This window comes from Spiroplasma endosymbiont of Melanargia galathea (genome assembly GCF_964031075.1).
GTDB classification, from domain to species: domain Bacteria; phylum Bacillota_I; class Bacilli_A; order Mycoplasmatales; family Mycoplasmataceae; genus Spiroplasma_A; species Spiroplasma_A apis.
The window spans coordinates 288,357-346,027 of the sequence record NZ_OZ035000.1 but is presented as its reverse complement, the minus strand read 5'-3'; the positions used below and the strand labels follow the sequence as shown (position 1 = coordinate 346,027).

At 27.6% G+C, this 57,671-nt stretch carries 60 protein-coding genes, 1 other RNA gene and 1 riboswitch (2 of these 62 cut by a window edge); of the genes, 8 read left to right on the top strand and 53 right to left on the bottom strand.

The genetic code is table 4. From position 1 onward, the window contains the following. From rnhB to AAHM92_RS01620, 3 genes are all read right to left on the bottom strand, one after another. Positions 1–286: the beginning of a ribonuclease HII gene (gene rnhB, locus AAHM92_RS01630; protein ID WP_500222803.1), read on the bottom strand. Its footprint begins 356 nt before the window's first position; 286 of the gene's 642 nt are visible here — the first part of the coding sequence; it begins with the start codon at positions 284–286; the stop codon falls past the left edge of the window. Then, positions 280–1,236: a ribosome biogenesis GTPase YlqF gene (gene ylqF, locus AAHM92_RS01625; protein ID WP_500222802.1), complete on the bottom strand. Its 957-nt coding sequence runs from the start codon at positions 1,234–1,236 to the stop codon at positions 280–282. Before ylqF ends, rnhB begins: the two co-directional genes overlap by 7 nt. An 85-nt stretch (positions 1,237–1,321) precedes the next feature. After that, positions 1,322–1,789, bottom strand: coding sequence for a 23S rRNA (pseudouridine(1915)-N(3))-methyltransferase RlmH (locus AAHM92_RS01620; RefSeq protein ID WP_500222800.1), 468 nt, complete (start codon positions 1,787–1,789; stop codon positions 1,322–1,324). A 114-nt stretch (positions 1,790–1,903) separates the two neighbouring features. On the opposite strand from AAHM92_RS01620, the gene AAHM92_RS01615 reads away from it, so the two are divergent. Continuing rightward, a complete protein-coding gene (locus AAHM92_RS01615; RefSeq protein ID WP_500222799.1) occupies positions 1,904–2,812 on the top strand; it encodes a hypothetical protein in 909 nt (302 codons plus the stop codon). Between the two features lie 113 nt (positions 2,813–2,925). Here AAHM92_RS01615 and AAHM92_RS01610 read toward each other — a convergent pair whose 3' ends face one another. The 10 genes from AAHM92_RS01610 to AAHM92_RS01565 form a co-directional block, all read right to left on the bottom strand. Next, positions 2,926–4,908: a lipoprotein gene (locus tag AAHM92_RS01610; protein ID WP_500222798.1), complete on the bottom strand. Its 1,983-nt coding sequence runs from the start codon at positions 4,906–4,908 to the stop codon at positions 2,926–2,928. Positions 4,909–5,036: 128 nt separating this feature from the next. Then, the gene (locus AAHM92_RS01605) at positions 5,037–5,756 is read right to left on the bottom strand and encodes an SDR family oxidoreductase (protein ID WP_500222796.1); all 720 of its coding nucleotides are present in this window, start codon (positions 5,754–5,756) and stop codon (positions 5,037–5,039) included. Positions 5,757–5,788: 32 nt separating this feature from the next. After that, positions 5,789–7,138: a signal recognition particle protein gene (gene ffh, locus AAHM92_RS01600; protein ID WP_023789096.1), complete on the bottom strand. Its 1,350-nt coding sequence runs from the start codon at positions 7,136–7,138 to the stop codon at positions 5,789–5,791. 101 nt (positions 7,139–7,239) lie between these two features. Beyond that, the gene (rny, locus tag AAHM92_RS01595; protein ID WP_500222794.1) at positions 7,240–8,769 is read right to left on the bottom strand and encodes a ribonuclease Y; all 1,530 of its coding nucleotides are present in this window, start codon (positions 8,767–8,769) and stop codon (positions 7,240–7,242) included. 218 nt (positions 8,770–8,987) lie between these two features. Next, the gene (locus AAHM92_RS01590) at positions 8,988–9,764 is read right to left on the bottom strand and encodes a hypothetical protein (protein ID WP_500222792.1); all 777 of its coding nucleotides are present in this window, start codon (positions 9,762–9,764) and stop codon (positions 8,988–8,990) included. Positions 9,765–9,795: 31 nt separating this feature from the next. Continuing rightward, positions 9,796–10,641 (bottom strand): hypothetical protein, encoded by an 846-nt coding sequence (locus AAHM92_RS01585; RefSeq protein WP_500222791.1) that lies wholly within the window; start codon positions 10,639–10,641, stop codon positions 9,796–9,798. Positions 10,642–12,340: 1,699 nt separating this feature from the next. Beyond that, positions 12,341–13,330 (bottom strand): recombinase RecA, encoded by a 990-nt coding sequence (recA, locus tag AAHM92_RS01580; RefSeq protein ID WP_500223110.1) that lies wholly within the window; start codon positions 13,328–13,330, stop codon positions 12,341–12,343. A gap of 90 nt (positions 13,331–13,420) precedes the next feature. Beyond that, positions 13,421–13,888: a CinA family protein gene (locus AAHM92_RS01575; RefSeq protein WP_500222790.1), complete on the bottom strand. Its 468-nt coding sequence runs from the start codon at positions 13,886–13,888 to the stop codon at positions 13,421–13,423. 36 nt (positions 13,889–13,924) lie between these two features. After that, positions 13,925–14,270, bottom strand: an RNA gene (rnpB, locus tag AAHM92_RS01570) — RNase P RNA component class B. 22 nt (positions 14,271–14,292) lie between these two features. Continuing rightward, entirely contained in the window at positions 14,293–14,625 is a 333-nt protein-coding gene (locus tag AAHM92_RS01565) for a DivIVA domain-containing protein (RefSeq protein WP_500222788.1), read from the bottom strand. Between the two features lie 115 nt (positions 14,626–14,740). Here AAHM92_RS01565 and AAHM92_RS01560 point away from each other — a divergent pair, with 115 nt between their 5' ends. Both AAHM92_RS01560 and AAHM92_RS01555 read left to right on the top strand, forming a co-directional pair. After that, a complete protein-coding gene (locus tag AAHM92_RS01560) occupies positions 14,741–15,067 on the top strand; it encodes a hypothetical protein (RefSeq protein WP_023789088.1) in 327 nt (108 codons plus the stop codon). 84 nt (positions 15,068–15,151) lie between these two features. Next, positions 15,152–15,640, top strand: a complete 489-nt coding sequence (locus AAHM92_RS01555; protein ID WP_500222786.1) for a Holliday junction resolvase RecU — start codon at positions 15,152–15,154, stop codon at positions 15,638–15,640. On the opposite strand, the gene AAHM92_RS01550 is transcribed toward AAHM92_RS01555, so the two are convergent. The 6 genes from AAHM92_RS01550 to AAHM92_RS01525 all read right to left on the bottom strand — a co-directional run bounded on the left by AAHM92_RS01550 (position 15,615) and on the right by AAHM92_RS01525 (position 20,220). After that, positions 15,615–16,166 (bottom strand): DnaD family protein, encoded by a 552-nt coding sequence (locus tag AAHM92_RS01550; protein ID WP_023789086.1) that lies wholly within the window; start codon positions 16,164–16,166, stop codon positions 15,615–15,617. The genes AAHM92_RS01555 and AAHM92_RS01550 overlap by 26 nt on opposite strands. Before the next feature lie 66 nt (positions 16,167–16,232). Next, the gene (locus AAHM92_RS01545) at positions 16,233–16,508 is read right to left on the bottom strand and encodes an HU family DNA-binding protein (RefSeq protein ID WP_500222785.1); all 276 of its coding nucleotides are present in this window, start codon (positions 16,506–16,508) and stop codon (positions 16,233–16,235) included. A gap of 24 nt (positions 16,509–16,532) precedes the next feature. Then, positions 16,533–17,537 (bottom strand): NAD(P)H-dependent glycerol-3-phosphate dehydrogenase, encoded by a 1,005-nt coding sequence (locus AAHM92_RS01540; RefSeq protein WP_500222783.1) that lies wholly within the window; start codon positions 17,535–17,537, stop codon positions 16,533–16,535. Between the two features lie 2 nt (positions 17,538–17,539). Further along, on the bottom strand, positions 17,540–18,853 hold the full coding sequence (gene der, locus AAHM92_RS01535) for a ribosome biogenesis GTPase Der (RefSeq protein ID WP_500222781.1): 1,314 nt from the start codon (positions 18,851–18,853) through the stop codon (positions 17,540–17,542). A 2-nt stretch (positions 18,854–18,855) separates the two neighbouring features. After that, positions 18,856–19,533: a (d)CMP kinase gene (gene cmk / locus AAHM92_RS01530; protein WP_500222779.1), complete on the bottom strand. Its 678-nt coding sequence runs from the start codon at positions 19,531–19,533 to the stop codon at positions 18,856–18,858. A 12-nt stretch (positions 19,534–19,545) separates the two neighbouring features. Beyond that, positions 19,546–20,220, bottom strand: coding sequence for a hypothetical protein (locus AAHM92_RS01525; RefSeq protein ID WP_144083783.1), 675 nt, complete (start codon positions 20,218–20,220; stop codon positions 19,546–19,548). Positions 20,221–20,317: 97 nt separating this feature from the next. On the opposite strand from AAHM92_RS01525, the gene AAHM92_RS01520 reads away from it, so the two are divergent. Next, positions 20,318–20,494: a ferredoxin gene (locus tag AAHM92_RS01520; protein WP_500222777.1), complete on the top strand. Its 177-nt coding sequence runs from the start codon at positions 20,318–20,320 to the stop codon at positions 20,492–20,494. 28 nt (positions 20,495–20,522) lie between these two features. Here AAHM92_RS01520 and AAHM92_RS01515 read toward each other — a convergent pair whose 3' ends face one another. The 3 genes from AAHM92_RS01515 to AAHM92_RS01505 all read right to left on the bottom strand — a co-directional run bounded on the left by AAHM92_RS01515 (position 20,523) and on the right by AAHM92_RS01505 (position 23,704). Further along, complete coding sequence (locus AAHM92_RS01515; protein WP_500223109.1) at positions 20,523–21,545, bottom strand: rod shape-determining protein; 1,023 nt, start codon at positions 21,543–21,545, stop codon at positions 20,523–20,525. A 387-nt stretch (positions 21,546–21,932) separates the two neighbouring features. Further along, complete coding sequence (locus AAHM92_RS01510) at positions 21,933–22,958, bottom strand: rod shape-determining protein (protein ID WP_500222775.1); 1,026 nt, start codon at positions 22,956–22,958, stop codon at positions 21,933–21,935. A gap of 83 nt (positions 22,959–23,041) precedes the next feature. After that, on the bottom strand, positions 23,042–23,704 hold the full coding sequence (locus tag AAHM92_RS01505) for a hypothetical protein (protein ID WP_500222773.1): 663 nt from the start codon (positions 23,702–23,704) through the stop codon (positions 23,042–23,044). A gap of 78 nt (positions 23,705–23,782) precedes the next feature. On the opposite strand from AAHM92_RS01505, the gene AAHM92_RS01500 reads away from it, so the two are divergent. After that, positions 23,783–24,346, top strand: coding sequence for an inorganic diphosphatase (locus AAHM92_RS01500; RefSeq protein WP_500222771.1), 564 nt, complete (start codon positions 23,783–23,785; stop codon positions 24,344–24,346). An 82-nt stretch (positions 24,347–24,428) separates the two neighbouring features. Here AAHM92_RS01500 and AAHM92_RS01495 read toward each other — a convergent pair whose 3' ends face one another. From AAHM92_RS01495 to AAHM92_RS01440, 12 genes are all read right to left on the bottom strand, one after another. Continuing rightward, positions 24,429–25,805: a BMP family ABC transporter substrate-binding protein gene (locus tag AAHM92_RS01495; RefSeq protein ID WP_500222770.1), complete on the bottom strand. Its 1,377-nt coding sequence runs from the start codon at positions 25,803–25,805 to the stop codon at positions 24,429–24,431. Positions 25,806–26,131: 326 nt separating this feature from the next. Then, positions 26,132–26,572 carry a hypothetical protein gene (locus AAHM92_RS01490; RefSeq protein ID WP_500222768.1) on the bottom strand — a complete coding sequence of 147 codons (441 nt, stop codon included), beginning with the start codon at positions 26,570–26,572 and terminating at the stop codon, positions 26,132–26,134. Positions 26,573–26,767: 195 nt separating this feature from the next. Then, complete coding sequence (locus tag AAHM92_RS01485; RefSeq protein ID WP_500222766.1) at positions 26,768–27,196, bottom strand: hypothetical protein; 429 nt, start codon at positions 27,194–27,196, stop codon at positions 26,768–26,770. Positions 27,197–27,322: 126 nt separating this feature from the next. Further along, the gene (locus AAHM92_RS01480) at positions 27,323–28,114 is read right to left on the bottom strand and encodes a hypothetical protein (RefSeq protein ID WP_500222764.1); all 792 of its coding nucleotides are present in this window, start codon (positions 28,112–28,114) and stop codon (positions 27,323–27,325) included. Between the two features lie 22 nt (positions 28,115–28,136). Beyond that, positions 28,137–29,156: a fructose-bisphosphatase class II family protein gene (locus AAHM92_RS01475; protein ID WP_500222762.1), complete on the bottom strand. Its 1,020-nt coding sequence runs from the start codon at positions 29,154–29,156 to the stop codon at positions 28,137–28,139. A 197-nt stretch (positions 29,157–29,353) separates the two neighbouring features. After that, positions 29,354–30,985 carry a hypothetical protein gene (locus AAHM92_RS01470; RefSeq protein ID WP_500222760.1) on the bottom strand — a complete coding sequence of 544 codons (1,632 nt, stop codon included), beginning with the start codon at positions 30,983–30,985 and terminating at the stop codon, positions 29,354–29,356. Positions 30,986–31,123: 138 nt separating this feature from the next. Then, the gene (locus AAHM92_RS01465; RefSeq protein WP_500223107.1) at positions 31,124–31,840 is read right to left on the bottom strand and encodes a YebC/PmpR family DNA-binding transcriptional regulator; all 717 of its coding nucleotides are present in this window, start codon (positions 31,838–31,840) and stop codon (positions 31,124–31,126) included. A gap of 30 nt (positions 31,841–31,870) precedes the next feature. Continuing rightward, the gene (locus AAHM92_RS01460) at positions 31,871–32,488 is read right to left on the bottom strand and encodes a deoxynucleoside kinase (protein WP_500222758.1); all 618 of its coding nucleotides are present in this window, start codon (positions 32,486–32,488) and stop codon (positions 31,871–31,873) included. A gap of 3 nt (positions 32,489–32,491) precedes the next feature. Then, positions 32,492–33,241, bottom strand: coding sequence for a pseudouridine synthase (locus tag AAHM92_RS01455; protein ID WP_500222756.1), 750 nt, complete (start codon positions 33,239–33,241; stop codon positions 32,492–32,494). A 4-nt stretch (positions 33,242–33,245) separates the two neighbouring features. Continuing rightward, positions 33,246–33,803 carry an SMC-Scp complex subunit ScpB gene (scpB, locus tag AAHM92_RS01450; RefSeq protein ID WP_500222755.1) on the bottom strand — a complete coding sequence of 186 codons (558 nt, stop codon included), beginning with the start codon at positions 33,801–33,803 and terminating at the stop codon, positions 33,246–33,248. Positions 33,804–33,808: 5 nt separating this feature from the next. After that, entirely contained in the window at positions 33,809–34,561 is a 753-nt protein-coding gene (locus AAHM92_RS01445; protein WP_500222753.1) for a segregation/condensation protein A, read from the bottom strand. A 2-nt stretch (positions 34,562–34,563) separates the two neighbouring features. Then, positions 34,564–35,424 (bottom strand): hypothetical protein, encoded by an 861-nt coding sequence (locus AAHM92_RS01440; RefSeq protein WP_500222751.1) that lies wholly within the window; start codon positions 35,422–35,424, stop codon positions 34,564–34,566. Positions 35,425–35,612: 188 nt separating this feature from the next. Between AAHM92_RS01440 and ispG the strand changes: the two genes are divergently transcribed. Continuing rightward, positions 35,613–36,701 (top strand): flavodoxin-dependent (E)-4-hydroxy-3-methylbut-2-enyl-diphosphate synthase, encoded by a 1,089-nt coding sequence (gene ispG, locus AAHM92_RS01435; RefSeq protein WP_500222750.1) that lies wholly within the window; start codon positions 35,613–35,615, stop codon positions 36,699–36,701. Here the strand turns inward: ispG and AAHM92_RS01430 are convergent. Together AAHM92_RS01430 and AAHM92_RS01425 are read right to left on the bottom strand one after the other, a co-directional pair. Further along, positions 36,698–37,546 (bottom strand): aldose epimerase family protein, encoded by an 849-nt coding sequence (locus tag AAHM92_RS01430; protein WP_500222749.1) that lies wholly within the window; start codon positions 37,544–37,546, stop codon positions 36,698–36,700. The genes ispG and AAHM92_RS01430 overlap by 4 nt on opposite strands. Positions 37,547–37,554: 8 nt before the next feature. After that, positions 37,555–39,054 (bottom strand): MFS cation transporter, encoded by a 1,500-nt coding sequence (locus tag AAHM92_RS01425; protein ID WP_500222747.1) that lies wholly within the window; start codon positions 39,052–39,054, stop codon positions 37,555–37,557. Between the two features lie 220 nt (positions 39,055–39,274). On the opposite strand from AAHM92_RS01425, the gene AAHM92_RS01420 reads away from it, so the two are divergent. After that, complete coding sequence (locus AAHM92_RS01420) at positions 39,275–39,739, top strand: hypothetical protein (RefSeq protein ID WP_500222745.1); 465 nt, start codon at positions 39,275–39,277, stop codon at positions 39,737–39,739. An 11-nt stretch (positions 39,740–39,750) separates the two neighbouring features. Here AAHM92_RS01420 and AAHM92_RS01415 read toward each other — a convergent pair whose 3' ends face one another. Together AAHM92_RS01415 and AAHM92_RS01410 are read right to left on the bottom strand one after the other, a co-directional pair. Beyond that, a complete protein-coding gene (locus AAHM92_RS01415) occupies positions 39,751–40,026 on the bottom strand; it encodes a hypothetical protein (protein WP_500222743.1) in 276 nt (91 codons plus the stop codon). A 67-nt stretch (positions 40,027–40,093) separates the two neighbouring features. Continuing rightward, complete coding sequence (locus AAHM92_RS01410; protein WP_500222742.1) at positions 40,094–41,878, bottom strand: hypothetical protein; 1,785 nt, start codon at positions 41,876–41,878, stop codon at positions 40,094–40,096. 121 nt (positions 41,879–41,999) lie between these two features. Between AAHM92_RS01410 and AAHM92_RS01405 the strand changes: the two genes are divergently transcribed. After that, entirely contained in the window at positions 42,000–42,488 is a 489-nt protein-coding gene (locus AAHM92_RS01405) for a methylated-DNA--[protein]-cysteine S-methyltransferase (RefSeq protein ID WP_500222740.1), read from the top strand. Here the strand turns inward: AAHM92_RS01405 and AAHM92_RS01400 are convergent. The 15 genes from AAHM92_RS01400 to AAHM92_RS01330 form a co-directional block, all read right to left on the bottom strand. Then, positions 42,485–42,760 (bottom strand): hypothetical protein, encoded by a 276-nt coding sequence (locus AAHM92_RS01400; protein WP_500222738.1) that lies wholly within the window; start codon positions 42,758–42,760, stop codon positions 42,485–42,487. The two genes, AAHM92_RS01405 and AAHM92_RS01400, sit on opposite strands and share 4 nt — an antisense overlap. A 4-nt stretch (positions 42,761–42,764) precedes the next feature. Next, on the bottom strand, positions 42,765–43,031 hold the full coding sequence (locus AAHM92_RS01395; protein ID WP_500222737.1) for a hypothetical protein: 267 nt from the start codon (positions 43,029–43,031) through the stop codon (positions 42,765–42,767). Between the two features lie 61 nt (positions 43,032–43,092). Then, on the bottom strand, positions 43,093–43,641 hold the full coding sequence (gene frr / locus AAHM92_RS01390) for a ribosome recycling factor (RefSeq protein WP_023789054.1): 549 nt from the start codon (positions 43,639–43,641) through the stop codon (positions 43,093–43,095). 12 nt (positions 43,642–43,653) lie between these two features. After that, positions 43,654–44,367 carry a UMP kinase gene (gene pyrH, locus AAHM92_RS01385; protein WP_023789053.1) on the bottom strand — a complete coding sequence of 238 codons (714 nt, stop codon included), beginning with the start codon at positions 44,365–44,367 and terminating at the stop codon, positions 43,654–43,656. A 117-nt stretch (positions 44,368–44,484) separates the two neighbouring features. Beyond that, complete coding sequence (locus AAHM92_RS01380) at positions 44,485–45,453, bottom strand: energy-coupled thiamine transporter ThiT (RefSeq protein ID WP_500222734.1); 969 nt, start codon at positions 45,451–45,453, stop codon at positions 44,485–44,487. A 23-nt stretch (positions 45,454–45,476) separates the two neighbouring features. After that, a riboswitch (TPP riboswitch) is annotated at positions 45,477–45,573 on the bottom strand. A 51-nt stretch (positions 45,574–45,624) separates the two neighbouring features. Beyond that, the gene (locus AAHM92_RS01375) at positions 45,625–46,392 is read right to left on the bottom strand and encodes a hypothetical protein (RefSeq protein ID WP_500222732.1); all 768 of its coding nucleotides are present in this window, start codon (positions 46,390–46,392) and stop codon (positions 45,625–45,627) included. Between the two features lie 5 nt (positions 46,393–46,397). Further along, positions 46,398–47,270 (bottom strand): translation elongation factor Ts, encoded by an 873-nt coding sequence (tsf, locus tag AAHM92_RS01370; protein ID WP_500222730.1) that lies wholly within the window; start codon positions 47,268–47,270, stop codon positions 46,398–46,400. 10 nt (positions 47,271–47,280) lie between these two features. Then, positions 47,281–48,126 carry a 30S ribosomal protein S2 gene (gene rpsB / locus AAHM92_RS01365; protein WP_500223105.1) on the bottom strand — a complete coding sequence of 282 codons (846 nt, stop codon included), beginning with the start codon at positions 48,124–48,126 and terminating at the stop codon, positions 47,281–47,283. 199 nt (positions 48,127–48,325) lie between these two features. Continuing rightward, entirely contained in the window at positions 48,326–51,085 is a 2,760-nt protein-coding gene (locus AAHM92_RS01360) for a cation-translocating P-type ATPase (RefSeq protein ID WP_500222729.1), read from the bottom strand. Between the two features lie 364 nt (positions 51,086–51,449). Next, the gene (locus tag AAHM92_RS01355; RefSeq protein ID WP_500222727.1) at positions 51,450–51,911 is read right to left on the bottom strand and encodes a hypothetical protein; all 462 of its coding nucleotides are present in this window, start codon (positions 51,909–51,911) and stop codon (positions 51,450–51,452) included. A gap of 85 nt (positions 51,912–51,996) precedes the next feature. Then, entirely contained in the window at positions 51,997–52,434 is a 438-nt protein-coding gene (locus AAHM92_RS01350) for a hypothetical protein (RefSeq protein ID WP_500222726.1), read from the bottom strand. A gap of 289 nt (positions 52,435–52,723) precedes the next feature. Then, the gene (locus tag AAHM92_RS01345; RefSeq protein WP_500222724.1) at positions 52,724–53,941 is read right to left on the bottom strand and encodes a lipoprotein; all 1,218 of its coding nucleotides are present in this window, start codon (positions 53,939–53,941) and stop codon (positions 52,724–52,726) included. Positions 53,942–53,993: 52 nt separating this feature from the next. Continuing rightward, the gene (locus AAHM92_RS01340) at positions 53,994–54,698 is read right to left on the bottom strand and encodes a hypothetical protein (RefSeq protein ID WP_500222722.1); all 705 of its coding nucleotides are present in this window, start codon (positions 54,696–54,698) and stop codon (positions 53,994–53,996) included. Between the two features lie 45 nt (positions 54,699–54,743). After that, the gene (locus AAHM92_RS01335) at positions 54,744–55,730 is read right to left on the bottom strand and encodes a hypothetical protein (RefSeq protein WP_500222720.1); all 987 of its coding nucleotides are present in this window, start codon (positions 55,728–55,730) and stop codon (positions 54,744–54,746) included. 15 nt (positions 55,731–55,745) lie between these two features. Continuing rightward, on the bottom strand, positions 55,746–57,671 hold the 3' portion of the coding sequence (locus AAHM92_RS01330) for an ABC transporter permease (RefSeq protein WP_500222718.1). The gene runs 2,184 nt beyond the window's last position; the window shows 1,926 of its 4,110 coding nt (coding positions 2,185–4,110); its start codon lies beyond the right edge, outside the window; the stop codon is at positions 55,746–55,748.

The window sequence follows — 57,671 nt, the reverse complement described above, 5'->3', positions numbered from 1 at the left end:
TTGCTTTAGGATTCAATTTATCAACAATTTTAGCTTCATATTCTTTAATAGAGCAGTCTATAGAATTTTCTAGAATTTCGTTGTAAAGATTTTCTCTTTGTTTACTTGATAATAGTTTAGAGTCTCTTATTAGAACGTTATTATAAGAAGGTTTTAATATTAAACTCGCTACAACAATTGGACCTGCCATCGCACCTCTTCCAACTTCATCACTTCCTGATATAAATTCCACATTTTCATTGTTCCTTATTTGTTGGTCAAATAAATATCGTTCATTTTTTATCATTCAACAGTTAAATCACTTTCAATTGTTGAATCGACATCAACTTCATCAACCAAAGTTAAACTTTCATAGTTTACCTCAATTGGTTTTTCAAAAGAGATTTTTCCTAAATTAAGGTTCAATAAATCATGGACGAATAGTTCGATAGCTCTCTCTACATCAGCTATTGAATCTAAAATGATAAATTTATTTCTTTTAGCAATTTCTTCAAAAATTTTAAAAGTATCATCGTAATTAATTGGTCTAGATATAACTTTATTTATTTTATACACACCCTCAATCAATTTTGGATATGAATTATAAATATAACGCATAAGTTTAGTGGCAAACCTTTCTTTTGGAACTACTTCAATTCTTATTGAATTAGTTGCTGCACAGTTACAAGCAATTGTTTCATTTTCAAATTTTGAAGGTAGTATTCCTGGTGTATCGATAAGCGTTATTTTGTTAGTCATAATAATTCTTTGCATACCGCGAGTTACACCCGGTTTATTTCCTATTTTAAGTCGCTTACCTTTTGAGAGTTTAGAAATTACAGTAGATTTGCCAACGTTTGGAATACCTACCACTAAGACATTTATTTGTGGATTTTCTATTCCCCTTGCCTTGTCTTTTTTTTGCTTTTCAATTGTCATTTTTTCGATAAGTTTTAATATATCGTTATAAATAGGTTGTTGTTTATCTTTAATTACATAAACAACATTACCACAGTTAAAAAAATAGTCTTTTCATTGTTTAGTTACTTCATCATCAGCCAAGTCACCCTTAGACATTAAAATCAATCTAGGTCTATTGTTAAGTAACTTTCTAAATAAAGGATTTTGAGTTGAAAATGGTGCTCTAGCATCAACAATCTCGATCACTAAATCAACAATTGAGATTTTAGCTTCTATTTCTTTTATACTCTTATTCATATGTCCTGGAAATCAATTGAAACTTGATTTTTCATTCATAGAGAACACCTCCACATATCTTTAATTGTAACGATAAAAAATAATAATTAAAATTCTTTTTTAAATTGACAACTTATAATAAGTTTTACTTATGATACGGTTCTTTTCTAATTATTTTAATTGAGCGGTAGATTTGTTCTAATAGAACTACTCTAACCAAATTATATGGTAATGTTAGTTTACCGAAGCTAATTTTATTTTTGATCAGTATCTTGAAATTATCACTAAAACCATCGCTAGGCCCAATAATAAAAGTAACATTGCCACCCTTGAAGTCCTTAATATCACAAATTGTTTTAGCGAATGCCTCGGATGTTTGTTGAATAGCATCTATTTCCAATAAAAATATATTAGGGTCATTGATATTTTTAATCTTAGTTTTTATCGTTTCTTCATTTCTTGCCATGTTAGTTTTAATATCATTTGTACTACTCTCTGTGATCTCCACTATATTTATATCGACAAATTTTTTCAATTTATTTAAATATAAATTGTAGATTTCCAGATATTCCTTGCTCATTTTATTAAAACAAATAATTTTGATATTTATCATACATTTCTCCAAGATTTTAAATATACACTAATCATATAACATTTCGTAACTAACGACTAAAATAAAACAAGTTTATGGTAAAATATATTAAATTAGATTTTGGAGGAAATTTATATGTCTGAAAGAAAACACTTTCAATCTGTATTGGATCTAAGACCTCAATTTGAAAATATAATAGATGCATTAGTTCCTGATATTCAATTTTCATACTCAGCAATTTTGAACAATTCAACTATACAAACATATTTTAATATGATCTCATTAGAATATTATGGTTACGAATTTTATCAATTATTGAGATTAAATAAACTAGAGTTTAAGTTAAATGAAAGAACACTAAATTTAACAATATTAGAAATGGTATATAACATAGTTTTGCAAATCGTTTCTAGAAAATGAAGATACTCAGAGTATATTGCTTATGATATGTACATATTACCACTACGTATTCAAAAATATGTAAATGCAATGAATTACAAATTTATCGAAACAGAGATTGAAAATAATAAAGTGGTTTTTAAATTAGTAAGTCAAAAAGAAAGAATCATTTCAGAGAAAGTAATAGAAGAGTATCAAGATGATAGGATTAACAATATAATTCACCAATTTAGATCGGCTACAGAACACGAAATTGAACTAAAGTTAGCTTTATTTAAAAATATTGCATTATTTATTGAGGTTGGTAAACCTATAATGTATCAGAAATTTGGGAATAAATTTGCGGATGATTTTTATAGCCAAGTTACAATATTAGATAAATATAAATCCGATAGTTTAACCGAAAAGCAAAAAAAACACATTGCTAAGGTTGTTGATGATTTATTTAATATTTCAGTATTATTAATTTTATTAATGAGTGATTCTATGAGAGCTGGAGTCTGGTCTAAGATAAGTGCAGAAGAAAAACGAAAAAAAGAACTTGATAGAACTAGAAGAACTATTGAGGAAGCAAATCGAAGATTACAAGCTATTAAAGAACAAGAAGCTTCTGATGTAAAAAGAATAGGCTCATTCAAAAAGTAAATATTTTTAAAAAGTTATGCATTTAAAGTATAGCTTTTTTATTTTTAAAAAAAACTTTGCTTATATTTCAAAATTAAGCAAAGTATAAGAATATTAAAAACTTATTGATTTTGTTACCCTATTTGATAAATAACTTTAATACCAGATTTTAGAGATAATTCTTTATACACTTTCGAAGTTTTACCTACATACACCCAAGCTTCATCATCATATATTCAACCCACTTGTATTTCATTGACATCTACATTTTTATTCTTTTTTTTGATAGCAGCTAAAATAGTTTCTTTATTTTTATCTTTTATAATTCCTAAATCCGTAATAGTTAAGTCTGTTGATAAATCTTTAAGTGTTACTTTGATAGAAAACTCAAGAATTATTTCAGAACCAGTAGCGATTTGGTTATATACTTTTGAATCTTTTCGTACTGAAATTTTTGCACTTTTTTCTGTTATTGAAGATAAAACTAACTCTTCGATTAAGATGTTTTTATTTTTTTCTTTAATTGCATTCTTTATTGATTTTTCATCATTGTTGGGTAACTCACCTAATTTGGTAATAATTAAATCTGTTGATAAATCTTTAAGTGTTACTTTGATAGAAAACTCAAGAATTATTTCAGAACCAGTAGCGATTTGGTTATATACTTTTGAATCTTTTCGTACTGAAATTTTTGCACTTTTTTCTGTTATTGAAGATAAAACTAACTCTTCGATTAAGATGTTTTTATTTTTTTCTTTAATTGCATTCTTTATTGATTTTTCATCATTGTTGGGTAACTCACCTAATTTGGTAATAATTAAATCTGTTGATAAATCTTTAAGTGTTGCTTTGATAGAAAACTCAAGAATTATTTCAGAACCAGTAGCGATTTGGTTATATACTTTTGAGTCTTTTCGTACTGAAATTTTTGCACTTTTTTCTGTTATTGAAGATAAAACTAACTCTTCGATTAAAATGTTTTTATTTTTTTCTTTAATTGCATTCTTTATTGTTTTTTCATCATTATTGGGTAACTCACCTAATTTGGTAATAGTTAAGTCTGTTGATAAATCTTTAAGTGTTGCTTTGATAGAAAACTCAAAAATTATTTCAGAACCAGTAGCGATTTGGTTATATACTTTTGAATCTTTTCGTACTGAAATTTTTGCACTTTTTTCTGTTATTGAAGATAAAACTAACTCTTCGATTAAGATGTTTTTATTTTTTTCTTTAATTGCATTCTTTATTGTTTTTTCATCATTATTGGGTAACTCACCTAATTTGGTAATAGTTAAGTCTGTTGATAAATCTTTAAGTGTTGCTTTGATAGAAAACTCAAGAATTATTTCAGAACCAGTAGCGATTTGGTTATATACTTTTGAGTCTTTTCGTACTGAAATTTTTGCACTTTTTTCTGTTATTGAAGATAAAACTAACTCTTCGATTAAGATGTTTTTATTTTTTTCTTTAATTGCATTCTTTATTGTTTTTTCATCATTATTGGGTAACTCACCTAATTTGGTAATAGTTAAGTCTGTTGATAAATCTTTAAGTGTTGCTTTGATAGAAAACTCAAGAATTATTTCAGAACCAGTAGCGATTTGGTTATATACTTTTGAGTCTTTTCGTACTGAAATTTTTGCACTTTTTTCTGTTATTGAAGATAAAACTAACTCTTCGATTAAGATGTTTTTATTTTTTTCTTTAATTGCATTCTTTATTGTTTTTTCATCATTATTGGGTAACTCACCTAATTTGGTAATAGTTAAGTCTGTTGATAAATCTTTAAGTGTTGCTTTGATAGAAAACTCAAGAATTATTTCAGAACCAGTAGCGATTTGGTTATATACTTTTGAGTCTTTTCGTACTGAAATTTTTGCACTTTTTTCTGTTATTGAAGATAAAACTAACTCATCAATTACAATATTTTTATTTTTTTCTTTGATTACATTCTTTATTGTTTTTTCCTCTTTATTTGCTAAATCACCTAATTTGGTATTAGTTAGTACTGATGATAAATCTTTAAGGGTTGCTTTTTCTTTTGAACAAGCAACCAATGAAGCTGGACCTGCTCCTATAAGTGTTATTGACCCTAATATACTTAATAGTTTCTTCATATTTTCAACTACCTCCCAGTAAATTCGTTTAGGTTAAAACCCGTTTGTGATATTAACAAAAAAAAAAAAAAAAAACATATATTTATAAGAAAATATGTTTTTTTAGTTAGTAATAATTATTTTTAGTTTTAAACTGGTTGCTTTGTTGATGAAATAACTAATTCTCTAACAGCAACAGATTGAGGTAACTCGTATGTGTAAAGTATCATATCCGCAACTACTGACGGCTTTAATCCACCGTCCAACTTAGATTTTCATTCATTATATGTTTCGATAGAATCTTTATTTACTGTGTTTGAAATAAGATTAGTATCAACAAGAGCTGGTGCTATTGTTGTGATTCTTACATTATATGGTGCTAGCTCTTTTCTTGCTTGTTCACTAATAGCATGAACTGCAAACTTTGTACCATTATAAATTGCTCTGTTTTCAGAGGTTCATCTACCAGCTACACTACTAATATTTATGATAGTACCTGTTAATCTTTCTTTCATATCATTAATCACAATATGCATTCCATTTAAAACACCTTTTACATTAATATCTACCATTTGATATTGTTGTTCTATATTCATGTCAAATATTTTTCCTAAAGGCATAATTCCTGCATTGTTAATCAAAAGATCTGTTTTACCATAAGTATTTTCTGCAAATCGAACAGCGCTTTCAAACGCCTTTAAATCTTGAACATCAACACTTTTACAAATGGTATTAGGTAAATTCAACTCTATCAGTGGTTCTAATCTTCTAGCCAATAACAATAAAGGATAACCTTTTTTTGAAAAACACAACGCTAATTCTTTACCTATACCAGAGGATGCTCCAGTTATTACTACTAATTTTTTCATTTAAAACCTCTAAATATTTAATTATTCAAATATTATCTCATTCTACCTAAGCCACCCAAGTTTGGCATTTTTCCAGACTTCATTTGTTTCGCCATCTCAAGAACTTGTTTTTTTCCTTTGTCAAATTGATTAAGTAAGTCATTGTACTCTTTTTCTGTTCTTCCCGAACCTTTTAAAATTCTTTGTTTTCTTGTGATTGCTTTTAAAATTCTGGGGTCACGTCTCTCTTTTACTGTCATTGAGTCCATTAAAACATTAGCAACAAATAATCGTTTTTGCGCTTGTTCAATTTGTGTTTCATTGATCTTCCCATTCATCCCTGGCATCATTTTCATTAAGCCACTAATGTTACCCATTTTAGCAAGTTGAGCTAATTGGTTTCTCAAATCTTCTAAATCAAATTGACCAGCAAACATACGCTTCATTGTTTTTTCCATAGTTCTTTGGTCTACAACAGCCGCTGCTTTTTCGAATAAAGTATCAACATCACCCAATCCTAAAATTCGGTCGGCCATACGTTTTGGATGGAACTCTGCTAATGCATTTATACCCTCACCCTCACCGATAAATTTAATTGGTAACTTAGTTATATCCGTAATAGATAATGTAGCACCCCCACGCGCATCACCATCTAGCTTGGTTACAATTACACCACTAAGTTTAAGGGTTTTGTTAAATTCCTGACTAACATTTATAATATCTTGACCTGTCATCCCATCAACTGTTAAAATAATTTCTTGTGGTGAAACAGCTTTTCTAATATCATTTAATTCTTTCATTAATGTTTTATCAATTTGTAGTCGTCCAGCAGTATCCAAAATAATAACATCATAGTTATTTTTTTGAGCAAAATCAACTGCTTCTTTAGCTGTTTTTACTGGACTTTGTTTTCCTTTTTCAAAGGTGTCTAGATTATTTTTATTACCCAATTCAACCAATTGGTCAATAGCACCTGGACGGTAAATATCTAGACCTACCATTAATACCTTCTTTTTATATTTTTTTGATATTAAATTACTCAACTTACCTACAGTTGTTGTTTTACCTGCCCCTTGTAAACCAGCCATCATGATTATTGAGGGTTTTTTATTGATTTCAAGTGGAGTATTCACCTTACCTAAAATTTCAACAAGTTCTTCATGAACTATTTTTATCATTTGTTGATCGGCTCTTAAACCATCTTGAATGAATTCTCCTTGACTTTTATCTTCTATTTTTTTTATAAATTTTTTGACTACATCAACGTTTACGTCCGCTTCAAGAAGAGATAATCTAATCTCTCTCAAGACTTCTTTTATATTATCCTCATTTAAAGTTGTCTTTTTTAAATTTTTTTCAATAGACTTTTTCATTCTATTAGCTAAAAAATCTCCAAATCCCATTTTAATCAACTCCAATCATCTAATTAATTATAGCATATAAAAAAATGACTAAAATCGGCTTTTAGTTTGATAATAAAATAAAAAAAACCGTTTAAACGGTTTTATACCTTTAGAGATTGTCTGATTTCTCTAATTAAAGTGATAACTATCTCTCCTGGTGTTCTGTTAATAGATGATATTTTGTCCTTGATTTTGTAGACTAATTTTTTCAGTTCATAGTCATCTACTAAATTAGGATTAACAATCACTCTTATTTGGCGCCCTGCTTGTAACACATATGCTTTTGAAACACCTTCAAAACTTAAACAAGTTTCTTCGATCTCTCTCATTCTGTGCATATATTCCTCTGAGTTATTATTACGAGCTCCGGTTCTAGCGGCACTTAAAGTGTCTGCAATTGCTACAATTTCTGCATAAAATGATTTTTTTTCAACATCACCATGATGAGCTTCAACTGCGTTAACAATTATTTCATCCATTTTTACTTTGCGCAATAATTGGGCTCCCAATGAGATATGGGAACCTTCTTTTTCGAAGTCTATTGCTTTTCCAATATCATGTAATAATCCTGCCAATAATGCTGTATCTTCATCAAGTTCAAGCTCGACTGCTATTAATTTAGAAAAAGTTGCTACTTCGATTGAATGTTGCAAAACATTTTGACCATAACTATATCTAAACTTCAACTTACCTAAGGATTTGATAACCTCAATATCCAAATTATTGATTTTGAATAGCTCCATGATTTCATAACCAGTTTGTTCGAAAGTTTCTTCCAACTTTTGTTCTTGTAATATCAACTGTTCCTCAATAGCTACAGGTTGAATTTTTCCTGATTTCATCAATGCCTCTAATGCTTTGTAGGCGATTTCTCTTCTTATTGGATTGAAAGAAGATATGAGAATTCTGTTAGGAACCTCATCAATGACAATGTCAACACCACCATATTGTTGGAAAGTTTTAACATTTCTACCTTCCCTACCTATAATTTTTCCTTTTAAATTATCGTCTTCAATTTTGAAAATTGTGGTGTTTTTTTCTGTTGCAACCTGAACAGAACATTTTTGCATTGCATCAATCAATATTTCATTCGCTCTTTGTTTAGAATTTATTAAAAGTTTTTCTTCTTTAATTTTTAGTTCCTTTGCTAAATCTTCAATGTAGGTTTTCTCTGTATATAAAATTAACTTCTCTTTAGCTTCTTCGACATTCATTTCAGATGTTATTTCTAAAATAGAAACTACTTGATCAATCTCTGTTGATAACTTGCTTTTCATTTTTTTTACTTCTATTTGGGATTGAACAAGTTTTTCTTCTTTGTCAGCAACTTCTTCTAGTTGTTCAAAAAGAAGTTTTTTCTTTTTAATATAATCTTTTTCTAGAGATTCTAACTCCTCTTTTTTCAAATCGATTTCTTCTTCAGCTTTAGCCTTCATTGCAGCAATTTCAACTTTTGTATCTGCCATTGCAGTCATTTTTAGCTTTTTTGCGTCGCTCTGTGCTTTTTTTAAGACATTCTTGTACTTGCGACTAAACAGTATATATATTAGTGCGGTTGTAAGTAATACTGAAAGCACAACAAATACTGTTATTATGACAATGAATGTATCGTTTTCTCATGTAAATTTCATCTATGTTACTCCTAACTGATGAAAAGCGGTGTTGTAATTCAACACTTTAATTATATACCTTTGAATATCGAAAAAGCATATATCAAAGCAAAAAACTATTTCTATGAAACTTACATAAGGCTAATTAACAAAAAGACCTAGTTGAAAGTCTCTTTTATTCCAAAAGCCTGTAAAAGCATTAGAGTTTAAATAATATAAAATGCTTATATGAAATCTTTTTATTGTATTTTATTTGTATCAAGAACATTATTTTTAGATTTGTTTTTTAACAAAAATAATCCAAAGATTGTTAATGTAGTAGCTAATATAGTTAACACAAATACTACTGGAGATACCAAAATTATGAAAAGTGTAAATACTCACGAAATAATGCAAAGAACTATTTTAGAGTTTTTGAAATAAATGCTAGATAAGATTATTGAAACCAATGATAATGATATATAAATTGATATAAAAGAGATATTTTTCGCATTTAAATCTAAAATGAATATATTGATTATTTGTTTAATGATACATAGGATAGACGACAATATTATTATGACCTGTGTAACTTTAAAGTAAAACTTATTTTTTTGTTCTCGATTATAATCAAAACCTTCGTAATAATAAATAAATGTTATTAGACCTAAAATTAGTAACCCAACTGCTATTAGAGTTTTTATAACATTAACATCAGCATTTACAAAGTTATCTATTGCAATACAAAATGTAGCACTTAGAAAATTCAAAATCAAGAAAGGAATTAATGATTTATTTTTTTTATTAATTATTAAAATTAAACCATATATGAAGGTTGCAATTAATAAAACTAAATTAATGGAAGTCGCAGAGATTAAAGAAATGAACCTATCCACATTATCATTCTTATATTTATGATCAAGATAAACGGGGATATTAACCATGTAACCAAAGAAAACATTTACAAGAACTGCTACACCTAGCATGATTATTAAACCTACTAAACATTTTTTGTAGTTCGGTGTTTTTTTTATCATATTATTCCTCCTTTTTGATTAAAGTAATGAATTAATTATGTCCTCATGCCACAATTGTTCCTGTTAAAGCATAATAACCTATGTAAGCAGCTGAATAATAATAACTTTTCAATTCTTTAGTTGAGAGATATAAAGTAGTAAAGTTTATTAAAATAAAAGCTATTGCGATTATTATGAATGCAATCAAACCGTTCAGACTATAACGTTTTGCAATTTTTCAAACTTTTCATAAGAACTTTTTTAGAACTTCTAATGATGAGTAAGAATTTGAAACAAACTCTTTGACATAGAATTGTCTTCCTGAATCAGTCATTTCTAATCTTCTATAACCAAATCAATATCAGTGAGTTATCAATTCAAAATCGGAGTTTGAGACACCTAGGTATTGAGCTCTATTTTTTATTTCACTTAAGTTATATAAGTTGTTATTCTCTAGTTTAAAATCAGGACTAAGTTTTTTTATACCTGAAAAGTCATATTCTAATTTATTATTTTTTATGAAGAAATCTCCTCTTAAAAAAGAGTCATTTAATTCTTTTTTGAACTCATTTGAAGATAGAATATCAACAAGGCTTATATTCTTTGTTATAGAAGATATTTTATTTATGTCAATATCTATAAGATTTTTTGACTTATTATAAGCAAAATATTTTAACAAAGTATTTTCATCGAAATTATCTTTGTTATGCAAATTAATATCATATTTATTATTACCTAGTAATTTTGTTAATCTTCTGGAAATATTAGATATTTTGTGACCATCATTTGAATTACTAACCTTTGTATTATTATTATTATTATTTATTCCATATGTAGTAAAAGCAGTTGTCGATACAAACAAACTTACAACACTTAAAGAAACTATAAATTTTTTCATTTTTTACCCTACTCTCGTTAACACAACAATGTGCATAGATTTTATAATTCAATTATTAGAATATATTAATCTTGTTAGTTTAATAAAAGTAGTTATAAAATAAAGTTTTTAAAATTTTAAAACCACAAATGTGAAAAATTAAAGAAACTTAACCATATTTTTTTCTTATTTCCTCCTATAAATAAGAATTATTCCATTTAATTTAATTATTTTGGAATAATTATGATTTCATTATACTTGATTAAAATAAAAAAGAAGAGTTATAAAAGGGTTTTTCAAAATGAGCATGAATAAAACACTATCTAAGACTATCAAAACTAGTGTAAAACTTATTAATCAAAAGTATACCACTTATCAGTAAAAAAATATTATATTTAATAACATACACATTAAACAAATAACCATAATTCAAAACTTCTCGACTTATCGCTGATAATTAGATGGGTAAATTTTTACATGTGTTTTTTTAAATAACCAAAAAAAGTAAAAGATAAAAGCATGAGTATGATATACTATAAAAATTTCAAAACTCAAGTAGAAGTTATGTTTATCTATATAAAAGTTTTTAACATTAGATAATAATATTAAAAATAATAATACTTAAATATTTATATTCCGCAGAAATTGCAAAACTATTAAAAAAGATTTTTTGCACACCCGTTACTAATATATGTTTATTCACATTCAAAAAAAGTATTGATTCTTGAAAAACATATAATATCAAATGTCGAAAAAAAACAATTGAGACTTATGGTAGTTGTAATGATAAATATTGTTAATTACCTCTTTTAAATTTTGATTATTCTATTTTTAATAAAATACTAATTTGATAAATTGTTTTTATTTTTTAACAGGAAAAATATGCTATTTATTTTATGTAACGATCTAGGTATTATGATGAATAAAGGCACATTAGACAAAATATAGAATATCGATATTTATAAAAGATAGTATCATACAATTTAGAACTATCCTAAGTTATAATATTTATTTTTTATCAACTTATATAACTTTTTTAATGGAATATCTTCTTATATAATTTAGTATAAAAAAGATATTGTTCAACTACTTTTTTTGATTTACGTGTATTTCAAAACATAAAATTTAAATGAGAAGTTCATAAATAAGAAGCCATTTTTGAAAATTATAGTTCCATAATCCTAATACTTGCTATTTTGAGTTCATGTTCATTATAAAACGTCAACAAGATTTAAAAAAATAACATTCAATACCATCGTATTATTAACATTTAGCTCATATTATTATTTATAAAGTATTTATTTTGTACGTAATTTAGTTTGAACATAAATTAATAATTAGTAAATTATTATTAAATAAGTAGATTAAAAGATTTAGATATAAAAAAAATTTTCAATTTTAATTAGTAATTTATAGTTCATCTTTTTTTATCATTTATAATAAGTTATATTTCCACAAAAATAACTTCTTATAAAAAAATTAGTTGAATGAATAATTTGTATTAAATAAATTATTGAATACAATATAAACAAAAGATTTTTTAAACTAGGATTTGATAATGATAAAGATATATTTTAAATTCTATTTACAAGTTTCTAAAAGCTAAAAAAAAAAAAAAAATCACACTTCAAAAGTGTGAAATAAATTTATTTTTTAATAACAATAAGTTTCTTTGAATCAACAAATTTCAAAATCAATTGGTATTCTTTACATTGATTTATTATTTCATAACTTCGTTGATCTTATTTTGAATTTCTAGTAACTTGTCAGGATTTTTAATCAATCAATCTCGAACAGATTCTTTTCCTTGTCCTATTTTCTCTTCGTTGTAAGAATATCAAACACCAGCTTTTGTCAAAACATTATAAACAGTTGCAAGCTCAATAACTTCTAATTCTCTATCGATACCTCTGTTGTAGTTGATTGTTATTTGACAAGTTTTAAATGGTGGTGAAACTTTATTTTTTACCACTTTTATTTTAACTTTGTTAGCGCTTGGTTCACCATTATTCATAATAGTTTCCCCTTTTCGAACTTCTAATCTTACTGAAGAATAAAATCTAAGTGCTCTACCACCAGGTGTAACTTCAGGATTTCCAAAAATAACACCAACTTTTTCTCTTAATTGATTAATAAAAAGAACGGTTGTATTAGTTCTTGAAATAATCCCGTTTAGTTTTCTTAAGGCTTTTGACATCAAACGGGCTTGTAGACCAATTTGTTGGTCGGACATTTCACCATCTAATTCAATTTTTGGCACTAAAGCAGCAACAGAGTCAACAACAACAATGTTTATTGTGTTAGATTTCACCAACATTTCTAAAATATCGAGTGCTTGTTCACCAGAGTCTGGTTGTGCAACTATAAGATTATTGATATCCACTCCAAGATTTTTAGCATATCTTGGATCAAGAGCATGTTCTGCATCAATAAAAGCTGCTCTTCCACCTAGTTTTTGCGCCTCAGCAATGGCATGCAAAGATAAAGTCGTTTTACCACTTGATTCAGGTCCATAAATTTCAACAACTCTTCCTTTTGGATAACCACCAATTCCAATAGCTTTATCTAATAAGAAACTTCCAGTTGGAGTTGCTTCAATTAGAGAGTTTGCTTTGTCTCCCAATCTCATTATCGAACCTTTACCAAAAGTTTTTTCAATATCTTTTAATACAGCTTTAAATTCAGGATCATCATATATATTATTTTCCATATTTAAAATAGCCTCGTTTTTTGTTTTCTCAAAAATTTCTTTTATCATATCTTCCTCCCAATACATATATCGAGAGAAGAACATATTTTTTTACGTAATCCCTAATTTATTTTTAATTTTAGTTAATAATAAATTTAAAGCTTTTTTCTTATATTTTTTCCTTGAAATATTTTTGTAAATATTCAATTCGAAGAGAAATACTTCGTCCTTAAGCAGGAATCCAACATATGATAAACCACTTCTTTGATTATGTAAATCAATTGGAGTAGCATAACCTGTAAAACCAACAACCACATCTGTGTTTAAAATATTTTTGGTTTTGTGTAGCATTTCTTTCAATGCCTCTATTGATACTGAAGAATATTTTTTAATTATTTCTGGTTCAATCCCAAGCTGATTAATTTTAAATTCATCACTATAGCATATAAAACCACCTTTATATACCGTGCTTGCTCCTGAAATATTTGATAAATCACTACCAAATAATCCGCCTGTGAATGATTCACAAGAAGAAATTGTATAATTATTTGCTTTTAAAAAATTAAATAATTTTTTCATTTCCACAAATCCTTAAAAAATATAATGAGACTAATCTGTCATAACCCACGTTCTGTACACAATTGTGCATCAACTATCTATCTATCGCTAAATCAGCGATCCAATTTTTCAGTTCAATTCCCGAAAAACTAGCTCCTCTACCAAAATTTGAGTTTCTTGCTTGTGGAGTTTACCCGTTCCATTTCACTATTTCTAGTTAGTCGTCTCTGTGGCACTTTAAAGACATCACCATATGAAAAATCACTTAGGTTAGTCTTGTCGTCATCATAAAAGATGCCTAGGGTTATTTTTTCCCCTAGCACAAACACTACATCCATCTCAGGATGTGCAAGCGTGGAGTTTCCTCTATATTCTTTTTCAAATATAGCAGTTGATTTCAAACCAATCTCACCATATATTTTACACTATTCTTTATTAAACTTCCCTTTTTCTAAATTAGAAATTCTTTCAATTAATGCACTACTTCCCAACCCTTGTCTTGCAAGTTCCTCTTTTTGTTGTTCATTTAATTTTAAATGTGCCATTGTTGAACTAAGTTCTGACTTTAGTCTAGCAATTTTATCAGTAAGGTCTTTAATTTTCTTTTCTTGTTTTTGTTCTCTATCAGCAAATAACTTATAATCTTCTGCTATTATATCCAAGAATGCATCAACTTCTTCTACTTTATAACCCTTATATTCAACTTCAAAATCTTTTTGTAAAATATCTGTCCTTGTCAATTTTATAATGTTAGCCATAATTACCCCTTTTCTTCACTTTGAAATATTATATAACGAAATTTAGTTTTCAATCTATTTATTAATTTACAATAATAGCAATCAACATTGCTATAATCTTTATGGAGGTTTCTATATGAAAAATAGTGCGAGATTAATATCAATAATAGGATCAATAATATTTTTTATTTCAGCAATTGTCACATTAATAAATGATCATTCAAAACGATGAAGTTTAGCAGAAGATATTTTTGTAATCATATTTTCAATCTTTTTGATTGTTATTTTGATAATAAAAACTAATCGAAAATTATCATTGTTGTGGTTCACACTTGTCTTATTATTTGGTGTTGTTTATATCATATTATTATTTACAAACTTTAAAAACCTTTTATATTTATCACCAGGTATCGTTTGTTGTATTGGTGGGATAATTGGATTAGTAGCAGTAGCAAAAGATTAAAATGAGTTCTTAAATAACTCATTTTTTTTATAAAAGATGTAATTTGATAAAAGAAATCGTCGATATTAATTATGAGGTGATAATTTGATACTAAAAAATAAAGGACTTTACTTAGAAAGTGTCATAAACTATACACTTGAAAAATATTCTAATGATAGTTTAGCCTACTTTTATAAAATACCTTTGAATTCTACGTTAATTTCTGTTGATAACAATATCTTAAAGTCAAAGCTTACCAAAAACATTTTTTGTGATTATATAGGTATATATAAAGGAGCCTATATAGAATTCGAAGCAAAAGAAACCGAGTTAGACTATTTTAATTTATCTAACATAAAAAAAAGCCAATTTGAAAAGTTAGAGATTGTTTCTAAAAACTCAGGGGTTTCATTTATAGTTGTTTATTTCCATAAGTACGATAAGTATTATGGATTATCATGAAGTAGTTTGCTAAATTTCAACACAAAAAAAATCAGTTTTGACTGATTTGAAAGAAATGGTTTCGAGATTTTTTTTGATGGCCGTTCCCTAGGTTTGATTGATTTTATTAATCATTTAATCAATTGTATCTAGTCAACTTTAAATTATTTTTTTTAATATAATCATTAATTGTTTTTAATAAATCTTCAAAAGTTGTTATATTATTGTTGATTATTATTGATAGTAACTTTGGTTTCGAGATTCCTTTTTCGATATATGAAATTATAAGTTCAATTTCTTTTGCTTCTAGTTTTCTACCAATTAATTCTTCAATAAACAAATAATTAGTGTCATTAGTTAAATTTGAATTTTCTTCTTCAAGTTTAACTATTATTTTATTAAACAATGGAGTGAAGTCTAAAGAAGTTTTCTTACCTTTTTGTTCTAATTTTATTAAATTATTTACCAATAAGTTGTTAATTTCTTTTTCAATAATAGATTTTTCAATAGACATATATTTAGACAATTGAGATGGAGTAAAGTTTTTTTGTTCTTCGTTAGATAATTCCATAATTATTAATATTATTGCAAGTTGGTTTTCAGTTATAGATAGTTTTGAGTAATTGAGAATTAGTAAAGTTTTTTTATTGATTAATCCTTTTCTAAAAAAATCAAACACAGGGATTCCACCTTTCAAAAAAAATAAAAGTTGCATAGGCAACTTTTTTATTAGTGGTTAAATAAATTATTTAGCCACAGCTTCTTTAAGTTGTTTTGCAACTTTAAATTTTGCTACTGTAGTTGCAGGAATTTGAATTTTTGATCCTGTTGATGGATTAACACCTTCACGTGCAGCTCTTTCAGTAGTAACAAACTTTCCAAATCCAGAAATTGAAACTTCTTCTTTTTTCACTAAACATGAAACAATTTCGTCAAAAATGAAACTTACCATTTTTTCTGCCTCTGCTTTAGTTGAGTTAAAATTTGCTGATAGTTTTTCTGATAATTCTTTTTTAGTCATGGTTATTACCCCTTCTATCTATACCTATACTACCTTAGCGTATTTGAAAAAATCGTGTATTAATACACTAGGCTTGCCATTATTATATAGTATTTTATACATTATTTCAAAAAAAGGTGAGGAAATTTTATGCTTTTTGATGATTTTATAAGCTAAATCACAAGCAGCAACACCCTCCACTGTATTTTTGTGAGTTTTTAATACATTTTTAGCATTGTCTTTTTCTGCAATTTGTAAACCTAATGAAAAGTTTCTTGATTTAGGAGAAGTTGCGGTTAATATTAAATCTCCTAATGTGGCAAAATTCATAAAAGTTTCTATTTTAGCTCCAAAATGTTTAGCAATATTGTATATTTCGGCATTACCTATTGTAATAAGTGATGCTTTTGAGTTATCAGATCCGGCAAAACCAGTTAAAATTCCATTTGCGATGGCTACAGTATTTTTCAAGGCGGCTGCTATTTCACAACCTATAATATCTGTTGAAGTTTTAACAAAAAAGTATTCATTTGAGAAAATATCCGCCATAAATTGCGCAACTTCTTTATCTTCATTACAACTCATAACGCAAGTAGGTTTTCGCATTATCACTTCAATTGCAACTGATGGGCCATAAATTGCACCATAAGACTTCATTACACCTTTGTTTGATAACTTGGTTTTTATTTTTTTACTAAGTACATCTAAGTTTTCACTGTCTAACCCTTTTGATACATTTATAATGTGCATTTCTCTTTTTCCATACTTAAGAACATTATCTAAGGCATTATCTAAAGCAAATGTTGGTGTTGATAATATTACTATTTCAGCCTTTTCCATAGCTTGTGCAAAATCGTTGGTAGCGATAATATTATCATTGATTATAAGGTCTCCAAAGAACTTTGAGTTCAAGTGTTTTTCATTGATATCGTTAATTTCGGTATTATCAATTCCAAACATAATAACGGAGTGTCCATTATCCGATAAAACATTAGCAAGAACAGTTCCATAAGCACCGGTGCCAACTATTGCTATTTTCATATTTTTCATTCTTATTTTCTCTCCCTAAAAATTATGTTGATTGGTACTCCTGAAAAATCAAATTGTGATCTTATTTGATTTTCTAGAAAACGTTTATAAGAAAAATGAACAAAAGAAGGATTATTGACGAACAACACAAATGTTGGTAAATAGGCCTCCACTTGTGAAGCATAATAAATTTTCAAACGACCACCATTATGGTTTGGTGCTGGATTTATTAGTTGAGCTTTGTTGAAAATTTCATTTAATAAACTTGTTCTAATTCTCTTCTTGATATTATCTCTCACTAATTCAACTATTTCAAATATTTTATGAACTCTTTTATTTTCTTTGGCTGATATAAAAATGACTTTAGCATAATTTAAATACTTGAAGTAGGCTTTAATCTCCTCTTCTTTCTTTTTCATCGTATTAGATTCCTTATTTTTAACTAAATCTCATTTGTTTCCGATAATGATTATTGGCTTATTTTCTTCGTAAGCAAAACCACCAATATTGGTATCGTGATCTGTTACAGGTTGACTCGCATCCAACATTAATATAACAACGTCTGCTTTATTGATGCTTGTTAAGGACCTTAAATAACTATATTTTTCTAAATTTTCGTATATTTTCCCTTTTTTTCTCATTCCTGCTGTGTCAATAATAGTATAGTTTTTACCTTCTACTTTTATTTTGGTGTCAACACTATCAATAGTGGTTCCAGCAACTTCAGATACAATCATTCTTTCCTCACCAACAATAGAGTTTACTAGGCTTGATTTACCCACATTTGGTTTACCAACGATAGAGATTTTTATATCATCTGAGTTCTCATTCATAGCAAACTTCGGCATTTTAGCTGTTATTGAGTCTAATAAATCACCAACCCCAATACCATGTGTTGAAGATATGAGACAAGGTTCTCCAAAACCAAGAGTCATAAAAGAATATGACTCATCATATGTTTGTTTTTTATCGTACTTATTAACTGCTAAAATTACTGGTTTTTTAGTTTTATATAATATTTTTGCAACCACTTCATCTTCTAGTGTTATACCTTCTCTAAAATTAATTACAAAAACTATTACATCCGCTTCCTTGATGGCGATTTCAGCTTGCATTTTGATTTCTTTTGCGAATGCTGTATCTTGAAGAGTGATACCACCAGTATCAACAATTATAAAAGGCAAGGTCAATCACTCTGCATTTCCATACATTCTATCCCTTGTAACACCTGGTTTATCTTCTACTATGGCTTTTTTTTCTTTGATAATACGATTGAATAATGTGGATTTACCTACATTTGGTCTACCAACAATTGCTACAACACCTTTTCTTGACATGCTTAACCTCTTTCTTGTTTTATCGAATGAATGTGTTTTAAGACTTTATCGACAACTTCATTAAAGGCTAAATCACTAGTATCAATTACTCATGCATCCTTTGCAATTTTTAGCGCTCCAACTTCTCTATTCATATCAGATTCATCTCTTGCTTTAATTTGGTTAAGGAGTATATTGTAATCCACACCTGATAAATTATTTTTTTTATTTTGTTCCATTCTTCTTTGGGCACGAGCCTCAGGCGAGCAATCAAAGTAAATCTTTAAGTCGGCCTTTGGTAGAACTACAGTCGTGATATCACGTCCAACCATTATATTCCTTCCATTTTCTACCATTTGTTTTTGTAAAAACACCATTTTCTCACGAACTTCACTTATAGTTGCAATATATTTGATATTTTCAACAACATCATAATCATTTATATATTGCGAATAATCATTGTCATTAATTTTTATAAATGAACCATCTATATCTACTGAATTAAGTTTTTTCAATAAATCAATAATTTGATCTTTTTTAGAAAAATTAACATTGTTTTGTAAACATCATTTTGTAAATGCACGGTACATTAGACCAGTATCTATAAATTTAAATCCTATTTTTTCAGCCACTAATGACATAACCGAACTTTTACCACTACCAGCAGTTCCATCAACTGCTATATTATAATTAGTTTGCATAATAAGAACTCCTTATAAAAAATATGGTGTAATAATAGAAACTATCATTATTATTATTGCCATTATTATGAATATCAAAACACCTTTAAATCTATATTTTTTCTCATACATTTTTCAATCTTTCATCAGTAGTGCTTGAGCTTTTTCTGTTTTATCACTCACTTCGGATAACATTTGCATAGTACTTCTTGTGTCTTGACTTCTAACTTTTTGTACAGTAGCCATTGATATCTCTTGTTCAACCCTTTTATTTAATTGTTGCTTTTGTTTCAACTTATCAATATTTATAGTAAAAATTTCTTCATTTTTTTTCAAACTGTTGAAATAACGAATAAACTTCTCATTTCTAAGTTCAATTTGTTCCTCTATATCACTATTTGGCATATTATTAGCGGGTGTTTCTTTAGATTTTATTTGTTTAAGGTCGTGCATATCTTTTCTAATCTCGTATTTTAAGTCCTCAGATATTAAACTAGTGGACCTATCTTTATCTAAATACGGTTTTTCGATTTGATGTTTTTTATCAAATATATCCAATTTTTCTTTAAAATAATTTACATCTATTTGTTTTAACTTTTCAAAAGTTGCACTTATTATTGATTTTTCATTATGAATTTGTATGTTATATGCTATTTCTTTATTAACTTGGTCATGAATTTGTTTATTTCTTTCCATTCTTGAAATCATATCCATACTTCACCTCTAATCAACTTATATATTATAAATTAATTATGCCACTTTTTAAAATTTTGTTATGATAATGTTAGGTTAAGGAGAACTTTTTATGAAAAAAACTTGAATTGACAAACCTTTATGTATTGGTTGTATGGCTTGTATTGAAATTGATGAAACAGAAACTCTCTTTATGGATGAAGATGGTTTAGCCGAAGCAAAAGATAATGATCTTGAACTGGTAGAGGCCCAAATGGTATGTCCTACTGGTGCTGTAAAAATTGGATAAAAAAAATCTAGACAATGTCTAGATTTTTTTAATAATATAACTCTTTTTTATGTTTTTTTAACATCTCTCATATTTCAGATTCAAACTTTTTAGTACCATTTATTACAGCTAATAAAGGTGCTTCACATATTTTAGTAGGAAGTTGAAGAGTGTCTGCAAAATACTTGTCAATACCCTTAATTAAAGAAGTACCGCCACATAAGGTTATACCATTTTTAAATATATCACCAGCCAATTCAGGTGGAGTTTCTTCAAGAACTTGTACGATTAAATCCAAGATTTTAGCCACACTTACTTTTAATACTTCTCTAATTTCTTCTGGGTTGAGTTCTACTGTTCTTGGAAGTCCAGAGACAACATCTCTTCCATAAACATTCATTCTTCTTTCATCAGGATATTTAGCTAATGAACCAATGTTAATTTTAATACTTTCTGATGTTTTAGCTCCAATATCCAAACCATATTGTGAACGCACAAACTTACAAACTTCGTCATTTAGGTAGTTACCAGCAACTTTGATAGATTTTGATAATACAATATCACCAGAACACATTACTGCAATATCTGTTGTACCTCCACCACTATCAACTATTAGTCTGCCGGTTGGAGCATTAATATTTACACCACCACCGATGGCTGCCATTTTTACTTCTTCTTCGATAAATACATATTTCGCACCAAAGCTTTGACCTATTTTCTTAAGTGCATTTCGTTCCAAAGTGGTTACTATTGATGGACAAGCTAAAAGCATAACGCACTCTTTTAAAATTTTTTCTAATCTTAATCTTGAGAAAATAAATTTTAACTGTGCCTGTGTAGCTTTTATATCTGTAATTACGCCATCAACCATAGGTCTAACTATTCTTAGATTCTTGTTACCTTTTCCAATCATCTTATAAGCTTCTTCACCAACTGCTACAATTTTGTTCTCTTTAATTTTATAGGCAACGATTGAAGGTTCATTATAAACAATACCTTGGTTACTAATATAAACCAGTGTAAAAGTTGTTCCTAAATCCATTCCCACAAAAATGTGTTTTTTACTATTCATCATATTTACCTCCAGCGAAGAAATGAACAAATCAATAACTTCCAAGTAAATTATAACATTAATAAAAAATAATTCCGTTAAATAGGTTATGTATGGAAATAATTTCAACCTTGTATACATAAAAAAGCATATTATCAGTGACTAATTTTTATATAGATAGTCGTGGTGTAAATTTTTATTACAATCGTGTTTTATTGGATTCTTTTTTAAGTTATTTTCAATTATCGGCAAGCTAATATTTGATGTCAAAATTGAACTTAGAAAGCTTGAGAATTGATCTAAAAGATTAATTTAAAGGTAACTAAAAAACTTAATTTAAATTAATTAGGAAGAAAAATAAAAAACTTGATGCAAACATCAAGTTAGTTTTTAAAATTCTTTTATTATCTATTTTGAATTAGAATTTTGATTATGCTTTTTTAATTGTTCATAAATGTAACTTTCATGTCTTTTGGTTCCGTTGATAACTGCCAATAAAGGAGATTGTCCTATTTTTGCAGGCAATTGTAATGTGTCACCAAAGTATTTATCTATCCCTTTAATCAATGCTGTTCCTCCACAAAGTGTCATACCATTTCTGAATATGTCACCAGCTAGTTCTGCAGGTGTTTCTTCAAGAACTCTAACAATCAAGTCGATAACTTTTGATAAAGGTATTTTTAAAACTTCTCTAATTTCTTCGGGTTTGATTTCGATTTCTCTAGGTAAACCAGAAACTATATCACGACCATAAACTTTCATAGTTTTTTCATCTGGATACTTTGCCAAAGAACCCATTTTAATTTTCACAGTTTCTGCTGATTTTATTCCAACTTCCATACCATATTGTGATCTTATGAACTTCAAGATTTCTTCGTTTAAAACGTTTCCAGCAACCTTGATAGATTTAGAGATAACTATATCTCCAGAAGCGATTACAGCTACGTCAGTTGTTCCTCCACCCATATCTACTACTAATTGACCCATTGGTGCTTCAATATTAATACCACCACCAAGAGCTGCCATTTTAACTTCTTCTTCTACAAATACTGTTTGAGCTCCAAAAGAAGTTGCTATTTTTATTAGAGCACTTTTTTCTAAATCAGTAATAACTGATGGACATGCTAGCAACATAACAGAACCTTTTAAAATCTTATCCAATCTCAATCTTGAGAAGATGTATTTTAATTGTGCTTGCGTTGCTCTTATATCGGTGATAACACCATCAACCATTGGTCTAACAATTCTTAAATTTTTATTACCTTTACCAATTAGTTTATAAGCTTCGTCTCCAACAGCCACAATTTTATTTTCTTTAATTTTGTAAGCAACTATTGATGGTTCATTATACACAATACCTTGCCCACTTATATATACCAATGTTGATGCTGTACCTAAGTCCATTGATACAAAAATCGGTTTTTTTCCTGCCATATTTCTTCCTCTTTTCAATATAATTAAATAATTTTTAACTACCAATAGATTGTACCAAAAAACCCTTAATTAATGAGTTTTAATTAAAAATCTCGTGGTGCAATTTTATCAATTGTTTTATAAATTGATATAAATATTCCATAGTTTAAAGTAAATTTTAAATAATTAAAACCAATCAAAATTAATGCAAAAGGTAAAGTTTTCAAACCCTCAGCTCCATATAATTTAAGTAAAAAAGAGAAATTTAAAAAAGTATTTCATAAACTAGTTAGACTAATTACAATTAAAGATACAATCAATAGTTTTATATAAACTCCATACTTAACTTTTAGTACAACTTTAGTTCTGAAAATTCATGCAAAGAGAATAAACATACCCAAAGAGAAACTATCGCTTAAATTCATAGCCAATACTCCTATTGGTTCAGCTAATGGGTCAATACCGATAAATCTCATTCAAGTGGCAGGAAACACAAGTAACATTGCATAAAAACCATTTATAAGTTTTCAACAGATAAGGAATGAGAAAAAACTTATTTCAATTCTTAAAAAATTATAAATCGGTATCAAACTAAACAAAATAACACTAAGCCATGACAAAAAAAGATTAAAAGCCAGTAACATTGCCATAATTGTTATTCTTTGAGTATTAAGTCGAAAATAACTTTTCCACCTATCTCTTTTAAAATTATTCTCTTTTAAAATTATATTTTCTTTGTCTGTTGGTAAACTTTTAAAGTTTTTCATAATTCCCCTTTTTCAATAATTTCGCAATTAACATAGTAATTTTACTATAAAATTTATTTGTATAAGGAGAAATAAATTATGAAAAATAATGTTATTGAAATGATAGTAGAAATTCCAAAAGGAAGTTCTAATAAATATGAGTATGATTTGAAAACAAAAAGCATAAGTCTTGATAGAGTTTTATATGGGGCTAATTTTTACCCAGGTGAATATGGTTTTATAGATGACACTCTAGATTGAGATGGAGATCCTTTAGATGTTATAAGTTTAGTAACTTACCCAACAATGCCTGGTGTGAAGGTGAAAGTAAGAATCTTAGGTACAATAAAAATGATAGATGCTGGTGAAATTGACACTAAACTTTTTGGCGTTTTTAATGATGACCCAAGATTTGAAAGCTACCAAAAATTAGAAGACGTTCCACAACATTTAAAAAATGAGATTGAAAACTTTTTCTTACAATATAAAGCTTTACAAAAAAAAGAAGTGCGAATCGAAGGATGAGGAGACCTTGATCACGCAATTAATGAAATCGAAGAATGTAAAGAAAGATTTTTAGAATATAAAGACAGATATCTTAAAGATGGAGGAAAAGAGGAAATATTAGCAGAGTGGAAATCTAAAGGTTTAGGTCAAGCTTAAATAATCAAAAAACTTTGGAAATAATCCAAAGTTTTTTGTTGTTTATTTTTTATTACTAATATTTATATAATGTTTTTAATATTTATTTTTTAAGTTCTTCTAGTATTTTACTTGCATAACCTTTAATTTTATCAGCGCTTAAAGTAACATCTATACCTTTGTTAGCAAGTTCTGAGAAATAATATTTAGATGAGCCTATTACTTTTTCTCCATTTTTAAATAATTTCATAATAAGGTCATATAAATTTTTATTTACTTTATTACCATTATCATATGAAATTTTACCACCAAGTCATTTTGTAGTTCCAGATCAAGTTTTTTTATCAGCTAGATTAACATCAACAAATTTTCCGTCTTTTTCTTCTGTCACTCCAATATCTTTATACTTTTCTAAAACCTTGTTGAAGAAATTCTCATTTTTATTGTATTTTTCTAGGTGTGAGATTGCTAATACTGTTGAAGACACAATATCTTTTTCAGCTGATGTTATGAACTGATCATTAAACTGTGGGTATACTTTAATTTGATCAGTATCTACACCTATAACTTTTGTGCTAGCTTTACGTTTCTTAATAACATTTAGTAAATCCCCTGTTTGTGGACCAGCAACTGGTAAAACAACATTTGCCTTATCAGTGTTTACCAATTTATCAGATATACTTTGTCCAGATCCTGCTAAAAAACTACCAGAAAAATAATTAGATTGATCAATTGCAATACCTTCATTTTGAGAATTTGCTCTCGATACTTCTACATTCAATAATTTTTCAAGACTTCCGTCTTTCAAGTTAGGATTTATTGCTTTAATCATTTCTTCTATATATTTTTTATTTTCTTCATCTTTTTTAAATTCATTATAAAAATTTATTGAAGCCAAGAAACCATGCATAAAGTTATCAACTGCAAAACCATTAGGGCTACCACCAAATGTAGCCAACACTAACTTACCATTACCATCTTTATTATAATTTTCGGTTGCCAATGAGTAAATTATTGATGCAAACCCTGAGTAAAACGCTGAAATATCTGCTCTAAACAATAAACCAGTTACGTTATTATGGTTTTCATTACTATTATCTATAATAACTACATCATCTATCAATTCAGAAGCTTTTTTAAGGCGTTCACCACCATGCTTATAACCCGGCAATATCAAGGTTTTCGCTCCAGCTGATTTTGCTATTTTATAACGGTTATCAAATTCTTGTTCATCTTTTGGTTCACTATATCCTATACCATCATATTTTTTATCTAAATTATCATTAATACCAAGTAAGTTCATTATTTCATTACCTGCGTTATAACCACTCTCATTAAAAGATTTATCATTGATTTTACCTGCATCGGTTACCAAGTAAACATCCATTCAACCCTTATATTTTTTTCCACAAGAAATGGCAGAAGACGCACTTGATACCAATACTGTAGTTGCCATAAGACTTGTTAATAGTTTTTTCATATTTCAATCCCCCTTTTCGTATAGAAACAAAATCTGTTTACTTCACAAAAAACCTTAAATTATTTTACTAATTTAAGGTTCCTTTCCAATCTAATTATATGTTGATAAATGTAAAGAGACTTCATTTAACTTACGACCTAATTATACTTTCAAAAATTAGAAATTCACAAAATATTAAATAATTTAAAAATAATTATTGATTTTTCACAAAAAAAATGAGAACCATACTCACTTTTAATATTATTTAAATAAATTTGCTTAATTAAATGTTTAAATATTTGAAAGATATTTATTACATTAAGAACAAACACTTATTAATAGAGGATTTAAACCTCTGTGAATTCATCCTTAGCTACTCACGCTGTTGTACCCACAACCGCTATTGAGAACAATGAAATAAATGTTAAAAATAAAATAACTTCTTTATCAGATGACTTCAAACCAATACCTACTATCAATATCATAATTAGGTCAATAAATATAACAACTCCTACTAAAAGATGGGCATAATTTGCTATTTTATTGAAACTATTATTTCCATTAGCGTTCATGATGATAATTATAAGACTGACAAAAAGTCCTATTGCTGAAAGCGAAAGTAATAATAATGTTCAAATTATCATATTTTTTTCTAGGAAACTTCCTTTTTGATCATCTAAGAATGAGTAAAATGGGTCTCCATACTGGTCCTTTGCTGCATAAAATACTACAGTAGTAATCAGTAGACAAGAAAAGCTTGCAAGCATTGCTATTCATGATTTTTTCATAAAATTTTTCCTCCTATTAAATAAACATAAATTTACTTATAAATAAATTATACACTCTTGTTATTTTAGTAATGAAGGTAATTTAATGTTTTTTTGGTTTTGTTTTACAAGACCAAATTATTAAATAAGACTAATAAAAAACCTCAGTAATTGAGGTTTGAAACATTATTTAAATTGTTTTATTATTTACCATTTTTAAGCGGTAAATTCATCTTTTGCGACTCATGCTGTTGTTCCAACTACTGCAGCAGAGAAAACCACCACAAGAGCAAATATAGCTGTTGACATAGTTGACACAGGTTTAACAGTTATTCCTGATACTAAGATCATAATAGCAGAGAATAAAACTAATACCGCAACAAAAATATGAGCATAGTTTGCATATTTGTTTAATGAATCATTATCTTTAAAGTTTAAAAATAAAATCACTCCACTAACAATCAATCCTAGTATTGATACTGCCATTACCAAGATTGCTCAAATTTGCATTTGATTTGATGGGAACTTACTTCCTTTTAAATAATCATATAGAAAAATTGAGCTATCCTTTAATGCAAAAAATAAGATTGAGATGATTGTCAGTACACCAAAACTTGCACACATTGCTATTCAAGATTTTTTCATAAAACGTTCCTTTCTTATAAGAAACCATAGGCTTCTTATGAAAAAAATTATACACCTTTAAAGGTTTAACACTTTGATTTACACGGTATTAAAAATTACTTTTAAAATTTAAAATGTATTTAGTCACTAAATGCAAACAAAGGGTCCTAAGAATTTTGTGTTTTCTGTTTTTTGATTTAATCTAAAAATTTCAAAATTGAGTTTGTTAAACTCAAGTGAATACACTCTCGCTGCTATAATATCAGTTTTATAACCAACACACTCGCTATCAACAAATGAAACAATTTCTCTTTCATATTTTGTTTCTAATCAGTTTTTACCTTTTGTAGAAAAGTATAAACAAGAAATTATTATAAAAAAAGTTAAAAATGAAAGTGCTTGGAAAATTGGAATCCTTATTAATCACATAAATATTCCTTCAATCATTATTCTATCTTCTGAGAAAAAGAAATACATTATGAAAAGTATCATAGAGATAGCTGTTGTTAATGAGTAAATAAAATAAGCTAGTTTAGGTATTACCGACCAAAACAAATTAAATTTTTTCAACTCTTTATCGTTTTGATAACGTTTTGTATTATACCAAATACTTGCTAGTAGATAATCAATTTCGTATCCAACACTAGGCATCACCCATCTAGGTATCGTGATTTTTTTCTTTTTTTTGTTTAACATGTTGAAAATTCTTGAATAGTTATCTACTACTCCATATTCGATAGTCAAATCCGGACACTTTAAATACTTCTGAAAGTTCTTTATGAGTTCTTCAATTTTTGTAGTAGATATATTTATATCTGCCGAGTTTATTTCTCTTACTTTAATTCTGGAATAAACTAAAGTATTGTACAGTTTCAAAGAAAACAAGGTCAAAAGTGTTAATAAAACACCTATCAATAATATTTTATGTATATTTTCCATTAATTTTATTGCTCCTTTTTTTCTAACGCTTATACTTATCAAATAAATATTTAATTTCCGGCTTTAAAGTATTAACTTTTTTCACATCATAAACCGATTTTATATTCCTTACAATACCATGACTAGCCATGAAAGCATTCACAAAAAACTTCCCACCCTTATAGTTTATTGGTTTTAAAGTTCCACCAGCTGTTAAACCGGAGGCAAAAAACCTTGTTCTATTATCCGCTACTAAATCTATATCTGACAATATAGTTGTGAAATCGATATTATGTTTTGATAACCATGCTGATTCTTTTAATATTCTATTTTTAGTCTCTTCTTCATTTGGTCAAATATCTCCATAAGAAACTAAACGGCATTGCATCTTACAACCAGAAGCAATTGCCAAAGATGCCATCAAGCATCCTTCAGGAGCACCTCCAATACCATAAACTATATCAGCTTCACCATTCACAACATCAATAGCAGCTAAAACATCACCATCTTTTATTAGTCTAATAATTACACCAAGATCATTTAACTCTTTAATGATCTTTTGGTGTCTTGGTTTATCTAAAACAATACATTTAATGTCTTTTCTATTGACCTTTAGTTGCATTTGTTTAATTATTTCTATTATTCCTGAATTTAAATCTAATATTTCATTGAACTCATTGCTAACAAATACTTTTTCCATATACATTTCTGGAAGTTGTAACATTGTATTTTCCCTGGAAATTGCAATTGTGGAAATACTACCTGCAAAGTTATAAGCAGCGGGATTGGTACCCTCAATTGGGTCGACTGATGCATCAAATATTGGTGCATCATAACTGCTTGGACTACCTAATATTTGGCCCACAAACAACATTGGTGCTTCATCCAACTCTCCTTCACCATTAACTATTTTTAATTTGAAACCCTGCTCATTCTTAAGCATTACTTCAAAAGCTTCGACAGCTGCTTGATCAATCTTATTTTTATCTTTCAAACCAATATATTTATAAGAAGCAATTGCTGCTAACTCAACAGTACGCAATAAAACAACATCTTTATTCATTTAAACTCTCCTAATCAATTACTATTATAACAAAGAAAAAACCAAGTATTTTTTTAATAAGTTAAAGGAATATAAAAAAAATCTTAATAGATAAGATTGAAAAGTATATTTTTTTTAGAAAATGTTTTGGCAATGTCACTTTAATGATATTTGTTAAATCTTAGTCCTATTAAAGTAATTATAAATACCATCAAATCCTAAGTATCTTTTTTTATTTTATAAAAGCTCATCAAGAAACTTGAACCAAAGTATTTTCCAGTATCTAAGATTTCCACTTTGAAGTTAGTATCTGTAATATCAATAATATTTATGTCATAACCTAATATTAAGTTAGCTTTAGGATACTTTGCATTTAACAAGACTTTGATTGTTGGTCGATAAACTTTGTAACCTGAAGAAGGATAGGTTAATATTTCACCTAAATTTCTATCTTTTATGATTTCTTCAAGGTTTCCTAATTTATCTAGCTTGTTATAATTGTATGTTATTTCAACTTCACCTTTATATGTAGGATTATCATTTTTTGCTATCATTTTTACTTTGTTATTTCCGACCCAACTTAATAAATAGTACATAAATTGATAATCCAAAGATATATTATTCAATTTATTTATTTTCTCGAAAACAACATTAGCATCCCTATTAAAACTATCAGTATATCCATCGATTTCTCCGATGTTTACCATTTTGATTTCATCCTTCAAATCTTTTTTATTGAATACAGTTTTATCATTATCAATTTCAAAATATATATCACATCCAGTATTATGTATATACGGGATTACTGGATGATTATTCATCACACTTAAAGACACAAAATATTTCTTTTTATTTGGATTATAATAAGGTTCGCTACTTATACCTTGTATATATTCGGTGTTAATATGAGGATTTTCTATCATAAGTTGTTTTAAAAAAGCGTCAACATCAATTGTAACCTGCTCATTATAGTTTTTGGCTCCTTTTATTAAACCAAACTCTTTATTTTTGATTGAGTTTGTTAATGATACCTTCTCTTTACCTTCATATTCAACCAATACTTCTCCTCGGAATGTAGAATAATCACTATTTGATTTAATGATAGCTGATGTTGAGGTTATGTTTGTAACTGTTAAAGCATCTGAGATGGAGTTTCCAAAATTATCATTGTGAAATGATGCAGCTTCAAGTATCTCTTCACTTGTAAAAACACTCTTTCGTGAGTAAATTTTACCTAAATAAGTCTTCTTTATTAAATTATTGACTTCAATACTTTCCACTTTTTTGTAATTATAACTGATAGAAACTTCTCCTTCATACTTAGTTGACTGAGGGTTTGCACTTATCCTTGCACTTGATTCATTCACCTCTGATATAGAAATATCATCAAAGGTAAACTTAGTATTATTAATATCATTAATTTTATTTAATAAAATGCTATCACTAGGTATATTTGTATTATCTTTTATGTTTCCTAAATTAGTTTTAGTTATTAAATCTGTTAAGTTCCCTTTTTTATGGATGTATTTAAATGTTAACAAGCATTCTCCAATCACATTTTTTCCATTACCTTTTATTCTAGCATTAAAAACAGTTAGAGTTTCATCAACCAACGATATATCACTTGAATTCAAATCTAAGCCGGTATTAACCTTATTTACTCTAGCAATTAATAATGGTAATGAAGGAAGTTCCTCATAACCTTCAAATTCTCCTAAACTAGTATTTATTGTTCTAAGGTCCTTTAAATTTTGATCATCGTTTTTTATTTGAATACTACAACTTAATGTTTGGACTGTACCGATTAAAAATAAAAAGTTACTGCTTATTAATATTAAAACTTTTTTCATTACTTATCTCCTTTTAGATAGTATATCAATATATAAGTGTTTCTTAATTTTAGATTAACCTGATAAATTGAAAACAAATTTCATAAACTTACCTAATTATAAAAACCACCTTAATGGTGGTTTTTATGATATATTTACTTAAATTTCAACGTTGTGATAAACTTCTTGTACATCTTCAAGTTCATTTAATTTATTTATAAGCTTATTAAACTGTAATTTTGTTTCTTCATCATTAATTTTAATGAAATCATCAGCCAACATAGTAGTTTCTGCCAATTTATAATTCTTTAAACCCGCTTTATCTAAAGCTGTTTTAACTGCATTAAAAGATTGAAATGATGCATATACCATTGTTAATCCATCTTCTTCAATAACATCATTAACTTCTGCATCTGTGTCCATTAATAATTCTAGAACTTCTTCAACGGACTTTTCTTCAAACGCAAACAAACTAGTAGGTTGGAAGGAATGAGAAACCGAACCTGAGTTGGCAATCTTTCCCCCGTTTTTATTAAATGCATCCCTTATTTCTGCTATTGCTCTATTAACATTACTAGTTAAAGAATCAACAATTATCATTGAATTTCCGGGTCCATACCCTTCATAACGATTAGAAACGTAATTTTCAGCATCGCCACCCTCTGCTTTTTTTATAGCCCTATTAATTACATCTGTAGGAACTTGTTTTGATTTTGCTTTATCAATTGCACTTCTTAATGCCAAGTTTGCCTCAGGATCAGAGCTACCATTTTTTGCAGCCATATAAATTTCTTTAGAAGCCCTTCCATAAATAGCAGATTTCATAGCTGCTGTTTTTTCCATACTTTGTTTTCTTACTTCGTGAGCTCTTCCCATAAATATTCCTTTCACATAATTTAAACTAATTTATTTTACCAAATTGGGTTCAATTTCGTATATTTTATTCATAATAATTTCCATTTTTTCTTCTAAATCGTCACTTTCAGCATTGACAACTAAGAAATTGAACATATGTTTTCTTCTTTCAAAAAAGTCATCGTACCTTTTATTTAGTAACTCCCAATACTCATAAGGTGTTTCTAGTTCTTGAATTCTTCCTCTATCTTTAATTCTTTCGATAGCCTTATCTGTTGATAACTTCAAATAAATAACTAAATCAAACTCTGATTTATATCCAAGACTTGGTATTATAACTTGTTCGTAAAAATCGGTGTAAGTTTTGTAATCAATATCGTTCATGGTTTTTAAATCATGATTAACTGTAACAAAAATTGGATCTTCAAGAATTGTTCTATCAAAAATTACATTTTTTAATGATTTTGCTTCTAATAATTGTCGACTTCTTGCTGTTAACATATAGATTTGCATTTTAAAAACATTTGCTTTCATGTCTTTGTAATAATCATCAAAATAAGGGTTATTATCAATTGGTTCAGGAAATATTTCATAACCAAGTTGCTTTGAAATTAACTCAGAAATTGTTGATTTGCCAGCTCCTACAGTTCCAAATAATGCTATTCTCATAAATTACTCCTTATTATTTTTTTTAGATATTGAATTATAAATACCGTAGAATTGTTTAATTTCGTGTGGTTTTAAACTTCTAAACTTACCAACTTCAATATCATTGATTGTTAAAAACTCTATTTGCGTTCTTTTTAACTTTTTCAAATTTATATCAGCAGCTATTAACATTTTTTTAATATGATGTTTTCTACCTTCGGCTATAGTTATTTCAACTATTGACTCATTATATTGATCATCATATTTCAGTAATGCAGCATGTATTGCTTTTGTTTTATAATCTTCATCAATGATAACACCGTTTAATAAGTTTTTAATTTGTTGTTTAGTTACTTTACCATCACAAAGCGCTTGATATGTTTTTCTAAATTCATACTTTGGATGCATAACAAAGTTAGCAAATTCTCCATCGTTTGTCATTATTAATGCACCACTAACATCATAATCCAACCTACCTACTGGATATACCCTAATTTTGCTATCTTTAAAAAAGTCAGCAACAGTTTTTCTTTCTTTAGGGTCATACATAGTAGTAACAACCAATCTTGGTTTATTAAATAAATAATAAACTTTTTCTTTAACAATTTCTAGTTTTTTATTATTAATTTTAATCTCTACATCACAATTAAATTTCGAACCAAGTTCTGTAACTACGATCCCATTAACTTTAACTTTACCGCTTGTGATTAAAGTTTCGGCTTGTCTTCTTGAACAATAACCTCTTGTTGCTATAATTTTTTGTAAACGTTCCATATAACTAATCTCTTTTGAAAATATCTTTTTCTTCTTCTATTGTTTCTTTTAACTTTGGTAAATCATCAAGGCTATTTAAATTAAAGTACTTTAAGAAATCATCAGTAACTTTATACAACATTGGTTTCCCTAAGTCTGATGATTTACCCGCTTCTTCAATTAAGTTTCTTAACTTCAATTTATAAAATATTGTCTCGCAATTAACGCCTCTAATGTCCTCGACTTTAGCTTTTGATATTGGGCCTTTGTAGGCAATAATAGACAAAGTTTCGATGCTTGCAGTTGATAACTTCGCTTCTGTTTTAATATTAGATAACTTAGCATAATGCTCGGCATTTTCTTTTTTGGTTATCATCCTGAATTTATTTCTTGCAAACTTTTGAATATCTAAACCACCGGCTTCGTCCCCTCTATATTTATCTTTTAAAGCGTCAAGTATTTTTTCGATTATAGAGTCTTCTTCTGTGTTTAAAATAAACTTCAAATCATCTATTGAAACACCATCATCTCCATTAACAAAAAGAAGTCCCTCTGTAATTGCTAATTTTTTATTAAACTCCATAGGTATTATTCCCTTTCACTAACTAAATAATCAATTATCACATCATCAACTTCTTGATAAATATAAATAATTTTTTTAGACGCTAAATCTAAAACAGCTAGAAATGTAGCAACTAGCATTCTTAAAGTAAAATGTTTCTCTTCTATCAAATCACTTAGTTTTATTTTTTTTATTCTATTTTTTTCTAGAAAATTTCTTATTTCAACAGCAATTTCTTCTGGAGACACATCTACGTTTGTCAATGTGTTAGTTTCCATTACAGTTGATTGTTTTTTTTCAATAGCTTTTAAAAATATTTTTGCAAACTTATCGATATCAATATTATTCGGGGCTAATGGTAAATTATCATCATCAATTTTAGTTATCTTGAAAACAGATTTTGGTTTACTATATACCTTTAAAGAATCCTCTTGTTGTTCTTTGAAAAAGTTTGTTACTTCTTTGATCTTATGATATTCCATTAAGCGTGATAATAATTCTTGTCTTTGATTTTCTTCATAATCTGAATCAACCTCAACAACTTCCTTTGGGATTAATAATTTCGACTTCAGTTCAATAAGATATGCAGCCATCACAAGGTATTCGCTTGCAACTTCAATATCTAGCTCTTCACACTTTTGAATGTATTTTATATATTGATTTGATAATTCCAATAAATTGATATCCATAATATTCAATTGTTTTTCCTTGATCATATGAAGTAATAGATCTAAGGGTCCATTGAAATTATTTAAATTTAAAGATTGTCATCGTTCCATATTTATTCCTTAACTGTTTCGCCTTTTTCTTTAAGGTTTTCCAAAGTCTCAATTAGTTGTCTTTCGGGCTTTAAGTATTTATTCAGCGCTATCATTATTCTACCGACAATTATAAATAATAAGTCTATCGAAAAAGAAATATTGTACTTAAAACTAGGGTCTGCGAAATCATGTTCCAATACATTTCTTAACCTTCTAATATAATGTCAAGCTTTTGATATAGTTATTGTTTCGATACAAATAGTTAATTTTTTATGATCGATTAAACTATTAGTTAGAAATCCGATATCCTTTGGGAAATCTACAAAAAATTTCAAACCATTTTCATTATAATCACTTTTTATATTTTTGTAATATTTATCATTTAGGTGCCTAGCAATATATGTAAATTTATCAAAAACAGTATACAAATATTTGAATGTCTCGTTTTGTTGGTGAAACTCAACTGTATTTATGCCAAACAAAGTCTTATAATCAGACAATGAACTGTATTCATAGGTTTTTTCTAGGAAGTAGCGAACAATACTTTTAATTTCGACAAAGATTTTGAAATCGAATATATCTCGATCACTATATAATGCTTTTTCTAATGCTTTTTTACAAATTTTTATGTAGTCCGCAATATGTTTTATGGTTAATTTTATATTTTCGTTTTTAGTGATTTGTATATTTAAATAACGTGCACTTTTTTCACAATAATGTACTAGTCTCTCAATTATGGCATCTTGTTTGAAAAATGTTTCATCTAAATATTCACCTATTACATCAACATATGTCAAAAACTCATTACGAGATTCATAGCTTTTATGAATTAGAGCATCATTAATTGCAACTATGTCCCGCAATGTAATTCTTTCTGCCACTTATTTCAACTCCTATAACTTTAATTATACTAAAAAATCCTTGTAGTTAAGGTTTTTTGAACTATATAAATTAAAATAACTAAAATTTGTATTTAATTAATATGTGTATAATTAATATGAAACTTTAAAAGCAAGATTGCAATTAAAGATAATGTTAAAACTAAAATATAATTTGTAGGGGGTTAATAATGTATAAAAGAACTGAAACTAGGCCCGTCTATGTTGGGAAAATTCAAATTGGTGGTAATAATAAAGTTGTAATTCAATCAATGACTACCTCAAAAACTCACGATGTGGATGCAACGCTTGAAGAAATAAATAACTTATACAAAGAAGGTTGTCAAATTGCTAGAGTTGCTGTGCTTGGGATTGATGATGCAAATGCTCTTCAAGAAATAGTCGAAAAATCACCAATACCAATAGTTGCAGATATTCATTTTAATTATAAGTTTGCATTGATAGCTGCTGATTCTGGATGTGCAAAAATTAGAATTAACCCTGGAAATATTGGTATCGAGGAAAACACAATTGCAGTTGTACAAAAATGTAAAGAAAAGAACATACCTATTAGGATTGGAGTAAACTCAGGAAGTTTACCAAAAAAATTAGTTGAAAAATACGGATGAACTCCCAAATGCATGGTTGAGGCACTTAGAGAACATATAGAGATTTTAGAAAAGTATGAATTTTATGACATAATTTATTCTTTAAAAGCTACAGACCCATTAATGGCAATTGAAGCATACAGTCTTGCTTCAGAAATATGAAATTATCCAGTCCATATAGGAATTACAGAAGCAGGTAGTCTATTGAATGGGGCCATTAAATCTAGTTTTGGAATCGGTTACCTATTATTCAGAGGTATTGGAAATACCATTAGAATAAGTTTAAGCGAAGACCCTGTTATGGAAATAAAAGTAGCAAAAAGATTGCTGAATTCGATTGGTTTATTCGATAATATGGTTGAAGTTATAGCTTGTCCAACCTGTGGAAGATTAGAATTTCAGTTACGAGAAGTAGTAGCGGAGATAGAATCATTTGTTGAAAATTTACATTTTCCATTAAAAATTGCTATTTTAGGTTGCGTTGTTAATGGTCCAGGTGAGGCTTCGCACGCAGATATTGGAATAGCTGGAGGGAAAAACGGAGGAATCATATTTAAAAAAGGTAAAATATTTAAAACCGTTTCCCAAGAAAAACTTGTTCCCGAATTAAAAATGTTAATATTGGATTATTATGAAGAATGAAAGAGCAAAAATCAGAATAGTATGGACTAATTAGTATTGAATATCATTTGAAATGATATTTTTTTTGACTCTTTAGGATTTAATTTTAAGATCTTGTACTTATTTTTTAAATTATGATCACTATTTCCACTCTTGTCAGGCATACCACACCACGGTTCTATACAAATAAATCCACTATCATTATTATCTCTTCAAAGACCCAATGTTGAATAATCATTCAGGGGTAGTTTAAATTCAAATGAATCATTTTTATATAGTAAATAACCTGATCTTAGGGTGTCACAAAAATAAGACTTTGATTCAGAAAAATCAACATCCTTGATAATAATTTCCTTTCACTTTTTTTTATTTTGTTCATATTCTAAGTAAAGTCCTTCTGGAGTGAATGAATCAAAGAAGGTTTCTTCTGATTCTAAAACTATTTTTGAAGAATCATCAACTTTAAATGCTGGATGATGTCCGAATGAATAATACATATCAACATCCTCAACATTTGTTACAACGAAATCGATGGAAAAAACATTTTTAGCGACTTTCAAAATTAAATCTAGTTCAAACTCAAAAGGATAAATTTTTGAGAATTGACAATTAGATGAAAACGATAATACTGCGCAGTCGTTATAAATGCTTTTTATTGTCCAATTATTTATATTTTTCATAAAACCGTGTCTTGGTAAAGGATATTTAACGCCATTATATTTAATATAACCGTTAATAGCTCCACAATTTGGAAATAGCAAGGGTCATGTTTTTTTTCAAGACGAATTCTGTTGATAGCAAACCTCATTATTTTTGAACTTCAAACTAGTTATTTCAAAATTGCAACTATCGGCTTTAAAAGTAATATCTAAGTATTCATTCTTTATTGTATACATATTTAAACCTACATTTCATTATTATCTAACTCATCGACTTTTATTTGAGTTTTGGTTTTTTCAATAACTCTTTTTTTAAGAATTATTTTTAAATTTTGCACTGCTAACCTTGGGTTAATGTAGTCTGCAAAAATATACTTATGAGTAAAATAGAATATAAACATAGCAAGCAGAACTAACAGCGAAGAGAGAGTCATAATAACAGTGATAGAATCAATGAAACTCTCGTAGATTATACTATCGTTTGTTAATAGTTGCTTGGTTTTTAAAATTTCATCTACTGATTTAAAATACTTAAACACACCTACCTTAGAATTTAATAAGGTTTCTTCAATAACTTGATTCAAATACATACCACCAAATAAAGCCGATCCAAAAAAGCCTGTTACAGGATTTTTTGGTGCACGATAATTCCAAAACATACAAAAGCTAAATAAAGAGAAAATTATTTGTGTGTAGCATACCCCTATTAGGATATTTAAAATCATAAATGTGAAAGGATTTTTATTGAAGGCTAACACTACGTACAATAAGAATAATGTAAAAAAACTTGTAAATAATAGATACTTCTGATTGAAATGTGGAGTTGCAAATTTAAAGATAAGATAAGAAATCAGCACTGAAGGAATAATGAAATTGAAGTCATATAATCTTAATAGTGTTTCTACAAGGTCATTTGAGTAACCATTATAAATGCCTTGGAAGGCAATAAACATTTTTGTTGTTAAGGACATACTTAAAGTACCTGCACAAGAAACTAAAAATGTAATTATATAAATAGTGAGAAAATTTCAATTATTCTTTCTGGGTAATTGTGATCGAATACTTTCATCAAAAGAACTAGCTAAATTTTTATTCTCCTTTTGCGTAAAACTTAAATATAAACATATAGGTATAAAAAGTAGAACAAATAAATTGGTATAAGTAAAATTTTCAGAAGATAACACTATTGTTTGAAGTTGCCCTATAAATGTACCTAACAAACCAGAAAAACCAATAATTGTATAAATGACTCAAGTAACCGGTAGTGTGTTTATACGATAAAAATATTGTTCATTTAAAAACAAGTAATGTATTGTGGATGTAGAAAGAATAAAAGCATATAAAATTGAATATAGAATGAAGACGTATATATTGCTAACTTTTAGAAAATTCATCAGAAGTGTTAATAAGATAACACTAGCATAAGATAAATACATTCATAATTTTCTACTTTTTATTATACCTGTAATGAATGTAGCAAATGGTTTAAGTATTATGATAAATATTAAAGATATTATCAACAAAATTATTAGATATGTTCTGTTTTCTAAACTTCTCGCCAATGAGTCTTTAAGGTACACTAACTCGTAGCCTAATAAACTTGAACATAATCAAAATATTGCCACTTCCAAGCAAAAAAGTAAAGCATTTTTTGATAACTTCTCTTTTCGTAACATAAGTATTACAATTGTAAAGCAAATGCTAATGATGATTGGTGTTAAAACTGTAATGTCTCAATATTTCATTTCATACCTCGATACTTAATCAACTATTATTTTATTACAAATTTTCTATTTTAATGAGTAAGTTTTATATTGTTATATATGTATTATTGTTTTAAAATTAAAGAATAACTATCTTTTACTAGATAACTAGCTAAATTAACGTTTAATATGGTAAATACTTTCAAAATTAAAACATTAGCATTTAGTTAGAACAATATTAAAACGAAAAAGAGGTACACATATGGAAAAAGAACGAAAATCAAACGAAATTAACTTAAATAAAAGCGAAACTATTTGCAAATTGCTAGTAACAATTAGCGCTAGTATTATAGTAGCAATTAACTTAATATTTTTAATATGAATCATTATCTTAATAAATAATAAAATCACATTCAACTCAACAGAGATATTCTTAAGGAAATTTGCTCCATCAGCAAAATGATTTATATTTGGGTTTTTAATATCATCAATTATCATATCTACATTAGTTATTCTATTTATTAATCTTAAAAAGATAAACTTATACTTGCCAGCATTATACTTAGCTATCTTCTTGGGTATTGCATCAACTATTAGAGCATTTGTCTCAGAATATTATGGCATATTGATATATTTACCAATTGGTTTATTAATATTAATATCTAGTGGATTTTTATATTATAAAAAAATTCAACTTTCTAAAAAAAATAAAAAGGTTATTCAATAATGAATAACCTTTTATTTAACTATTCTTTGCTGAAAAATAATTCAAATATTTGTTCCTTGATAATTTTGGAAAATCTTTTCTACATTAGAAAGAATAAAATTATGGTCAGTATCAATAGTTTCTCTTAATTCTAAAATTGTTATTTCAATTGGTCTCTTTGAATCTTGTGTTAAAGATTTAAATGTATAATCAAAGCATTTTTGTTGATCTAAAAAACTATATCTTACTTTTATCTCCGTAATCATTCTTGAGTCTAATTTTATTTCCAAAATACTGTAACTTTTCATTATTTGATTCTGCCTTTCTTTTAATTTTGCTACAGATTATTAAAGTTTTAGGGGAAATTTATTTTGTTTAATGTGTCATATTATACGGTTTTTCTATGTTATTAACGTGTTTTGTTAATTTTTTTTCTGCTTTCAAGTTCTTAATTTCTTTTTTAATTTTTTTCATATCATTATGAACTTTAATTAAGTATAAACTCGATTCATTATTGAACTCTTGGATAGAATCAATTACTTCAATCTTAGATTGTAACTGAAAGTTATAGAATGCTAATTTCTTATATTGCTTATTACCAACTGAAACTCAATAAATTAGAGAAAAAGTAATAAAGACTAAAAATAGAGCTGGAGTAGCAATAATTATAAGTACATCTGCTATAAAATATACAAGATTACCATCATCATAGTTTGATTGAAAAAGAAAAATTTGCTTCAATATTTCAAACGAAATAGTGTGCTCTGGTGAATTAATATAGAAGTTAGCAACTTTCATAAATAAACCAACTATCGGCGTTATCAAGAATATAACAAACACTGTAATTAATCATCCGGACATATTTTTAAATTTTCTGTATATTTTAGAGTTATTTAACTCCGTTTTATCAAAGTTTGAGTTATTTCAAAATAAAGTATTACTCTTTTCGTTACTATCTTGAATAAACTTCTCGTCCAAAGCATCTTTTATATTTTTTTGTTTATTAAAATTATCTAGAAGTTTTTTTGTATTAAGTGGTCCAGTTTCAAGTGCTTCAAAATGTTTTTCTTTGTATAAATTAGCTTTCTTATTCAAACTTTTTATTACGGTGTTGTCAGAAGTTGAGGTATTATTAACTGTTAATTTTTCTTCAAATTTTGTCTCATAGTTATTTTCCTTCATTTTATTTATGAAATTACTATCAGCCATTCGTTTTTCTCTGTAATTTTCATTAATATTGGCAGTCTTATCTGAATGATTATTATTTTGTTGTTCTCTTACTATGAAATTTTGCTTCTGTTGACTTAAGTTTTGCTCACTTGATTTCATGTCAACTATGTTTTCGCTTTTCACATTGTCATACATATTTTGTGATTTGTCTAGATTTTTATTTAGAAGTTCATTTGATATATTTTCTAATGAAACTTGTTCTTTTAAATTATGATCACCTGAGTTGAACAAGTTTTCACGTGCCCGTTCTAGTTCACGATTATTTTCTACATTATTATGGAAAGTTTCTTGTGTATTTGAATTATTCAAAGTTCTTCTTGGAACATGGATGTTTTGACCTGGGTTAGAAAAATAATTTGAGTTATGTGAAGCCATTTTCTCTTCTCAAATACCACTATTTTTCATATCAGTTAATGTTTCATTTACTGGCGTATTATTCAAATATTCATATGTATTAAAACTTCTTCTTGGAGTAAAGTGTTTTTGAGAGTTAGGTGTTTGAAAATTTTCAATTAAACGAGTAGTTTCACTAGAATCAGTTATTTCAGAAAAGGTTATGTCTTTTTTGGGTATATATCTATCGAAATTTGATGCTTTCTGATTATTAGTTTCCAAACTAGAATGTTCGTCAAAATCAAAAAAATCGTTTGTATTTACCTCACCAACTTCATCAAATAATGATTTAATGTAGGCGGTATCACTCAAACTTTGATTATGTATATTTACGTCCCCGATATTTTCCCTTTGTGTTTTCTGTTTTATTTCAAATTCTCTAACATATCTTGAATCAATATTTAAAACCTCTTGTGTTAATATATTTTTGATTTTCAGAAAACTTATCTCTCCATTTGATATTTGTTTTGTTTGTATATCTAAAATAACTCAATTTTGATTATTATAGACTACTAACGCCCCTATTTTAAAGCCCATATTACACCCCTTGTTTTTAGTATATATTAATGTATATTAAATGTAAAATGATTTTAATTTTAAAATTTCGTTTTTACCTTTAAGTGCGATAAAATATACATATAGTAAAAGAGGGTAAACAATGAAAGAAATACGAGTATACAATTATCAATATGATAACTTTAAACTTAAAGTTGGATTAATAGAAGAAAAAATTGCATATATCGGTTTTGAAAATGAAGATCTACTAAATTGATTTAAAACTGATGAGTTTGACATAGTTGAAACTAATGAAATTTTAGACAACAAACATTCAAATTTGCTTAATAGTTTCTTTAATAAAGAAATCTTGGATCTAGACTTTGATGATTTATATGTAGTCGGTACCGAATTCCAAAAAGAAGTATGAAAAGAATTAATGACAATTCTTCCAGGTTCGACAATTTTTTGCAAACAATTAGCTGGAAAATTAAAAAGATTGGATTCAATTAGAGCTGTTACTAGAGCTGTACAAAAAAACCCAATATTATTATTGATTCCTTGCCACCGTGTTATACCTTATGAAAATGAGGAATACGCTTATAGGGCTGGTGAAGAATGTAAACAAAAGCTTTTAGAATTAGAATCTTAGGAATGCTTTAAAACTAAAATTATTACAATTGATATTATTTCGATAAAAAAGATAATTGCCAAAGAGATGTAGATTATATTTACTAACTTGGCTTTTTTTGTTACATTTTTAACTTCTACTTTGTTTAGTTTTTCATTATATTTATAAATATTAGTTCTTTCTTGGTGGCAATCTACGTGATATTTTTTAAAACAATCGTTTTCACCAAATAAATCAGTTATAAAAGCAGAGTTTTCTTGAATTATTTCTTTGCAATAAAAACAAACTTCCATTGTACTACCTCACTAAAGAATAAATTATATATGCTGCCATTCCAATAATAAACATAACCAACATAAACAAAAATAATACATTGAACGCAGAAAACCTATTTAATTTATCTTTTTTTATATTTTTTTTATACTCTAACATTTCAATCTGCTTGATATCACCAAATTTTTCGATATAACATTGAGTGTGATAATTAGCAATTTCACCCTCTATATTATCTACAAGAAATTTATCTTCTGACGTTATTATTATTTTACAAACCGAACAATTCATACATCCTCCTTAAAAGAAAAATACAAAAAATAATGTATGTTAAATACTTATTTTTTGTATTTTATATTGTCATCAAGTCTTTTTCTTTTTCTTTTGCCAAGTCATCTAAAAGTCCTATATATTTATCAGTTAACTTTTGAATGCTATTTTCTGAATCCTTTTTTACATCTTCAGGAACAGAAGAATCTTTTTTTATCTTATCATTAGCATCTCGACGTTCATTTCTAACTCGTATTTTGAAAGTTTCTAATTCTTTAAAAACTTTTTTTACTAAATCTTTTCTAACATCCTCAGTTAAAGGTGGAATTTTAATTCTAATTAAATCAGCTTCTGACATTGGATTTAGTCCAAGGTCAGCCTTATTTATTCCACTAATAATGTTACCAATTTGACTTCTATCATATGGTTTAACAACTATTTGTTGTGGTTCTGGTGTTGAAATTTGTGATGTTTGTTCAATTGGAGTCATAGTTCCATAAAAATCAACCATAACACCTTTTAACATCAAAGCATTTGCTCTTCCTGTTCTAACTTTTGCTAAATAATTTTTGAAACTTTCGATAGTTTCTAACATATTCATTTCTGTTGTATCAATTAAACTATTTATCATGTTTAAATCTCCTTATTTAATAATAGTGGCTTCTAATTCTCCATGAGCAACTTTGATGATATTATCATGTCCATTCATATCGAAAACTACAATTTCAAGATGTCCATCTCTTGATAAAGTTGCAGCAGTTGAGTCCATAACCTTTAAATTGTTTACTACTAAATCGCTATGACTTAATGAGTCATAAAAAACTGCTTCTTTGTTAGTGTTAGGATCAGAATCATAAACTCCTTTAGTACCATTTTTAGCCATTAGTAAAGCATCGGCTTTTATTTCGATTGCTCTAATACAAGCTCCAGTATCAGTTGTAAAGTAACTGAACCCTGTTCCACCAGCAAAAATAACAACGTAGCCTTCGTCTAATTTCTCTCTAGCATTTCTATAATTGTAAGCATTTGTAACTGTTTTGATTTCAAGTGAAGAGTAAACTTTAACTTTATCAAATCCAATTTTTCTTAAGGTTGCTTCAAATGCTAAAGCATTCATAATAGTAGCTAACATACCCATATAGTCGGCTTCAATTCTATGCAACTCAAGGGTACCTGCTAATTTACCCCTTCAAATATTTCCTCCACCAATAACTATTCCTACTTGTAGACCTTGGTTGGTTAATTCTATAACCTGTCGGGCAACATCACCAAGTTTATCCTTATCATAAATTTCTTCAGACCCTTTTAAAGCCTCGCCCGAGATTTTCAATAAAACTCTTTTAAATTTTAATGCCATATTTACCTCGCTTTATTGATTATAGCAAAAAATAAACTACATTTTGCTAAATCAAAAATAAAGTGTTAATGGAAAAAAACAAAAGAGTTTAATATACATAAAATATGAGTTGTTCAATTATTCCATTTCCATATTATTAACTTGGTTTTGAAAACGTGTTTTCAAGAACTTTAAGTTTTCGCAAATTATTGGAACAGTAATCATATAAATTACATAATCAAACATTGTATTAAATGAATTATAAATCAATGAGTAAACTAATGTGTTTTTTCACTCGAACGCATATGATGGATCAGAACCAATTGCATTAGGATTTAACCAAAACACAACTCCAGCAAGCACTCTTGATAAAAATATAATTATGATGGGTAATGTTATAAAACCACTTCAGAATATATAATTTTTAAATTTACTTTTTGTTAAGTTTGTAGGAACAAACAATGATGCTAATGCTATGCTACTAATTGGTATAAAATAGTCCAATATATATTGATAAGCAGTATAAATAGCAGTTCCAGGCATAATCAAAGGAACAATACCGGCAATCAAACATAAAGTAACAGATTGTGTAAAAGTTAGTAAAAAAGTTCCAAAAAATAAAGGTATATATTTAATTGATAAAGTAATTCAAAATGGCATTGGTGGTATAAATCCACTAACATAAGACAAAATTAGATAAACCCCTAAAAGAACACCCATTGAACAAATGTCGAATATATTTCATTTTTTTGGTTTTTTGATTATTTTGATCTTTTTGATTTGCATAAGGTTAAAAATAACAAGTTCAATGTTTATAGAAAAAATAGCTAATCACAATGATTGTTTATCTCTTATTGGTTGTAATATATATTTCATTAGACTTGATAATGAAAGAATTAAATACATAATAAAAATTGCTATAAACATAAAACATATTAAAATTGTTTCACCAGCATTAGGTGCCCTTGTGCCTCCGTCACTGTCAAAGATATTAACGGATAATAATTTTATTGTTCCAACGATTGATAGCGATAATACAAGTATACAACGTACTACAGTTAATAAAATTGATGTAAGTAATAGTTTATCTTTAAAATATTTCTTCATAAAAATCCTCACGAAAAAGCAGATTTTTTATGTTTAGGTCTTCCTACGCTAGTATTAACTAGATCAGGTTCTAAGAGTATTTCTCAAACTTCTATTTAGAAGCTACCTCTGCCTTTTACAAATTAATTCTATAACAAAATAAAAAAATATCTCGTTATTTGAGATATTTTTTTATTCATTATTTTTAGTAGTTTCTTTAACTTCTGCCTCATTAGAAGTGATGTTATCATTTTTTATTCCGTTTTCCTTAACATCATTACTAGGTGTCTCTTTTTTCGTAGCTTTTGATGGTGTGCTTATATCTGTAGCTACAAGTTTGATTTCTTTTAATTTCTTAGCAAAGTATTCCTGTTGGCTCATCTCTTCAACTTTATGACCTGTTAATTCAACATTTTGAGCGAAGAATTGACCCAAAACACTATTTTTAGAAAGTTTTATTTTTTTTAAGCTTTTTGTTCCTTCTAAATAATTTATAAAGAATTTACTACTTTTTGTATCACTAATAATGTTATTGATCTTAGAATATTTGATACTTTCTCCCATGAACATAATTTGATCTTCTTCAAATATTATTCAAATATTTTGCGGCATAAACCCTAATAAAAAATATCAAACGCCGCACATTACAAATGCAATTGCTATAAAAGTAATGGTTAGAACTCGTGCTAAATCTGGGTTTTCTTCTAAAAAGAATTGTCCGAAATAAAACAACATCCCTAAAATCACTGCTACAAAACTTAAAGCTTGCATTCCTAATATCGTAAATAAACTTATTTTATTTATTAATTTTTTGTTTTGATTTTTTGTGAACTTATACATATAAATATATGAACAAGCAGCGGGTATAATAATTGATAATAATAATACTACAAGAAGTATTAATAAATTATTTTCTTTAAGAGAACCATCTGTTCCTCATGTGGCTGACGCTAATATCATAAAAACTATCCTTTCAACTGAGCAGCAACTTCAGCAGCAAAGTCTGTTGTCACCTTTTCAATTCCTTCACCAACTTCAAATCTAAACATTTGTTTTAAAGTTGCTCCTTTTGAACTTATAAATTTACCCACTGATTGTTTCTCATCCATTACGAAACTTTGTTCAAGAAGAGTAACTTCCGCAAGTTTTTTGCTCAATTTACCGTTCAGAATTCCTTCTGCTATATTTTCTGGCTTACCAGTAAGATCTGTGGTTTCTTTAATAATGTGCATTTCTGAGTCTTTAAACTCTTGAGGAACATCCTCTTTTGCCAAATATCTTGGTGCCATAGCTGCTGTATGCATACATATATTATACGCATCATCAGCAGAAATATCACCTTCAAATTGTAGTAAAACTGATATTCTGTTATTAGCGTGGTTATAGATTGATAAAGTACCACCTTCAGCAACAGATAATCTTCTTAACTCGATTTTTTCTCCGATAGTTGCAGTAGCTTCAATGCAAGCTTCTTTTATTGTTTGTCCAGAAGCTAATTTAACTTCTAATGCTTCTTCATGAGTTGTAACATTAGAGTTTAGAAGCGCATCTCCGATTTGGTTGATTAAACTCATAAACTTTTCGTTTTTTGAAACGAAGTCAGTTTCTGAATTAACTTCAAAAATAATTGCTCTTGAACCGTTGGTTTTAGCAAAAGCAACACCTTCGGCTGCTATTCTATCAGCTTTTTTAGCTGCCTTAGCAAGACCATTTTCTCTTAGTCAAACTATTGCATCATCAATAACTCCATTTGTTGCTTCCAAAGCTTTCTTACAGTCCATCATACCAGCTGATGTGATTTGACGTAATTCTTTAATTAATTGTGGTGTAACTGCCATATATTTCTCCTTATTGATCAACAGAAACATTTGTAGCTGTTGAGTTTTCTTCGTTATTATCAGTTCTTGATGAATTAGTGTTGTAAATTCTTCCAGGTCCTGATGGTCTTTGACCTTGAGGTCTTTCTTCGCGTTTTTGTGCCACTACTTTTAGTGTACTTGGTTGCATTTTGAACCCAGCAGCGTCTGCATAAACATCAACAATGTAGTTTGTTATTATGTTAACAGATTCTTGAATATCATCATTTGCAGGAATTACAAAATCTACCATATCTGGGTCGACGTTTGTATCACAAATAGCGATAACTGGAATTCTTAGTTTTCTTGCTTCTTTAACTGCTATTTCATCAGTTTTTGGGTCTACCACAAACATTGCTGCTGGTAATTTATGCATTTGTTTAATACCACCCAAAGTTTTTTCTAATTTCATTTTTTCTTTTTTTATTAAAATTTGCTCTTTTTTAGGTCTTAAATTAATTTTTCCTGTTTTTTCTTCGTTTTCTATGTTTCATAAAGCTTTAATACGTAAAGAGATGGTTTTCATATTTGTTAAAGTACCACCTAATCATCTTGAGTTTATATAAAAGTTTCCGCTTCTTAATGCAGCTTCTTTAACAGCGCTTTTTGCTGATCTTTTAGTTCCAACAAAGATGATTTTTTCTTTTTTAATTCCAATGTTAGTAACGAATTTTTTTACGTCTTCTAACCTTCAAATTGTTTGTTGTAAATCAATGATATGATTTTTATTTTTTGCTCCATATATATATGGTTTCATTTTTGGATTTCAGCGTTTTGTTTGGTGTCCAAATTGCGCTCCAGCATCCCATAACTGTTCTCTTGTTAAATCTTTTGCCATATTTTTTGTTCTACCTTTCATGGTTTTATTCGTTAGTCTTCCATAATGGTTCGAACAACAACCACTTGTTTTATTAAAATAAACAAGCACTAGGTTGATGAATTCCCATATGTGATTGCATACCCATTAAATAAAATACACAACACTTTAAGTATAAAGTTTTTACTAATAAATATCAACAAAAAACCCATAGGGTTTTTTATATTTCTTTACTTTTTCTTTTTGCTTCGTGGCAGCTGACTGCTCATTTTATAAATAAATAACTACTATAAATAAAGAAAGGCTGAATTAATGCACTAGCAAAGAAGGTAAATAGCATATATAGTGGCATACCAACAGTTCTAAATTCAAAAAAACTATTTAAACTTTGAATTGGTAGCAATGTTATTGCGGTAACTAATATTGCTAAAATCATAAATGCTAACAAGTAGTAATTGAATTTATATTTATCGACTTTCTCAGATCTTTTCTTATACTTAATAGGTAAAAATGTATTGTTATATATTAATGCATAAAATATTGGTCCAAAAATTATTGCAATATACACACCAGTTTTCGCAAATTCTGCAGCGATTTCAGGTGTTTCATGAACCATTATAAGTGCTAATTGATAGTTTAAGATTGCAAAGAATGAGTTAAAAAGAGTTGTTAAGGTAATCTGCAAAATGATGCCTTTTAAAATACTCTCTTTTTTATTAAGTGGTGGCTTATTTTTCATTACCCCTTTTCTTTCTCTTTCCATTCCTATTGGTATTGCTATTATTGTTTCAACAATAAAAATATGGAATAAGATATTGACTGAACCGAGAGCTAGATTTTTATTGATTGCTAGTATTAGTAGGATTGTTATCATTTGACTGATATTTGCAGCAACTAAGAAAGAAATTGAGTACTTAATTTTTTCGTAAACGTTTCTTCCTGAATTAACACCTGAGATAATACTTTTGAAGTTATCATCCGCTAAAATAACATCACTTACTTCCTTAGCAACCTCTGTTCCACTTAATCCCATTGAAATACCTACATCAGCTTTAACTAAACTAGGAGTATCGTTAACTCCATCACCAGTCATTGCAACTATATTTTTTTGCTCTTGCAAATATTTAACAATGACCGCCTTATGATCTGGATTAACTCTTGCAAAAACATTAGTAGTTTTTAATTTCTCTTTTAAGTCTTCTGGAGATAATTCCTCAATTTCTTGACCAGTTATTACGTCATTATGTTCATCATCAACTATACCAAGTCTATTGGCTATCTCATACGCAGTTATTTTATGGTCACCAGTAATCATCATTACTCTAATACCACCATCTCTTGCAATTTGAACGGCTTCTTTAACTTCTGGTCTTGGTGGATCAATTATTGCAACAACACCTAAAAATATCAAACTGTTTTCGTATCTTTCTTTTGGTTTAGAAATCGTTTTTGTAGCTAATCCTAAAACTCTCATACCTTGACTTGCATATTTATTTAATGTTGTTGCTACGATTTCTCTGTCGTTTTCTGTTAATAATGTCACTTCTCCATCGATCAACTTGTGTGTACAATTTTTTAACAGATAGTCTAACGCTCCTTTTGAATAAACTGTTTTTTGGCCTTCAACCAAATTTAAAGTAGTCATCATTTTTCGTTTAGAATCAAAAGGAATTTCATCTAAGCGTTTATTGGTTTTTCTGATTTTTAAATAATTTACTTCCGCTTTCAAAGCTAAATCAATTGTCGCTAACTCAGTTGGGCTTCCAATTTTAGTTTTAGTTACGATTGCATCACTACAAAGTGAAATACAATTAAAAAGTTCTTCATTATCTGTGTATTTTATTTTATTGATCTCATACTCCCTAAAGTTGCAAAAAACTTTATCTACGGTCATTTTATTTTGAGTCAATGTACCAGTTTTATCTGTACAAATAACGTTAATATTACCCAAAGTTTCAATTGACTTCGGATTTTTGATAATAACGTTCTTTCTTACCATCTTTTTAGTGGCAATCATCAAGCAAATTTTAACTATAATTGTTAAAGATTCTGGGATGATTGAAATTGCAGCTGAAACAGCGATTAACATAAGTTTATTTCATGGTCTCATATTTAATGATAATTCATCTCTCATCAACCATGACATTACAAACAATATAACTCCTAATATTATTGAAACCAATCCGATTATAGTAGTTAATTTTATAACTTTATTTTCTAATGGTGTTTTTTCCTTTTTGTGGGTAGTAATTTTAGTAGCTATTTTTCCTATTTGTGATTCACTCCCTGTGCCAAAGACCACACCAAGCAATTTTCCTTCCATTACTAATGTGGACATGAAAGCAATATTTTTTTGGTCTCCTAAAACTAAGTTATTTGAATCAATGATTTCACTAAATTTCAAAACTGGTTCATTTTCACCGGTTAATGCAGATTCATCTATCAAAGCCATTTGATTATCAATAATTCTAATGTCAGCAGGAACAAAATCACCTGCATTTACATAAACAATATCTCCTGGAACTAAATCTTCCACATAAACTTCTTGTTTAGTCGAACCACGTAGTGCAAGAATTTTTTGTTTTCCTTTTGAGTCTAATGAAGAAATATAATTTTGTGATTTTACTTCTTGAACTGTTGCTATTATAGAATTTATAAAAACTATTAGAGCAATTATGATTAAACCAACTATATCTGGTGCTGTTAAACCTCCAGATACTAAGGAAATAATTAATGATAAAAATCCTGCAAGCATCATTATCATACTTAAAGGATCTAAAAAGGTCTTTAAAAATATAATTAGAATGCTAGGTTTTTTTGATGAGGGAAGTATATTTTTTCCAAAAGTTTCTTGTCGTTTTAAAACCTCCTCTTTTGAGAGTCCTTTATTAGGATCTACCTCTAATTTTTCATATATAAATTCATTTGATAACTGATACCATTCAAGATTATTATCTTGAACTTTTTGATCTTCATTCATGCTTTTCACTCCTTGAAACTAGAAATAATACTACTCTTTTAATTTATAAATGCAAACAAAAATGATGAGGAGAGCCTTCAAACTCTTCAAGGATAGAAAAAATACATAAAAAACACCCTTATTAATTAGTTTATTTAGACTCTGTTAGTACAAAATCTTACATAAAAAAATAAAAAACTGATTGTAAAAATCAATAAATACTAAAAATGTGGTAATGATTTTTTTACTAAATAAAGACTTTTGAATAAAGTAATGTTCTTGTATCAATCATAAATACGATAGAAAATAAATAGATTGATAGAAGAGCATCAATTTTGTTTGAAAAAGGTTTAAAAAAAACCCAATTTATGAATTGGGTAAAATTTTATTCTATAACATTCTTCTTTATAACTTTTTGATTAATTGATTTTCAGTTTTGATATGCTTTATGTCCTTTTATCATGAATACTAGTGGTATAATCCCTAATCCGCCCATCAATGTAAGAAAAACATAAGAAAAGTAAAATAAAATTAACTCTATCTTAAATTTTTTTGGATTTGAAGTTTCAATTTCATATAAAATGGTCATTTGGTTGTCTATAGGGCTTTTTAACTTTCTCTTACGTTTAAAAAAACTTAGTATAAATATATATTCAATAATTAGTAAAATTATAAGACCAACCATAGGTATGACTTGAATTATAGGAGCAAGTCATTCTCCTTTGGTGATATAAATAATCATTCTCACTGAAATTGATAATAATATCAATGAATCAAAAATAGTTATTACAAGAGCCCCTGCTATAAAATAAGTTGCTTTTTTATTAAAACATTTATTATTTTCCATAGTAAACTCCTTTTCTTTCTTTTATTTTTAAAAGGAAGAATTAAATGTTTACTCATCATAATGATTTTTTTTGTTTTACTAATTTTTAAGTTCGTTTAAATTCAAAAAATATTCTTTTTCATTCCAAAAAGGACAAGAAAACTTTTAAATTTAATAATCATTTATTTAAAAAAAATAGAAACTTATTCAACATATTTTCGTTTAAAATAAATCTTAAAAAGATGTTTTTGATTCTTTTTACAACGCACGAAACTTTTTTAAACACATAAGTTTGTATCAATTTATACAAAGACTTCATTAAAATAAAAAATAGATAGAAAAGAATTAGGAAAATAATTAAAAATCCCACTAAAATTCCTTGAGGTTGTAACGAACTTGTTATATTTAAATCAGAAAAAGCAATATTCAAACCTTGTTCAAATAACAACAAAGGAATGATCAAAACTAATATTTTTTCAAGATTTTGGTTAATAAATGATAATTTATAATCCTCTTTTTTAAAACTTACTTGATAATTCTCCACTAAATTTTTATTTATTTTCAAGATTATAAAAAAACTATAAATATATAATGAACAAGTAAAAATCAAATTTAAATAAAAAGGAATTCGATTACTTAAATAAGGTAAAAGGATATACAAAAAAAAACACCAAAAGTTATGCTTAAAGTTTTTTTTAAAAAAATATTGTGTTTTAATTTTCTCATACTTACCTCGTTTTATTTCTTAATTTTAGCAAAAGTAAGTAAGGTTTCACATTCAACTTTTAGTTTCAAGAATAAAAAAACTGTTCCTGAGAACAGTTTTTTGTATATTAATCAACTAATGTAATTTCTGTTTTAGCTGGAGCATATTTCCCCTCAGTGTATTCAGTTCCTTTATATCCACCGATAGCCATCGCAATTGGTGCCAAAGAATCCATACCGTATAGGTTTTGTCCACCAGGAAGAATTTCGAAAGAAGGTAAGGAATCATCTTTTGAGTAATGAATTTTAGAAAAATTTAAAAGTTCTTCTTTCTTAACCTTATTTTTAAATTGATCATCCATTTGAGAATATATGTTTTCGATTATTTCTTTTTTATTTTTACTATTATATATAGTTCTTTTTAACTTTATTTTATTTTCGTTTTTGTCTTTTATATGTTCTCCAAACACCATTCTATTCTCTTCTACTAATTTAAAATTAAAAGTTGTAGTTTTACTGGTATTTGCAAAAACTCCAGACAAAGCACTTACTCATGCTAGGTTGACATTAATTTTATCTAAAAAAACATTTTTTTCTATTCCTAGTTCGTTTGCTTTTCCAATAATTTGCATTGCTCCAGTGAATAAATCCGATTTTAGGTATTCCATAAGTGGGTTCGCTACACCTGCATTTTGCATCGCAAATGTATATGGTATGTAACCAGGGTTACCTTCAATTTTCATTTGTTTCCCTATTTTTTTGCTTTCTGAGTTTGAATTATTTTCAGAACCTCCATTATTCTTAATATATTCACCGTCAAAAAACATTTGTTTATTATCAAATAAGCCTTTTACAATAAATATATTTCCGATATTTGAATTTTTTAATACAGTTGCTGAGTCTATATTTTGATTTACATCTATAGTTGCAGCTCCTTTAGCTCTTTTTGAATTCGCTTTGGCTTCAATCTGATATTTTTTTGTACCAGTCACTTTTTTAATTTGAACATCTTCATTTGAAAGATTTAAAGCATTCATTCAGTTGAATGATGTTAATATAGATTTCTCAGTTATTTCCGTTTCTTTGATCCCTTTTGTTGAATCAATATTCCCATTTTCATCCATATTACCAGCTAAAATTGCTTTAACTAAGTTCTCATCATTTTCAAGATCTACTATTTTATTTTCTTCTGGTTTATTTCCTTCTTCTGGTTTATTTCCTTCTTCTGGTTTATTTCCTTCTTCTGGTTTTTTTTCTTCTGTGGTTTTTTTACCACAAGCAGCAACTGTTGCACTAGTTGATGCTACCATCCCAAATGCGCCTATTAAGCTTAGTAATTTTTTCATTTCTTTTCTCCTTTAAAATAAATATTTGTTAATTCATTAATCTAATATGATATTATTTAAAATTAAACCGTCTAGGTGGTCAAAGTCCTTTTTTTAAAATATTTAAATAATTTGTTTTTATATTACTTATCAAACAAATAATTTCTTGGTTTTTATTAACCATAAAAATATAAATTTGTTGTTCCAATCTCTCTTGATTAAATTCTATTGAAAATAGATCAATACTTAAAAACGTGTTTTCAAAATTGTTTGGTATTAAAAAGTTTGATATGTTATCTTCTATTTTTAGTGATTTTATTTTTTTTCTAAAGACATTCATTGTCAACATTAAAAGTAGTAATATTACAGCAAATGTAATAAATACAATAATAAGAGCACTTATTGATGATAATACTTGACTATCATTGTCATTAAATTTCAACTTTAAGAAATCTGAGTAATTTAACAACAATATCGGCATTATAACTAGTGTAAACTTGGATAGATGCATAATTATTTTATGTGTAGAGTAAATATTTTTGATGTTTAAAATTGTATAAAAACTTTTAAATAACAGATAATAAAGTTTAATTAGTTCAACTATAATAGCTAATAATAAAGATATTAAAAATATAAGATTTGTAGAAGTGCTGAAAGCAAAATCAAATAATAGTGGTTTTGGTGTGACATTTAATTCAATCAGAGTGCTGGAAATCAAGTGCAAAAATAACAAAATACCTAATGAAGAATATAGTATCTTTTTCTTTTTTAGGTTCATTGTTTCACCACTCCCTCTTTATATTAGTTTACTATAAATGTAAGTTTATTTTTGAAAATATGTGAATGTTAATTTTAAAGTTCCTTTTAATTTTGTTGGGTATTCATTAGAATCATCATTTTTTCTGGCAAGGATAGTTGCGGTGTATTTATTTGGATTAGTTGGTGTTGGCTTGATGTTTGCTTTTTCGACATCAAGATCATTAATAAGAATACTCAAATATTCCAAACGATGTGCAAAATTCAAACTAATATATTGCATTATTACAGAGAAAGGTTCTTTAGAAGTTAAGACACCTAGTTCATCTTTTGCATTTCATCCGCCACTATTAGCTAAGCAATTGATATCCATTTCACCTTCTCATGGGTCAAAGTTTTTATTAATTTTAAAATTTAATACAATCTTACCATAGAACTTGTTTCTATTTTCTTTAATGAAATCCCCAAAATCCAATGTAGCCTTGTCTTTTTCAATATCAATATTTGCGTCATCTTTCAACATTTCTTCAGCTATGTCATCAATAAAGTTGGTTAATGTTAAATTCATAAAAATCATCTTCATAAGAATAGTTTTTTTACGATTATCTTCAATTTCGCCAATATTTAAGGTTCTAACTATATCGGGTAGATATCTTGAGTTAGAAATCGATAAACTAAAGACCAGTTCATCTTCTAAATTCAAATTATTGGTTACTATAAATTTATATTTCCCATTTCTCAGTAAGTTATCATCTAATCCTTTTTCCAATAAAGAAGCGTTTCTATATACAGTATATTTTAAATTATTCAAACTATAACCAGCTATCTCAAAAGCGTTGTTGACATCCTTTATCAAATCATAAGTATAGACATACTTACTAATATCTAATTTGTCTTCTTGAAATTTTTCAAAACCTTTTTTTTGAAATGGATAGACTGGGTCTGGACGTTTTATTTCATCATACGAACCAGATCTTGCACTACAAGAGACCAACATGTTTGTTAATGAAGAAAGCATCAAAATACCTGTAAATAAATTAAGTAGTTTTTTCATAGTTCCTCCTTTTTTTTACTCTTGAATTGCTAAAAGTAATCTAATTCTTTTAAGTATATTTCAACTAATTGTTGAAGATAAAGTGTATATTACACCTACGATTGTTAATGTTAAAATTGGATATCACCATGTAAATGCAAAGAATGGTAAAACAATTGAAGATTGATATAAATTAGATATTATGGCTGCACAAACCGCAATTCCAATTCCATATCCAATAATTGAAGTAATTATAACCAAAGGAATATACATACCTATAAATAATTTCAATAAATATCTATTTTTGTATCCTAAAACTTTCATAACAGCTATTATTCTTTGGTTTTTAACAATAACTAAGTTAACAATTAACATAATTATTATCAAACAAAGAATAAGTGCAATAGCGATTATGACATATATAACAAACTTAATATTTTGTGCTATTCTATTTGCTATATTTTCTGCTAAGTCTATTTTTAAAGCATCATTAATAGCTCCTGTTTTGTATGCATTTATTGAACCATTACTTGTTTCACCACCATTTAATCCATAACTTGAGAAGTCTCCAAATTTTTGTGATGAAGTTAACCCCTTAGAAATATCTGAGAACGATGTATCCTGAGAAGTTTTGTAATTAAATAAAGGGTACTCATTTTCAAATAGCTTCAAAATTTTGTCTAAATTAGCAATATCTGATTCCAAAAAGTCCTTAAACTTATCTTGATAATTTTTAAGAGTATTTCCTTCGTTATTAGTAGTAATTTTTCAGTTATTTATATTTTTTATAAAGTCTTCCATTTCTTTTGGAGTATTTTTAGGTATTCTTCATTCTTCTAAAAATATTTGAAATAAAACAGCCTTAGTTTCATCAAATTTAGCTATTTTTTTAGCTTGTTCATTCTGTATTCAAGCTTTTGGATTTCCGTATTGTCTAGAAATCCCAACAACCTTATAAGTAGTGTTTATAGTTTCCTTACTTTTGAAAACTTTACCTTCAGAAACTTTTTGTGACATAACAGTTGGCTTGATTAAAGACTGTTGTGAAGGGTCAAGGTTGGTATTGTAAATAAATTCGTTTGTTTCTTCACTAATTGATTTATTTTTCCATCCTTTTTCTTTTTGGTCTATTAGTGACCTTGAATATAATTCCTGCTGATTTGTGTAGCCACTACCATTCTGAGCGATCATTTGCGTAGTATCTCATGAATCTAATTTTATAGGACCTTTTGAGTTGTTTAAAGATTCAATAATATGATCAACAGCGATATTATCTCCAACTTTGATATTTAATTGCTTGGCTAGGGTTTCATTTATTACAATATCATTTAAATTTTCAAATGATGAGCTAAGATTTTTTTTACTCTCATTAATTAAATTTTGTGTTTTATTACTTGGCTCAATTCCATAAATCTTGAAATTGGTACTATTTATAGCAGCATTCAAATATACACCTAAATCATCAGTTTTATCATTATAAGGTATAACATTGAAACCAACATTAAACTCTTTAGAGTCATCAGATAAGCTATCATTCATTATTTTTCTTACTTGTTGTGGTGAACTTACATAGATACCTTGCAAGAATCCTTGTTGAAGGTTATTTATAAAGAATGCTCTTATTCAGTTATAAATAGTAATGACTCTTTTACCTACTACTGAATACCCTTCTTTTTCCAGAACATCATAAAAACTTAATTCGAAATCTTTATCTCCTTGAATTTTTCCTTTAGACAAGATTGGTGTAAAATCCGGGTTTGCATCTTTGAGTTCTTGTAAGTCTTCGTTTAAATCATCGTCTGTTATTAAATCTTCTTTAGCTTGCTCACCGTTAGGACGTATAACACCACTATCTTTGTCGTAATACATGTCCTTGATATAATTTAAACCAATTGTTTTACGATAACTAATATAAAATAGTCTTAATTTTTCTAACTCATCAAGATGTTCTTTTAAACTAAC